This is a genomic window from Olleya sp. KKT75 (genome assembly GCF_055635485.1).
In genome coordinates this window covers 222,843-280,513 of the sequence record NZ_CM145759.1, presented here as the reverse complement: position 1 = coordinate 280,513, position 57,671 = coordinate 222,843, and the positions used below count along the sequence as shown (strand labels likewise).

Here is a 57,671-nt window from a genome sequence, read left to right as displayed (position 1 = left end):
GGTTTTGAGACGTATTTGTGGCTTCATTTAAAAATGATTCAGATAATATTGCAGTGTCATTCCAATGTCCGTTAGCGTATATTAATAATCCAAATCGCGCCATACTTCGACTAGTGCTCCAATATATGTTTAAATCCTCGTTAGTAATCCATGCACCAGTCATGCCAATGGGGTCTTTTAAGTTTTCATTAAAATAAGTGTTCCAAGTTTGATTGCTAGCTTGGGCTACAACATCCTGTAGTTTTAGATAAACATTGTGGTATGCCCATCGTGTGCCAGCGTCTGCTAAGTACTGTAAATTAGTTGTGGTAATAGCGTCGCCTAATGTGTCATCTAAACCAGAATCCATGGATAAAAGGTTTTTATTGGTTATTAGATTTTCTTGTTCTTGGGTAGTATTAGTCCATCCTAAACCTAGATAATCAGATACCCTTTGGTTAATATCAAGTAAACCTTGGTCTTGTGCGATGCCGGTAACGGTAGCTGTTAATGTTTTTCCTGCGCTTGCCCAATACCATGGACTGTTGGCTGTGTGACCATTAAAATACTGCTCGTAAGCTATTTTTCCTTTGTGTAAGATTATAAACGACTTCGTATTGGTTTCGTTTAAAAAGACAGTTAATTCGTCAAGACTTTCGCTATTCCAGTTTAGTTCATTCGAAGAAACGGTATCCCAGTTATTTGAATTTATTGGAGGGAAATAAATAGTATCTATAGAAGGGGTTTCAATAGACACGCTTTCATTTTCCGAAGAACAACCTATAATACTCAGGACAAATACAGTAATAAGTAAAGTACGTGGTTTCATGGTGTTAGTTTTCTATTTGACTAATATAAATCATAATGGTTTAATATCTGATATATTAAAATTAGATAGTATCTTTGCAGTCCAAAAATGAGGTATGAGAACAAAGTCACTTAAAAAGAACAAAATCAACGTAATAACTTTAGGTTGTAGTAAAAACGTTTACGATAGCGAAGTCCTAATGGGACAATTAAAAGCTAACGGTAAAGAGGTTGTGCATGAAGAAGAAGGTAATGTAGTAGTTATAAATACTTGCGGTTTTATTAATAATGCCAAAGAGGAAAGTGTAAATACTATTTTAGAGTATATGCAGAAAAAGGAAGATGGAGAGGTTGATAAAGTTTTTGTAACAGGTTGTTTAAGTGAAAGATATAAACCAGAATTACAGAAGGATATTCCTAATGTAGATCAGTATTTTGGTACTACAGAATTACCAGGATTACTTAAGGCTTTAGGTGCAGATTATAAACATGAGCTAATTGGTGAGCGTTTAACAACAACACCAAAAAACTATGCCTATTTAAAAATTGCTGAAGGTTGTGATAGACCTTGTAGTTTTTGTGCTATTCCTTTAATGAGAGGGAAACACAAATCTACACCAATTGAAAACTTGGTTATCGAAGCTGAAAAATTAGCAGCTAATGGTGTTAAAGAATTAATCTTAATTGCTCAAGATTTAACATACTACGGTTTAGATATTTATAAGAAAAGAAATCTTGCTGAATTACTTGAAAACTTAGTAAAAGTTGAAGGTATAGAATGGATAAGATTGCATTATGCTTTTCCAACGGGTTTCCCAATGGATGTATTGGACTTAATGAAGCGTGAGCCTAAGATTTGTAATTATTTAGATATTCCATTACAACATATTAGTGACGATTTACTAAAAAGTATGCGTCGTGGAACTACTAAAGAAAAGACGACTAAGCTAATACACCAGTTTAGAGCTATAGTTCCAGAAATGACTATTAGAACAACATTAATTGTTGGGTATCCAGGCGAAACTGAAGCACATTTCCAAGAGTTAAAACAATGGGTAAAAGACATGCGTTTTGAACGTTTAGGGTGTTTTACGTATTCTCATGAAGAAAATACACATGCTTACAATTTAGAGGATGACGTACCACAAGACGTTAAGCAAGATAGAGCTAACCAAATTATGGAAATTCAATCTCAGATTTCTTGGGAGTTAAATCAAGAAAAAATAGGAGATACCTTTAAAGTGGTTATAGACCGTAAAGAAGGTACATATTTTGTTGGTCGTACAGAGTTTGATAGTCCTGATGTAGATAATGAAGTGTTAATAGACGCTACTGAAACGTATTTAAAAACGGGAGAGTATTACAACATTAAAATCACAGAAGCTGAAGATTTTGATCTTTACGGTGAATTGGTGAAGTAATCGTTTTATTGGATATTATTAGTTATAAAGTAACTAGTAATGAGCAACTAAGAAGCGGGTTTAAGCTAGTAGTCATTTGGTTATTAATGGTAATACGCTATATTTACATAAACAAAAACCAATCAAATAATGAAAACACAAATTTTTAAAACGTTTCTAGTATCCTGCTTTTTTATGTTAACAGCTTGCGGTGGAGGCGGACCAGAAGGTGCAGCAATTAACTTTTTGGAAGCAATGTATTCAGGAGATTTTGAAACAGCTAAAAAATATGCAACTACAGATACAAAATCGATGTTAACCATGTTAGAGTCGTTTGGAGCTAAAGATCAGTTTGCAGATAAAATGAGCGAAGCAGATATTGATTTTGAAGTTGTAGAGACTAAAATTGATGGTGATAAGGCTGTGTGTACTGTAAAAATGACAAGTAGTCAAGAAGACAGTGACCAAGATATGCCAATGAATCTTGTAAAAGAGGATGGTAAATGGTTAGTTAGCATGGATAAAGAATCTATGAATAAAGAAGGTATGGGGCAACAGAACAAAGAAACAGGTAACCCTGATATGGATTCTGATGATGATGACATGTTTGAAGATAATGAAGCTGCTGAGTAAATGATAAAAACAGCTATTAAAATTATACTAGTTATTAGTGTTGTTTTATTGGCATATAAATTTTTAAAAGACGATTCAAACAGACCGTATGAATCGTCTTTTTTGTATAAATTAAATGCTAACGAAAAATCAAAACTCCAAAGTGGAGACATTATTTTGCGTCGTGGTTATGGCTTAGTCAGCACTATGATATTAAAAATGATGAATGAAGATTATGATGTGACACACCTTGGTATGGTTGTTAGACAAAATGATACTTTAAAGATTGCACATGCTTTATCTAGCAGTGTGTCTAATCAAGATGGTTTAAGATTGCAGGCAATAGATTCATTTGTGCATAACTCTCATAATCGCACAATATTAGTCACACGTTTAAAAAATATAGATTCAGTAAAACAAGAAAAAATTGTAAATCAAATAGGGTATTACTACAAAAAGCAATTACCCTTTGATCATAGTTTTAATTATAAAGATAGCACAGAGCATTATTGTTCCGAGTTAATTTGGCGTATTTACGAGCATAATCTAAAGATTTTAAAAGTGTCAGATACACTTACTGATGTACAAAAGTATAATACGCTTAAAACATTTTACGACCCTAATTATTTTGATATCATTATTAATCATCAAGAATAATTAAGTCTAGTTTACCCTCTTTTTAATTGTTTGTCAATTTTATTAATGGCATTTTCAATAGACTTTTCTGGTTCAATAATATTATACTCTCCCCAGAAATTGGGATCAGAAAATCCCGATGCTTGATTTTGTAAAATAGAATTTGGTCTAAGTTTTTTACTTTGTTTTAAAGACAGCTTTGTGTCATCCATATTCCAGTCTGTAATTGCCATTTCGCTTTGCAGGGTGTATTTACTATTAAACCAGCGGTTGTCCCAATTAATTTTAAAGGTCAATAATATGTTACTATATCCAAAGTACCATTTGCCATCTTTTGTTCTGTAATTTACACGATAGGAAGCTTCAGTAGGATAAACGGTAGCTGTCTTTGGTTTTTTTCTAACAAAAAGTTTAGATGCTGCTTCACGATTCTCCACATTTAAATTATAAACAGCACTAGTCAGTGCGTAAGTCGTGGCGTCTATATATAGTTTACCATTATACATTGGGCTAGTAATGTTCTTTTTCTGCTCAAAATGGATTACATATACCAATCTATTATCAATCTGTGTGTTTTGTCCAAATTTAAAGTTATAATTAACCATGGTATTGTCGTTAAATATATAGGCAGGGTATTTTATCACATCTGTATATAAACTACTAAAAGGGCCTCCTTGTAATTTTAAAGCGATAGTATCAAGTCTAGCATAATCTGTGCTTTTTCTGGCTTTTATTAATGTTATTTCATCATTTTTTTTAGAGTTATAAGCGACTTTATTTATAGATACTACAGCTTCGGATAATGATGCGTTTCTGTTTCGTTTTTTTATGGTTTCACGATAAAAACCAGTCATGTTTACATTCTCCGTAAAATAATTATCCCCTTTTAAATCAAAGGTTTTCTTTACTAAAGCTTCGGCATCTGTAGGTCTAACTAAATCAATTTGGGCAAGTACTGTTGGTGCTTGTGATAAGTAAAACTTGGTGTTATCTTTAAAATCAGATAAAGAAAATTCTAATTTTTGATAACCTAAATATGAAATTGTTACCGTATTTTGAGCTAGATTATCGGGTACTTTAATGCTAAATTCTCCTGCGTTATTAGTAATGGTGCTAATGTTAGAGTTGGCTATGGTTAAATCTGCCAATGCAAGGGGTTTATTAGTGTTTTTATCCAAGACTTCACCTTTATATTCTTGCAGGTTTTGTGCAAAACTAAGCACGCAACTCATTAGTATTAGAAAAGTAATAATTGGCTTAAGACTTATATTCGTTAAAGATTTCATATTATATAGCAATTAGGAGTTAACCCTAATAATTTAATCAAAAACTATCATTTTTCAGTAAGGTTTTATGTTAATTTTAAGACAAACTAAACCCTAAACTGCCTTATCTTTACGCAAGATTCATCTGTAATTATGCCAACACACTGTATTTCATTTAAAGACACTGGATATTTTTCTCAATTAATTTGCGATTATTTAGCGGAAGCGGAAGCGTTAAAACCGTTTTATAATAGATTTCCAAATATTCAGAATTTTAAAGCCCAAATTAAAGAAAAGCAAGAGACGTTTAGTAATGACAATAGAAGTGTATTAGTTAATGCGCTTCAAGAACAATATAAAACACTTGATACGTCTGAAGCTACAAACACTAATATTAAGTTATTAGCAGATAGTAAAACATTTACTATTACTACTGGGCATCAACTTAACTTGTTTACTGGTCCTTTATATTTTTTACATAAAATTATTTCGACCATAAATCTGACAAAGGAATTAAAGGTTGCTTATCCAGAGTACAATTTTGTGCCTATTTATTGGATGGCTTCGGAGGATCATGATTTTGAAGAAATCAATTATTTTAATTTCAGAGGAAAAAAAATACGTTGGAATAAAGAGGCGTCAGGAGCAGTTGGAGATTTAGATACAAAAGGTTTAAAAGAGGTATTTGAATTATTTACTAAGGAACTAGGTATTGGTACTAATGCTAAATATTTAAAAGCACTATTTGAAAACGCGTATTTAAAACACGATAATTTAGCTGAAGCCACACATTACTTAGCAAATGGGTTGTTTGGAGAGCAAGGTTTAGTTGTTATTGATGCTAATAAAAAAGCGTTAAAACAACTGTTTATCCCGCAAATCAAAACTGAGTTATTTAATAACACATCTTTTGAAGCTGTAACCAAAACCTCAAAACAGTTAAGTCAAGTTTCCGATAATTATAGCATACAAGTTAATCCAAGAGAGATTAACTTATTTTACATTACAAAGGACGTTAGAGAGCGTATTGTTTTTGAAAACAACACCTATACAGCCTTAAATACAACTGTTGTTTGGAGTAAAGACCAGATAGAAAAGGAGGTTAAAGATCACCCTGAACGTTTTAGTCCAAACGTTATTATGCGTCCATTATATCAGGAGGTGATATTGCCAAACCTGTGTTATATTGGTGGAGGAGGAGAGTTAGCGTATTGGTTTCAGTTACAAAGTAATTTTGAAGCTAACCACGTGACGTTCCCAATCTTATTACTGCGTAATTCTGTTTTAATAAAAACAAAACAACAAACGGAAAAGCTTGATAAATTAGGTATTTCTGATAAAGATTTATTCTTAAAACGTAATAGTTTTATTAACAAAAAGGTAAGAGAGATTTCAAATATAGATATCGATTTTTCTGAGCAAATCAAACATTTAAAAGCACAGTTTAAGGATTTGTATGCGTTAGCAGAACAAACAGACCAGTCTTTTGTTGGTGCAGTAGCATCTCAAGAAAAGAAACAAATCAATGGATTAGAGCATTTAGAAAAACGTTTACTTACAGCTCAAAAACGTAAGTTAAAGGATCAAGTGGCCCGCATGACCGCTTTACAATACCAATTGTTTCCAAATTATAGCTTGCAAGAACGAAACACCAATTTTTCAGAATTATATTTAGAATTTGGTTCGGAATTAATACCTCATTTAATTAAAAATTTGAAACCTTTGCAAGGTCAATTTTTAATTGTTGAATTATAAGTTATGCATAAAATAGATTTAGATTTAGTCGAAATGACGCTAGACGTCATGAAATATACCATCGATCGTATTTCAAAAACGGAAGACGTAATAGGTAAACCGCAAAAAGCTGAAACATTAAAAGCGTTAGTCGGAGAAACTGTAACGGATAAAGGTATTGGTGGAGAGACTGCTTTTAATCTATGGAAGCAACATTTAATGCATGCTAACGTAAAAATAGATCACCCACGTCATTTAGCATTTGTACCAGCAGCGCCCACAAGAGCGTCTATTTTATTTGACTTAGTAACATCCGCGTCAAGTATACATGGTGCGTATTGGATGGAAGGTGCAGGAGGAATTTTTTGTGAAAACGAAGCCATGAAATGGATCGTGTCTTTAACAGGATTACCACAAGGTGCATTTGGTGTTTTTACAAGTGGTGGTACCGCAGCAAACTTATCTGCAATTGTTACTGCACGTGAGTATTGGAGAAGTTTAAACAACGACAATAAAAACAGAAAAGGTTTAATAATCACATCTATCGGCGCCCACTCTTCTATAAAAGCTATGGCTAAAGTGGTTGATGTAGATGTTTTATTAGTAGATACGGAAGACCGTTTAAAAGGTGCTGCATTACAGCAAACTATGGACGGTTTAACAGTACACCAGAAAGAACGTTTATTTGCAGTAGTAGCAACAGGAGGAACTACTAATGCAGGTATTATTGACGATTTAGAGGGGATTGCAGCTATTTGCGAGAAGGAACACTTATGGTTGCATGTAGATGCAGCTTATGGTGGAGGTGCATTAGCAGCAGACTCGGTTAGACATTTGTTTAACGGTATTGAAAAAGCAGACAGTATTACAATAGATCCACACAAATGGATGTTCTCTCCGTATGATTGTGGAGCTGTAATATACAAGCAACCAGAATTAGCAAAAAAGGCACATTCGCAAGAAGGATCTTACTTAGATATTTTTAAAGACGAAGGTGCGCACGGTTTTAATCCAACAGATTATCAAATACAATTAACACGTCGTGTACGTGGTTTGCCTTTATGGTTTAGCTTAGCAACACACGGTACTGATAGATATAAACAAGCAGTAGAAAGAGGTCTAGAACTAGCAACCATTGCAGGGCAACTAATTAAAGATATGGATCATGTAGAGTTGGTTAGAGAGCCAAGTTTATCTTGTGTGTTATACAGACGTAAAGGTTGGGCTCCGGATGACTATAGAGACTGGACATTTGCTAACCATGATAAAGGGTTTGCATTAGTAACACCAACCAAGTGGAAAGCAGGTCAAAGTTTTGAGACGGTATCTCGTTTTTGTTTTATAAATCCTGATACTACAGAGCAAGATATTAAGGCTATTTTGGAGTCTATGAAATAAGAAAAGTAAATTGTTGAAAAAATAGTAGAAATTTAATAAATCATAAATAGTATTTATCAAAGCAATTACTATTTTTGTGCATGCAACACGACAAAGTACTTATATTAGATTTCGGATCGCAATACACACAACTAATTGCGCGCAGAGTTAGAGAGCTTAACATCTATTCCGAAATACACCCATTTAACAAACCACCAAAAAACGTAGACGATTACAAGGCAGTTATACTTTCTGGTAGTCCAATGTCTGTAAGATCAGAAGATGCTTTTCATCCTGACTTATCAGAGATTAGAGGCAAAAAGCCAATGCTAGCTGTCTGTTACGGTGCACAATATTTAGCACATTTTTCTGGAGGTGAAGTAGCCGAATCAAACACACGCGAATACGGACGTGCCAACTTGAGTTTTGTGGAAGAGGATGCCTTTTTCAAAAACATATCGGTAGGTAGCCAGGTGTGGATGAGTCATAGTGATACTATTAAAAACTTACCAACAAACGGTAAATTATTAGCCAGTACACATGATGTAAAAAACGCGGCTTATAAAATTGAAGGAGAATCTACTTACGCCATTCAATTTCATCCAGAAGTATACCACTCTAAAGATGGTAAACAATTATTAGAAAACTTTTTAGTAGCTATAGCAAATGTAAATCCAGATTGGACACCAAATGCATTTGTACAGGAAACCGTTGACGACCTAAAAGCAAAACTAGGAGATGATAAAGTCGTTCTAGGACTATCAGGTGGAGTAGACTCGTCAGTAGCAGCCATGTTATTACACAAAGCAATAGGCAAAAACCTATACTGCATATTTGTAAATAACGGATTATTACGTAAAAATGAGTTCACAGAAGTATTAGAACAATACAAAGGGATGGGCTTAAACGTAAAAGGTGTAGACGCTTCGGCACGCTTTTTGGATGCATTAGCAGGACTGAGCGATCCAGAAAAAAAGCGTAAAGCCATAGGTAACGCGTTTATCGAGGTTTTTGACCAAGAAGCAAATCTAATCGAAGATGTAAAATGGTTAGCACAAGGGACAATTTATCCAGATGTGATAGAAAGTGTAAGTGCAACAGGAGGACCAAGTGCAACTATAAAAAGTCATCATAATGTAGGTGGATTACCAGACTACATGAAATTAAAAATTGTAGAGCCACTTCGCGCTTTGTTTAAGGACGAAGTAAGACGTGTTGGTGCAAGTATGGGTATGGATAAAGACCTTTTAGGACGTCATCCATTTCCAGGACCAGGTTTAGCAATCAGGATTTTAGGAGACATCACAGCAGAGAAAGTACAAATTTTACAAGATGTAGATGCTGTCTTTATTAACGGATTACGCGACGCAGGATTATACGATAAAGTATGGCAAGCAGGTGCTATTTTACTACCTGTAAATAGTGTAGGTGTAATGGGAGACGAGCGTACTTACGAAAAATGTGTAGCACTAAGAGCTGTAGAAAGTACTGATGGTATGACTGCAGACTGGGTAAATTTACCATACGAGTTTTTACAAAAAACAAGTAACGATATAATAAACAAAGTAAAAGGCGTTAACAGGGTAGTTTACGACATAAGTAGTAAGCCACCAGCAACTATAGAGTGGGAATAAAACCTCCTTTTTTAAAAATTTTATAATAAGTTGGGCGTTACCACAAGGGTCGCGTCTTCCATTATATCTTTTTTTTGCCATATATGGCAGCAAAAAAAAGGATGCCATTACAACCGCTAACGCAGTTTGAAACGTATAAATAACATATGAGAAAATTAATATATATCTTAAGCGTAGTCGTAATGTTTGGCTGTGCTTCCGCGAAAGCGCAAAATTACAAAACGCACAAAGTACAAGTTGGAGAAACTATAGAGCAGATTGCGACTAAATACAGCGTGTCTAAATCTCAGATTTATGCTTTAAATCCGGATGCTAGAAAGGCGTTAAGAACTAACTCGGTTTTAATAATTCCAAACGGTACTGTTGTATCAAATACTACAACACTTACAGAGGTTAAAACATTAGATGGTTTTAAAAAGCATAAAGTAAAACGTAAAGAAACGTTATACAGTTTATCTAAAAAGTACAATGTAACGCAAGAGGATATAAAAAAACATAATCCAGATTTATACGCAAATAACTTACGTAAAGGAGATAAAATTCAAATTCCGCTTTACAAAATTACTAAAGAGGAAGTTGCAGTTAAGTCCGCAACAAAAGCACATACAGTTAAACCTAAAGAAGGTAAATGGCGTATTGCTTACCAATACGGTATGACTGTTCAGGCATTAGAGGATTTAAATCCAAATATGGCGGATGTATTACAACCTGGAGATATTATTCTTGTTCCAAATTTAGAGGTTCAAGACGTAAAAGTAATTGACGAAAAATACAGTTATTATACGGTATTAAAGTCAGAAGGGTTTTACAGATTAAAGCTAAAAACGGGGTTGACACAAGAGCAGTTAGAGCAATTAAATCCAGACTTATTAACTGTAGGGTTAAAAGAAGGGATGGTTTTAAAAGTACCTTTTGATGCTAATTTAGTTTCAGAAAATCAAGGAGGCGTAGCTGTAACTTCAGGATCAGAAGGCGTGACGTCTGATTTGACAACACGTAATTTAGATGGGTCAACTAAGCATATTGCAATTATGTTGCCTTTTAAATTGGATGCCATAGATTCTGGTGCAGTATCAGACGCTAAGCAATTAATTAAAAAGGATAGACTAATTAGTACATCGCTAGAATTTTATTCTGGAGTAAAAATAGCATTGGATAGTTTATCTAAATTAGGCATTAACTTAAAGGTTGATGTTTATGATACGGAAAATAGAGAAAGTAAAGTATTATCTATAGTACGCTCAAATAATTTTGATGGCGTACAAGCAGTGATTGGACCAGTAATGTCAAAAGTGTTTAATACAGCAGCAGCGTCATTAAAAAGTAGAAATATTCCTTTAGTATCTCCAATTACAAAAAAGGTAAACTTAATTGATAATGTATTTCAATCTAGACCTGCAGAAAATTTGTTACAGGAAAAATTATTAAGTCATTTTAAAGCCGATAGTACTGCTAATTTTATTATCATTTCTGATATGAAAAATAGAGCAACAGCAAATGCGCTTAAAAAGTCATTTCCAAATGCTAAGATGATTTCTTCTAGAAAAGTCACTAAAACAGGAGCTGATGCTTATTACATTATGGAAGACGATATAAATCTTGCAATAAAGGCAGGTAGAAACGTTGTGTTTTTAGAAACTGCTAATCCAGGATTTATATCTAATGTAACAAGTGTTTTAAATTCTAAAATAGATCCAAAAACTAAAAAAGAGATTGTTTTAACAACAACCGATAAAAATAACGCGTTTGAAAGTGATGAGGTCAGCAACATGCACTTGTCTAACTTAAGTTTTACTTACGGGTCAATAAACAAATCTTTTAGTGAGGATGCTAGTAATAGTTTTGCTAAACGTTACCAAGCATTGTATCATGAAACACCAAACGATTACGCGGTTAGAGGATTTGATATAACAATGGATGTGGTATTACGTTTAGTAACCTCAGACGATTTATATCTATCAGCAAATGAGTCGGCATTAACGACTTATGTAGAAAATAAATTTGCTTATAAGAAGAAGCTGTTTGGAGGGTATTATAACGACGCAGTTTATATAGTAAAATACCAAGACTTAAGGATTGTCGAGGTAAAACAATAAAAATCAATCCGGTAACGTTAAATTAATCTATGCTAAAGTATATGTTTCTTATGGTTAGTTTTTTTCTATTGCAAAGTGATGCAATGGAAGAGCTATCTTGGAGCGAACATTACAAGTTATCATGGAAAGATTTTAAGGGACAACCTAATAAGGATACAGATGCTGTTGCAGTAACAGCATCTGGTATTACTTTTAGTTATTCTATTAATAAATATAAACGTACTCAAAAAGTACAAGGTTTTAAAACATTAGTTAAGGCCTTTTTCTATCCAGAACATTCTTGGTGTAAGTCTGATCAAGTCGATATACATGTTTTAGGACATGAGCAATTGCACTTTGATATTACAGAGTTGCATGCAAGGCTATTTAGACAACGTATAGCAAATGTTAAACTACACGAAGATTTAGCACAAACACTTCAAGATATGCATGCAAAAATAGAAGCAGACTTAATGGCTATGCAAAATGCATACGATACGGAAAGCGAATATTCTATTGATGTCAAAGGACAAGAAAAATGGCAGGATAGTATTACTAAGCGTTTAAAATCTGTATCACAATTTAAATCTAAAGGGTAGTGCAACAAGTTGAACCTGACAAAGAGTTTCTAATTAAATTGGCACACACTAAAATGCCATTTGGAAAATACAAAGACCGATTTTTAATAGACTTACCAGAGTATTATGTGGTTTGGTATCATAGCAAAGGGTTTCCAAAAGGGAAGCTAGGAGAGATGCTAGACACTATTTATACCGTTAAACTTAATGGTTTGGAAGATCTAATTAGAAATATTAAAAAACAGTATCCAAAACCGAGGTAACGGTTTGGTAGAACTTTTATATATTCTGATAAAAGGTGTTAAAATAAACAATAAATTCAAAGGTTTTATCGACTTGGTTGTCATTTAAAAGCGGATTCCAAATTCTTCCAAAAATAAAACAGTAAACAGGATTAGTTTCAACTAAAAATCATAAATTTGCTAGCGTTTAACAACGCAACATGACATCAGAAACTAAGTACATATTTGTAACGGGAGGAGTAACTTCTTCTCTAGGAAAAGGAATTATAGCAGCATCTCTTGCTAAGCTACTTCAAGCACAAGGTTACAGAACCACAATCCAGAAATTAGACCCTTATATTAACGTAGATCCAGGGACGTTAAATCCATACGAACATGGCGAATGCTATGTGACTGACGATGGTGCAGAAACAGATTTAGATCTTGGGCATTACGAGCGTTTTTTAAACGTACCGACTAGTCAAGCTAATAACGTAACGACGGGACGTATCTACCAAAGTGTAATACAAAAGGAACGTAGAGGTGAGTTTTTAGGAAAAACAGTACAGGTTATTCCACATATTACAGACGAAATTAAACACAGAATCCAAATTTTAGGTAATTCTGGAGAATTTGATATCGTAATTACTGAAATTGGTGGTACTGTAGGAGATATTGAGTCTTTACCTTACATAGAAGCAGTAAGACAACTTAAATGGGATTTAGGGGATAATAACGCATTAGTGATTCACTTAACGTTAATTCCGTATTTAACAGCAGCAGGAGAACTTAAAACAAAACCAACACAACATAGTGTAAAAACTTTAATGGAAAGTGGTGTTCAGGCAGATATCTTAGTATGCCGTACAGAGCATGAGTTACCATCAGATTTAAAACGTAAACTAGCATTATTCTGTAATGTACGTGAAGACGCAATCATACAATCTATTGATGCATCAACAATTTATGATGTGCCAAATATGATGTTAGATGAAGGTCTAGATAAAGTAGTACTTAAAAAATTAGCTTTAAATAGCGATGTTCCAGATTTAACAATATGGAACCAATTTGTAAAGCGTCATAAAAACCCAAAATCTGAAATTACAATCGGATTAATTGGTAAATATGTTGAGTTGCAAGATTCTTATAAGTCAATTTTAGAATCGTTTATTCACGCAGGAGCGGAGAATGAAGTTAAAGTAAATGTAGAGTCTGTACATTCTGAGTATTTGAATGCAGATAATATTAAAATGAAACTATCACATTTAGATGGTGTTTTAGTAGCTCCAGGTTTTGGAGAGCGTGGTATTGAAGGTAAAATAACAGCAATCAAGTATGTCCGTGAAAATAACATTCCGTTTTTAGGAATTTGTTTAGGAATGCAAATGGCAGTTATTGAGTTTTGTAGAAACGTAATGGGATTAGCTGATGCTAACTCTACAGAGATGGATCCTGATACTACAAACCCTGTGATTGATATCATGGAAGATCAAAAAACAATTACAGATAAAGGTGGTACTATGCGATTAGGTGCATGGGATTGCCATATTGAAAAAGATAGTATAGCTTATAAAGTATACAAATCTCAAGATATTAAAGAGCGTCACAGACATAGATACGAGTTTAATAGCACGTTTAAAGATCAAGTGGAAGCTGCAGGTTTAAAAGCAACGGGTTACAACCCAGAAACTAAATTGGTAGAGATTGTAGAAAACCCATCTCATCCTTGGTTTGTTGGAGTACAATATCATCCAGAATATAAAAGTACAGTAGCCAATCCACATCCTTTATTTGTGGCATTTGTACAAGCAAGTTTAAAACATAGTAAGAAAAAATAAGTGTCAATTTGACACCTATTTAAAAGTGGTCGTATATTTGACTAATTAATTATTCCTTACAAATAAGAGGAACCAAACAATTATGGAAGAAAAAAAACTAGACGTTAAGTCGATAATAGGATTTGTTTTAATTTTTGCAATCTTATTATTCATGATGTGGCAAAACCAGCCAACTCCTGAACAATTAAAAGAACAAGAGGCAGAAAAGCAAGCGCAAATTGAAGCTAATAAAAAGGCTGAAGCAGCTACGCAATCAGATACTAAGGTTACTACAGCGGTAGATTATTCAATCCCAAAAGATTCTGCTCAAGTAGCAGCTTTACAATCTAAAATTGGAGATTTTGCATATTCTGCAGCAACATCTAGTTTTAAAGACAATCAATTAAACGTTAGTAATGATGTTTTAGATTTAAAATTTAATACTAAAGGTGGACATTTATCAGAGGTAAGACTTAAAAACTTTGTAGACTTTGATTCTATTCCAATCTATTTAGTAAAAGATGGTAATTCTGTTTTTAATATTCAGTTTCAAACTACAGATAATCGTACTTTAAATACTAAAGATTTATATTTTCAGCCAACAGTAACTAAAAGTGGAGACAACACTATTGTGTCTATGAAGTTAAAAACTGCTGAAAACAAGTTTTTAGAATATAATTACGTGATTAAGCCTAACCAATACATGGTTGATTTTACAATAAGATCTCAAGGTTTAGAAACAGCAATAAATACATCAAATCCAATTAATTTAGATTGGACTCAAAAAACATACAGACACGATCAAAGTATCAGTTTTGAAAACAGATACACGCGTTTAACATACCAAGCAGAAGGAGACGTTGATAAATTGTCTCAAATGAGTGAGGATGATGAGGTTGAACAAGATGTAGATTGGTTATCATACAGACAACACTTTTTTAGTTCTATACTAGTAACAGACAAGCCTTTTAAGGAAGTTGCTATTACATCTAAAAATTTAGTAGAAGACGAAGCTAGAGATTCTATTTTTACAAAGCAGTTTTCTACAAAAACAGCATTAGCTTTAAGTGGTTCTAATCTTAATAATAATCTTAAGTTGTACTACGGTCCAACAGATAGCGAGATTTTAAAACAATACGATAATAACTTAGAAGAAAGTGTTCAATTTGGTTGGGGTATTTTTGGATGGATTAACAAGTATTTATTTTTCCCATTATTTGGATTCTTAAGTTCGTTCTTACCATATGGTATTGCCATTATTGTAATGACTATCTTAATTAAATTAGCAATGAGTTTTGTACAGTACAAGCAATACTTATCGCAAATGAAATTAAAGGTGTTAAAACCAGAATTAGATGCTATTAGAGAAAAGCATAAGGATAATAAAATGAAAGCGCAACAAGAGACTATGGCGCTTCAAAATAAAGCAGGAGCTAGTCCTATGGCTGGTTGTTTACCAGCGTTAATACAAATGCCTGTGTTTTATGCCTTATTTATGTTTTTCCCGATTGCATTTGCTTTAAGACAGAAAAAGTTTTTATGGGCAGAGGATTTATCATCTTATGATGTTGTAGCGGAATTACCATTTAGTATTCCGTTATACGGAGATCACGTGAGTTTGTTCCCAATTTTAGCTGCTATTGCTATTTTCTTTTACATGAAGTTGACGACTGGACAAAACCAGATGTCTGCACCACAGCAAGAAGGTATGCCAGATATGGCTAAAATGATGAAGTACATGATATACTTTGCACCAATTATGATGCTTATTTTCTTTAACCAATATGCATCAGGTTTAAGTTTATACTACTTTATTTCTAACTTAATTAGTATCGGGATTTTATTAGTAATCAAGAATTTTATCTTAGATGAAGAAAAAATACATGCTAATATTCAGGTTCAGAAAGCAAAGCCTAAAAAGGAAAGCAAGTTTCAGCAAAAAATGAAGACGATGATGGAGCAAGCTGAAAAGCAGAAACAAATGCAACAAAAGAATAAGAAAAAATAAGAACCTAATAATTCCTTTCTTTCTAGGAAGGTGAGTTTTTGCACAGCTAAAATTCGGATAGGTTTTACAATATTAGCTGTCAGCTTTAACGTAAAAGTTAAGTTTGGCAGCTTTTTTGTTATAACAATATCAAGTTATTAACGTTAAGCCATAAGGCCTAGTTTCCGCGAAAGCGCTATAATTACATTTTAAATGAAAAGATTAAGTATTGTATTGGTTGTTTTATTTACTAACTGCATCTTGTTTGCTCAGGATTTAAATCAGTTTGATGCTAATGGACAGCGTCATGGTGAATGGAAAAAAACGTTTAAAAACACAAAAGTTACGCGATATCAAGGTCAGTTTGATCATGGTAAAGAAATTGGGACTTTTAATTTTTATAAAAATATTGATGGTAAGGCGGTGTTAACTGCAACTAAAGTATTTAATGCGGATAACGACGTGGCACAGGTTACTTTTTTATCTAGTAATAAACGAAAAATTAGCGAAGGTAAAATGCGTGGTCGTAACCATATTGGTAAATGGGTGATTTACCATAATAAATCTGATCAAGTTATGACGGAAGAGTTGTATAACGATAAAGGTAAATTAGAAGGGTTGCGCCAGGTATATTATTTAAGTGGACAGGTTGCAGAAAAGGCATTATACAGAGATGGACTTTTACACGGAGAAGCTAATTGGTTTGCAGAAAATGGTAAGCTTATTAAAGTGATTACGTATAAAAACGATAAATTTGATGGTGTTTATAAAGCCTATAATAAGCAAGGTGTTATTGCTACTGAAGGGTACTATAGAGATGATGTTAAGTGTTGCATTTGGAAACGTTATAAAAATGGAGCAGTAGTAGAAGAAAAAGATTTAGATAAAAAAGGATAACTTATTTAATGTTATTAATACAAAAAACGCCTTAATAAAATAAGGCGTTTTTTTTGTTTGATCTAAATAAATCCTGTTAATTAAGGGAAGAATGTGTTTATATCAAACTATATATTATGTTGTGTGATTACATTTGTGGTGGTAAAACTACTTTGTCAATAGCGTGTACAACACCGTTTACTGCTTGAATATCTACTAAAGATGTTATAATATTGCTTACACGGTTATTAGCATCTGTAAGTGTAAATGCTGTTGTATCTGCAGTGATGTCTCCTCCAATAGTAGTTACGGTTCCTGATGTTAGCATTGACGATTGTACGTTTGCGCCAACAATGTGATACGTTAATACAGCGTCAACAGTTGCTGTGTCTATATCTGTAAGAGCGGTTACGTTAAGTTCTGTTAGTAAGTCTCCAAATGCTGCGTTAGTTGGTGCAAAAACTGTAAATGGTCCTGCTGTTGCATCAGATACTGTTGTAATATATGGTACTGTTGGTGCACCTGTATCTGCATAGGCTAAGGCATCTACTAATGTTGATAATCCTGGGTTTGTAGTTGCAAAAGTTGCTATTGTTGGTAAATCTATTACTGCATCTACAACATGTACAATTCCGTTAGATGTTGATACATCTGCTAAAGCTACATTGGATGCGCCATTAAATGTTACTCCAGAAGTTCCGTCCCAGTATAAACTCAAGTTAGAGTCGTTTGGACCTGATGCTAAAGTGTTAGTGTATCCTGTTGCTCCTGCTAAATCTGAAGACATGATATTTGCGCCATCAATAACGTGGTTTAATAAAATTTGTGTTAAAACATCATCCGGTACATCTGCTAAAGAGTCAAATCCTTTGGCTGCTAAAAAAGCAGTAAAGGCATCGTTTGTTGGCGCTAATACGGTTCTGCTACCTGATGCAGATAAGGCATTGACTAAATCGGCTTGAATTACAGCTTCAACTAAAATACTTAAACTAGGTGTTGCTTGTGCAGTTTCTACAATGTTTAATTGTTGAGGTTCCATAACCGCAGCATCATCGTCGTCACTACATGACCAAAATGTTACAATTGCTAAAAAAGCTAGTGATAATGTTTTTAAATTTTTCATAATAATTATTTTTTTTGTTGTTTTGTTTAACAAATCTATAAAAAGATTAAACATTAATATTTTAAAGATTTGTTAAAGTTTTTAAAATATTGTTTTTCAGTCTATTATGGTGATTGTCCAATTAGTGCTAAGTGGTAGTAAATTTTACAGAAAGCCTTATCTTTGCAGTCTATTTTAAAAATTGTCATGAAAAAAAGAGTTATTGTTGGTTTGTCGGGAGGTGTAGATTCTAGTGTTGCTGCGTATTTATTACAGAAGCAAGGTTATGAGGTTATTGGTCTTTTTATGAAAAATTGGCATGATGACTCTGTTACTATTTCTGACGAGTGTCCTTGGTTGGACGATAGTAATGATGCGATGCTGGTTGCAGAAAAATTAGGAATTCCGTTTCAAACGGTAGACTTAAGCGAGCAATATAAAGAACGCATTGTAGACTATATGTTTGACGAGTATGAAAAAGGACGTACGCCAAACCCTGATGTATTATGTAATAGAGAAATCAAATTTGATGTCTTTATGAAAATTGCTTTAGATTTAGGTGCAGACTATGTTGCAACAGGACATTATTGTCGTAAAACAACATTAACTAAAGATGGACAAGATGTACATCAATTATTGGCAGGAAAAGATCCTAATAAGGATCAGTCTTATTTTTTATGTCAATTATCTCAAGAGCAATTGGCAAAAGCGTTGTTTCCGGTTGGAGAATTATTAAAACCTGAAGTTAGAGCAATAGCAAAAGAACAAGAACTAACGACTGCAGATAAAAAAGACTCGCAAGGGTTATGTTTTATTGGAAAAGTAAGATTGCCAGAATTTTTGCAACAACAACTTAAACCAAAAGAAGGTGTTATTGTTGAGATTCCGAAGGATAATGCTTTTTATAATGAAACAGTACCGACGTTTAATTCTAAATTAGAAGAACTACAATACCAATCTAGAAAACCAAGTTATGAGGTGTCTCAAGGAAAAATAATGGGTAAGCATCAAGGTGCACATTATTTTACTAAAGGGCAACGTAAAGGATTGGCAGTTGGTGGTACAGTAGAACCTTTATTTGTAATTGATACAGATGTAAAAGAAAATGTTATTTATACCGGACAAGGCACAGCACATCCTGGTTTGTATAAAAGCGCATTATTTGTGTCTAATGAAGAGTTGCATTGGGTTAGAGAAGATTTAGCATTAGATACAGACGAAACTATGCAGGTTTTAGCTAGAATTAGATATAGACAACCATTAGAAAATGCAACATTGCATAAAGTTGAGTCTGGGTTATATGTCGAATTTGAAAACCCACAATCTGCAATTACTGAAGGGCAATTTGTTGCTTGGTATTTGGATGAAGAATTAGTTGGTTCAGGTGTAATTTCTTAAATTGCAGTAACAAATTGTTGCTGACATGAAACACCTATACTTTTTATTATTTTTCGCTTTTTCATCTTGCTTATTTGCTCAGGAACATGCTTGGGTGTATTTAGCAGACAAGCCTGATAGCGCAGTAGCTTTAGCTAATCCTATTTCAATCTTAACTCAAAAAGCATTGGACCGTAAAGCGGCACATAATGTTAGCATAGATTTTAGAGATGTCCCCGTGGACGAGAGTTATATTTCTGCTGTAAAATCACAGTCAGGAATTACAGTTATGTCAAAATCTAAATGGTTTAACGCATTACATGTCTTAGGTACGCAAGCTGATATTAATGCCTTACTAACAGTTACCGTTAATGGTAATTTAGTAGTTAGCAGTATAGATTATGCAGATACTAGTTTAAATGCAAGACCAAGTGCAAATCAAAATAAACATGATTTTGAAGCTAGTTTAACAGACTTCACCTACGGAAATACCACAAATCAGGTTACTATGATTGGGGTTGACAATTTACATCAACATGTAAACAGTTATACCGGTACCGGTATGACGGTCGCTGTTATAGATGCAGGTTTTACTAATGTAAATACCATGAATGGGTTTCAACGGTTAAGAGATGCTAACGGAATTTTAGGAGGTTATGATTTTGTAGATCGCAATACAGATATTTATGCTTACACAGGAAACTCGCACGGGACTTGGGTATTAAGTGATATGGCTGGTTTTATTGAAGATCAGTTTGTTGGAACAGCGCCTGATGCAAGTTATTATTTGTTTAGAACAGAAAATGCAGCGACGGAAACACCTTTAGAAGAAAGTTTATGGATAGAGGCAGCAGAACGTGCAGATAGTTTAGGTGTGGATGTTATTAACTCATCTTTAGGGTATACCACGTTTGATAATCCTAATTACAGTTATACACCAGCCCAAATGGATGGGAATACAGCTTATATTACCAAAGGTGCTAATATCGCTTTTGAAAAAGGAATTTTGGTAGTTAATTCAGCAGGTAATTCAGGGTCTTCAAGTTGGGGTATTGTTGGTGCTCCTGCAGATGCTGCGGGTGTATTTAGTATCGGAGCGGTTAAAGCAGATGGTACGTATGCATCGTTTAGTTCTAGAGGTAGTAGTGCACAACCAACTCAAAAACCAGATGTTGTAGCACAAGGTCAAGCTAGTTATGTTATAAATACTAATGATAATATTACGACTTTAAACGGAACGTCTTTTAGTGCTCCAATTTTAGCGGGAGGTATTGTGTGTTTATGGCAAGCGTTACCAAATTTATCAAATGCCGAAATAATGCAAGTGGTACGTGAGTCGGCATCACAATATAATACACCAGATAATTTTCTGGGCTACGGTATTCCAGATTTAGATTTAGCAAGAACGTTATCTAATACCAATTTTCAAAACGATACGACTACAGTAAAATTATATCCAAACCCTGTTTCTAATCAATTAACAATACAGTTGCCATTACAGATTGAGGAAGCTAGTGTAAAGTTATACGATGTCTTAGGAAAAAAAGTTATTGATACTAAAGTCAATAATATTAATAAAACTATTAATACAAATCCATTATCTAAAGGTGTGTATTTAATTAAGGTTGAAGCTGAAGGGCTTTCAATAGCTAAAAAAATCATCAAAAATTAGGCATTCGGTTATTTTTTAAGAAGAAACTAAAATGCAATTGATTCAAAAATCCCATTGAATATGTCAAACAAAATCACCCAACTTTTTAATATTAAACATCCAATTATCCAAGCAGGAATGATTTGGAATAGTGGTTGGAAATTAGCTTCAGCAGCAAGTAATTCTGGAATATTAGGATTGATTGGTGCCGGAAGTATGTATCCAGATGTGTTAAGAGAACACATTCAAAAATGTAAAAAAGCAACAGATAAACCCTTTGGTGTTAATGTTCCAATGTTATATCCTAATATTGAGGAGATCATGAATATTATTGTGGAAGAAGAGGTTAAGATTGTATTTACTTCCGCAGGAAATCCAAAAACGTGGACCAAATGGTTACAAGATAAAGGGATAACAGTGGTGCATGTTGTTAGTAGTGTTAAGTTTGCTTTAAAAGCACAAGCAGCAGGTGTAGATGCCATTGTTGCAGAAGGTTTTGAAGCAGGAGGACATAACGGTCGTGACGAAACGACTACGCTAACTTTAATTCCAATGGTGCGAGAACAACTACAAATTCCGCTAATTGCAGCTGGAGGTATTGCTACAGGAAAAGCGATGTTAGCGTGTATGGTTTTAGGTGCTGATGGTGTGCAAGTCGGGAGTCGATTTGTGGCAAGTACAGAAAGTAGCGCGCATCAAGCATTTAAGCAAGTTGTGGTTGATGCTAAAGAAGGCGACACCCAATTGACGTTAAAAGAATTAGCGCCTGTTAGACTTGTTAAAAACAAGTTTTATCAACAATTAGAAGCGTTATATAAAACGAGTCCGACACCAGAACAACTTAAAGAATTATTAGGTCGTGCGCGTGCCAAAAAAGGGATGTTTGAAGGAGACTTAGACGATGGCGAACTAGAGATTGGTCAAATAGCAGGGTTAATTCACGATATAAAACCAGTAGCTGAAATTGTTAAAGACATGGTTGCGGAGTTTGATGTGGCTAAGTCTAATGTTGGACAACTGTAATTTTTAGTGGCCTAACATATTATAATGCTAATTAAAAAACTGCTTTTTAAATCTTATCAAATTAAGTGGATTCCAAAATGGATAGGTCTACTTGGTGTTTTTCAGTGCGTTAAATTGTTACTCTCTAAAACTAGTAAAGCGCCGTATTTAGTTTTAAAACTGAAGGGATATGATAATAAAGTTTACCTAAGACCAAAAACTTCCGACTTAAAAATATTCAAACAAATTTTTATTGAAGAAGAATATAATGTCACTTTTCCAGAACAGGTTAATTATATCGTAGATGCTGGTTCTAATTGCGGGTTTTCGATAGTGTATTTTAAAAATAAGTTTAAAAAGGCTAAACTTATAGCTATTGAGCCTGACACTTCTAATATTGAAATTATTAAAAAAAACACCTCTGGCTTTAAGGATGTGTTTATTGTAAAAGGCGGTGTTTGGAATATAAATACCGATTTAAAAATTCTGAATAAAGATGCTGGTAAATGGGCATTTAGAGTGGTAGAAGCAATAGATAATACTAAAGAATTTAAAGGGTATAGTTTGGATGCCATCATGTTGGAGCATGACATTAAAATAATTGATATATTAAAAATGGATATTGAAGGTTCAGAGAAAAATGTTTTTGAACAAAACTATCAATATTGGTTATCTAAGACTACATTTGGCTTTTTAGAATTACATGAAAATTATGCGCCTGGTGTTACAGACTTGGTCCATTCTAGATTAGACGAATTTAATTTTAAAGTATCTAAGTCAGGTGAAAATGTAGTGTTTTCAAAAAAATAGGAGGTATCTGTTTTTAAATGAAATTAACGTAAAAAGTAATGGTATTAAGTAATTACACTAAAGAGTTTAAATACAACTGGCAGCTTGCAGCTCCGGTTATGTTGGGCATGCTTGGTCATACATTTGTCAGTTTTGTAGATAATATCATGGTTGGTCAAATGGGAACAGCAGAGTTAGCTGCTGTGTCATTAGGTAATAGTTTTATGTTTATTGCCATGTCAATTGGTATCGGGTTTAGCACTGCTATTACACCTTTGGTGGCAGAAGCAGATAGTGCAAACGACTTTGGTAAAGGTAAATCGGCATTTAAACACGGGTTGTTTTTGTGTACCGTTTTAGGGATTTTGTTATTCTTATTAGTGTTTTTTGCTAAACCTTTAATGTATTTAATGAAGCAGCCTATAGAGGTTGTGGAGTTGGCTATTCCGTATTTGGACTTAGTCGCGTTTTCATTAATTCCATTAATTATATTTCAAGGGTTTAAACAGTTTAGTGATGGGTTGTCATTAACTAAATACCCAATGTATGCTACAATTTTAGCCAATTTAATAAACGTAGGATTAAACTACTTGCTAATCTTTGGTAAGTTTGGTTTCCCAGAAATGGGAATAATTGGTGCAGCTTACGGGACGCTGGTATCGCGTATTATAATGGTAATTTATTTATGGTGGTTGTTAAAAGGACGCGCTAAATCTAAAGACTACGTCGTCAATATTAAATTTTTTGTATTAGATAAATTAATGCTTAAAAAAATTATAGGATTAGGAACGCCTAGTGCTATGCAAATGTTTTTTGAAGTAGCCATTTTTACTGCTGCTATTTGGCTTAGTGGATTATTAGGTAAAAACCCTCAAGCAGCCAATCAAGTGGCTTTAAACTTAAGCTCTATGACCTTTATGGTTGCAATGGGACTTAGTGTTGCTTCTATGATTAGGGTTGGTAACCAAAAAGGATTACATCAATATTTAGAGTTGCGTCGTATTGCGGTGTCCTTATTTTTAATGGGCTTTATTTTTGCAGTTATTTTCGCATCTTTATTCTTGATTTTTAATCAATTTTTACCTCGTTTATATGTCGATTTTGATGATACTGTAAACTTTAAGGACAATATGGAAGTGGTCACAATAGCCTCACAATTATTAATTGCAGCAGCAGTGTTTCAAATTAGTGATAGTTTGCAGGTCGTTGTTCTGGGAGCTTTAAGAGGACTTCAGGATGTTAAAATTCCAACTATAATTACATTTATCTCATACTGGTTAATTGGATTCCCAATCAGTTGGTATTTTGGTAAGGAAGACGCTTATGGTAGCTTTGGTATTTGGTTAGGATTACTAGCTGGTTTAACTTCTGCAGCTATTTTATTGTTTATACGTTTTAATTATCTAACTAAAAGGTTAATTTTGAACTCGGCTAATAACTAACAGCCAAAAGCTAAAAGCTAAATACAACATGGAACTACCAAAATACATACTAGGCGATAATACAGATTTACCAAATGCAATTTTTGTGATTCATACTCAGTTTCCTAGATTTATTATCAATCTAGAAGATGACGAAGTGGAATGGTTTGAAGATTTTGACCAACACGACGAAAAAGAATTAGAAATGGAGACTGAAAATCTAATCATAGAAGCAACTGCTTTTTACGATAGGGAAGTAGCAAGATACGACGATTAATTATATGTTAGACCAATTAGTACAATACGATAAGGAGCTTTTTTTATTTTTAAACGGATTAGGATCTACCACTTGGGATAGTTTCTGGATGTTTTATACGGATAAAGTACATTGGATTCCGTTTTACGGAATCTTAGCCTATTTTATGTACAAAAGGTCTAATACAAAAATGTTTGTACTAACGGTTGTAGTTATTGCTTTAATGATTTTATTTACAGACCAAATTACAAACCTTTTCAAAAAAGTATTGGTAAGACGTCCTAGACCTTGTCATGAAGACGATCTTATTCAGGTCATGCGCTTAGTTAAGTCATCCTGTGGTGGTGCTTTTGGGTACTTTTCTGGTCATGCCAGTAATAGTATGGCAGTTGCTATTTTTTCTGGATTAGTATTACGCTATAAATACAAGTATTTAATATATTTCTTGATAGTTTGGGCAATAGTAATGGCTTACAGCAGAGTGTATATTGGAGTACATTATCCTTTAGATATATTAAGCGGAATGTTGTTTGGTGCCTTTTCTGGAGTCTTGTTTTACAAGTTAGATAAGTACTTTCAATCTAGATTTCAGTTAAAATAAATTACTTCTTTTTAAGATAATAATACTTAGCGATCAGTCGGTCTTTATACTGTTTGCTATTTGGCGCGCTTTCATTTAAATCGTAAGTTGTCTGTTGTGTAATAGTATAAATTTCACTTATCGCCTCTAAATCCTTTTGACTCATATAATCAGATAGGACAGCAAATTCTTTCTCTAAAGGAAAATTAAAAGTAGTCTTGTCTTTAGAGATCTGCGGGATCTTTTCGCCATATTGCCATATTGCTTCAGGCGCAATATTATTGATAATATAAAGTTTGGTATTAGTGTTTTTAGTTTCTTTTAAAAGCTCAGAAATTGGCTTAAAATTGGCACTAGTAAAGCTTTTTGTTAACGGTAAACCGAAAAGAAAGATAGCTGCAAAAAACGCAGTGGTTAATAAGAAAACTGATTTAATCTCTTTTTTTATTAGTTGTGATAGTATTGCTAAACCTAACACAAAAACAACTATAGCAAATAGGATAAATTGAAACAAGTTAGTATTTAATTGATCAGCAAATTTAAAATACACTAAAAAAGGAGCGACAATACCAACTAGAGCAATTAAACCAAAGTTAAAATACACAGGAATAGTTTCACGCTTATCTTCTAGAGTTTTAAACTTACGAATTAAATACTCGATATAAAACCCAATATTTAAAGCCAACGGAATTAAAACAGGCATTAAATAACGTGATTTTTTCTCAGGGATTACAGATAATAGTACAACTGCAAAAAGTGTCCAAAATAGCGTGAATTTGTAAGCTTTCAAGTTTATAACTCTTGTTTTTAAATAAGGGTATAATAAACTTATAAAAGCAGGAATAGTCCATAACCCACTTTGTGTAAAAAAGCTCCAATAGTAATAAAATGGTCTAACATTATAACTAGTCCAATTTCCTGTTTCTTTACTTGTAATAGCAGCAAATGTTGTCGGATCTTCAAGTCTGACATAAAAGTACCACCAACCACCAATAACAATGGCTAGTGCAAGTGTAGTTATAATAGGTAATATTTTTGTTTTGATGTTTTTATATTTAAAACTGAAACCATAGGCTAATAAAAACGGTAATAATAACGCGTAAAAGCTAACAGGACCTTTACTTAGTATAGAGCATCCAATAAATAGTGCTGCATATAAGACGTGTTTCCAATTGGTGTTTTCAGATTTAAAAAAGGTAAATAAGTAGTATATGGCTATCATCATAAAGCCATGTGTAAAAATATCCCATGGGGCTTCAATAGTGATACCAATAATATAAAATGATGTGATTAATATTAGGGTGTTTATTATACTATGCGTCTTGTTTTGTAATATAGATTCTGATAGTTTAAAACTAAAAACAGCCAATACCATAATCATTAGTATAGCCGGTAGACGCATTCCAAAGATACTCTTTACTCCAAAAAGTAGTCCTGAAAAAGCAGTCAGCCATGTTGGTAATGGTGGTTTTTCATAACGTGCTTCGCCATTCATGGTGGTTAATAGCCAGTTATTATCCTGTATCATTTCTCTTGCAGTAATAAAATTACGTGCTTCCATGATTGTTACTTGTATGGTTTCTAGGTTTGGTAATAACATAATTGCTATAATCAAACAAATAATAGTAAGTGGATAATCTTTAAATAGCTTAGGCATTTTGTTGTTTTAGAATTAACAAATTTCTGATGTAAATAACCGCTCCTAAGGAGTGTCCCACTAGCAGCACATAGTCTACTCTAAAAATAGCGTAGGTTAAAATTAATAGAGATCCTATTAGGCTTAACGCCCAAAACCCAAGAGGTAAAGACGATTCTTTGTTTTTTTCAGAATATAACCATTGGTATACAAAACGTAATGTAAATACTATTTGAGAAACTATCCCTAATACTAATAACCATAATGGGATGGCTTGGTTTTTAAATAATTTAACCGTATCAATAGCGTTGTTGTTAAAATAGAAAACGGTAATAAAAATGGGCATTAATAGTAAAATCCATCTGATGCCAGCCGGAAATGTTTTCCATTGGTTTTGCAACTGTAAATTTCTAATGTAGATGTAATAGGTAAGACCTTGACCTAACATAATTGCAAAGTCATCACGTAAATACCCATAAATAAAAAGTAAAAACGAAGCGATTAAACTTAGCGTCCAAAATAAGGTTGGCGTAATTACTCGTTTTTGTTTCTCGCTAGTAATCCATTGGATTATTAAACGAGACGAAAATAAGGTTTGCGCCAAAAAACCAATGCTAAGTATAATCCAGTTGCTCATTATTTTTTCTTAGCGACTTCGTAATTAATGTACTTTTTCTTCATCCATAAATACGCAAAACAGTCCATTAAAGGTCCTAAAAGCCTATTCCAAACCCCAAATTTTGCTTCTCCAGCAACTCTTGGAAAGTGCTGTACCGTTATTTGCTTAGTTGTTCCGTTTTGTAACATGATCATAGCTGGTAAAAAACGGTGCAACCCTTTAAACATTGGGATACGTTTAGCATAATCTGTTTTGATAACTTTTAAGGGACAACCTGTGTCATCCATTCCGTCTTTTGTAAAAGCACGTCTAATACCATTTGCAATTTTAGACGACATGTTTTTTACAAAACTATCTTTTCGGTTAGAGCGGACACCAGTAACTAAATCAAATTCACCAATATGTGCTAGTAGTAGATTAAAGTCTTCAGGAGCTGTTTGCAAGTCCGAATCAATATACCCAACTAACTCCGTTGTAGTATAGTCAAAACCAGCTTTTATTGCAGCACTTAAACCACGATTTTCTTTAAATAATATGTAGTCAAAAGCATCATGTCTACTACAAATAGCTTCGATTAATGCTTGGCTTTTATCTTTTGAGCCATCATTAACAAATAATATTTTAGTTGTTTTTGTTGCTATTTGCGTGTAAGCTAATAACTCCTTTTCAACTCTTAGTAAATTATCTTCCTCGTTATATACAGGAACAATGATGGTAAACTGGTAATTCATAAACCTATTTTAGTGCTACAAATGTATTGTTTTTTAGATAATTGAAATCGGTATCGAAAAAAAATATGTTTCTTTGTAGTATAGAAATGCACTTATGAAGATTTTAGTTACTGGAGCAGCAGGTTTTATAGGCTCTCACACATGCGAACGTTTACACGATTTAGGTCATGACGTTGTTGGTTTAGATAATTTTAATGATTATTACAGCTTAGCGCTGAAAACCTTAAACGAAAAGGCACTTTTAGAAAAAGGAATTAAGATTATTAAGACCGATTTAAGAGCTGATAATTTAGCTGAAGCTTTACCAAAAGATATTAATTATATTTTTCATTTTGCTGCACAGCCAGGTATTTCGGCAAGTTCAACTTTTGAAGATTATTTTACTAATAATATTATTGCAACTAAAAACTTAATTGATTACGCATTAGAGTGTAATAGTTTGGAACTGTTTGTTAATATCGGGACATCTTCAATTTATGGCTTGGAAGCAACTTTTCCAGAAACAAAAGCACCAGAACCAGCATCGCATTATGGGGTTACTAAATTAGCAGCAGAGCAACTTGTATTACAAAAAAGTAGAGAGAAACTATTTAAAAGCTGTTCTCTGCGTTTATATTCTGTGATTGGACCAAGAGAACGTCCAGAGAAAATGTACACCAAATTAATAGCGTGTGCATACAATGGAGAGGCTTTCCCGTTATACGAAGGAAGCGCGACACATTTACGTAGTTTTACTTATGTTGGAGATATCGTGGATGGTATTGTTAGTGTAGTTGGTAATGACACTAAAGTAGATGGCGAAATTATTAATCTTGGGACAGAAGTAGAACATACCACACAAGACGGTATTGAGGCGGTTGAGCAAGTTATTGGACAGGCTATAAAAATTGATCACGTCAAAGCTAGAGTAGGAGATCAATTACGTACTAAAGCTAATATCGATAAAGCTAGAAAATTGTTAAATTATAATCCGCAGACTACTTTATTAGAAGGTGTTAAAGCTCAAGTAGAATGGTACAAGGCTAATTTTGTATAATAATTTAATAAAAAACAAGAACGTTATAATGGTTTGTTTTTATAGAGCAACTTTATCATGTGTAAGAGTATTATATATTACATTTAGTACAAATGGATTGTTGTGATTCAAAAAGAGAAGAGCTATAAGATTTTTGTTATCCTACTTTAATACTGCTGTTTTTTATGATTTTCAAACTTAATATTTTATTAAATTTCAGATAAACAGAATGCTTAAAATACTCCAAATTATTGCTTTATTACAAGGTTTTTTTGTTATATCTGTTTTGTTTTTTAATCGCAAAGACTATAAGAAAATACCTTTTGTTTTACTTTTTGGTAGTTTACTTTCTGTGTTATTATACATACTAGGTGATGACGAAAATAATCTTTTTGTAGAACAAGCAGATTGGTTTTTATTTGATAGTTCTCTTTTTGTTACTTTTTTGTTTTTATTTTTTAGGTACTATAAAAATGGTAAGGAAAAATTCCAAAAGTTTGATTATTTATTTTTTATTCCTAATATTATCTATTTTGTTATTGAAGGAATTGAAGTATTATTTCCTACAGAGTCTTTTGTTGTAGAAATTTTTGAATTTCTTTCAGAATTAACATTTATTATTTACTTGTCGTTAATTGTATATTCTGTAATCACAACAAAAAAGAAGCATTGGATCATTTATTTTGCTATCCCAATTGTTATATTATTTGCGTTTTCTTCTTTAAATGAATTACTTAAGACATTCGGTTTTAATGAAATCTCTCTACTTACAGACTCGGATTTTATTACTTATCTTTTATTGGTTATTGCTTTTTTGTTTTATTTTATTGCTTTTAAGTTATTAACAAAAGATAGCCAATTATTGCCTAAACAGGATAGAAGCAAGTATAAAAATTCAAATTTAAATCCTAATTTAATTAATAAATACAAATCAGATATTATTAATGCAATGGAGATTGATAAATTGTATCTCAACAGTAAATTATCTATACATAATGTCTCTGAAAATTTAAATATTCCCCGTCAATATATTTCTGAAGTTTTGAATTTGCATTTGGACACAAGTTTTCAAGACTTTATAAATAGATATCGTATTGAGGAATTTTTGAAACGACTTGAAAACGACCAAAATGGCCATTTAACACTTTTAGGAATAGCAATGGATGTTGGTTTTAATTCTAAATCATCTTTTAACTCTACATTTAAGAAAATCAAAGGTTTAACACCTAGTGAGTATAGGAAAATTCACTTAAAAAAAACAGAATAGGTCTAACAAAATTAGTCTGCACCTCTTCTAAAAAATATCTTTTGTAAATACGACGTTCTTTGAGAAACCGAACTTAATTTTCTCAATGTACAAATCAAAAATTCCCCAATTAGTATTTATTTTTTTTATCCTTTTTGTTATATCCTGCAATAAATTACCTGCTCAGAATACGGTTATTGAAAGGTCAGGAGATATAATACTTATAGCACTTCCTGTAACAACATTAGCAAGTACTTTTTTAATAGATGATACAAAAGGAAGTTGGCAATTTGTGAAATCTTTAGTACTAACAGAAGCGCTTACTTATGGTTTGAAACTTAGTGTAAACAAACCAAGGCCGGATGCAAGTAATAACCATTCTTTTCCATCTGGTCATACATCTACTACTTTTCAGAGTGCATCATTCTTGCATATGCGTTATGGGTTTAAATATAGTATACCCGCATATGCTTTGGCTGGATTTACAGCTTTTAGTCGTATTGATGCAAAAAAACATGATAGTTGGGATATTCTTGTGGGCGCGATAATAGGTATTGGTAGTTCTTATTTATTTACTACTGAGTATCAAAAGCAACATATGGAATTATCTTTTAATAGTAAAGATGACAATTATTCATTAGGCTTCATTTATAAATTTTAATATGAAAGGAGCACTAATTTATAAAAAGCTTTGTAATCTTCTTTTAATTGTATTTCCATTTTTTTTATTTGGACAGGATGTTGATTCCGATGCTGAAATACAAAGAGAAACTACTATTGAAAAAATTGGAGATTATGCGCAACATGCACCTGCTGTTACAGCATTAATAACAATCTTGGCAAAAAAAGACAAACAAGGGTTTTGGCAATTTACCAAAAGCTATGGAACAACTCTGGCTGCAACATATCTATTAAAGTATAGTATAAATAAGTCAAGACCTGAGAGCGCAACGGACGGACATGCATTTCCGTCAGGGCATACTGCTGTTGCTTTTTCTGGAGCTTCATTTTTACAACGTCGATATGGTTGGTCCTATGGTGTCCCTGCATATTTCATAGCAAGTTATGTGGCGTATTCTAGACTGGAAGGGGTAAATGATAGACATGATGGTTGGGACGTTTTTGGAGGAATACTTGTAGGTGTAGGTAGTACTTATTTGTTTACTACACCTTATCAGAAAAAACATTATAACCTCTCTTTTAAAAGCGGAAAAGGCAATTACTTATTAGGATTCACTTATAAATTTTAAAATTATGGCATTACAAGAAGAGTTAAAAACACAAGGCGATTTTTTATTTAGAAATAGAAGTTATTTGCCCCTAATTATTTTAGGTTTGGGGTTTGCAGTTTTTATCCATACGGAATATTACGAAATTGAAACTCCAGATCATTGGTTTTCAGAATTGTTCGAGTTTGCATGTCTCGGAATTAGTTTGTTTGGTTTGTTTATTCGAGTAGTTACTGTTGGTTTTACTCCTAAAAATACGTCTGGCAGAAATACAAAATCGGGACAGTTAGCAGATGAGTTAAATACGACTGGTATTTACTCAGTTGTTAGACATCCATTATATCTTGGTAATTTCTTTATGTGGCTTGGTGTAGCTATGCTAACAGAGAATACTTGGTTTTCTATTGCTTTTGTTTTGTTTTATGCTTTTTATTATGAGAGAATAATGTATGCTGAAGAGAGTTTTCTGCGCGATAAATTTGGATCTGTCTATATGGATTGGTCTATAAATGTTCCCGCGTTTATTCCTTCATTTAAAAATTATACAAAACCTAAATATGAGTTTAGCATAAAGAAAGTTTTGAAAAAGGAGAAGAATGGTTTCTGTGCTGTGTTTGTGTTGTTTTGGGGTTTTGAATTAGTCGGTAATTTAATCGAATCAGAATCTTTTAAAATAGAGTATGACTTTTGGTTTTATGGAGCTATAATTTCTACAATTATTTATTTTGTTTTAAAGATTATGAAAAAGAGAAAAATATTTGAGGAAAGTAATCGATAGATTTTTTTAAGAGAAGAAGTAGATATTATTCCTGAAACTTTTAAAACTCACCTAACTAATTTTAATATGTTATTAGGTTAACTAGAATGTAAAAAAAGCACAGTTAAAAACTGTGTTTTTTTTTGATTTTATATGCTAGAAGGCAAAGTAAATGTGAATTGACTTCCTTTTTTTACATTACTTTCAACCCAAATTGTTCCATTAAGTTTTTCAACCAATTCTTTACAAAGAATTAGTCCTAATCCCGATCCTTGTTCGTTAGCAGTGCCTGGTAAAACAGTGGTATTGGAGAGTTCAAAAATAGTATTAATGCTTTCTTTACTGATTCCGACACCGTTATCAGAAACACAAATTTCAATTAACTCTTTATTAGTAGTAACTGTAATGTCTATTTTACCTCCCTTATTAGTGAATTTAATAGCATTTGAAATTAGATTTCTTAAAATGGTTTGTAGGATATTTTTATCAGTATATAACTCAATTTTGTCAGTGGGTTGATAGTTTAAAGAAATGTGCTTAACTTTTGAAAGAGATTTTTTAAGCACTATTACTTCCTGTATAACTTCTGATAGTAAAAGCTTCTCTGGCTTAAAACTAAGTTCTTTAGTTTGTGATTTTGCCCAACTTAAAAGGTTGTCAAGCAGAATTAAAGTGTTTTTAGCTAAAGTGTCTATTAATCCAATATATTCTTTAGATTCTTCATCTTCTGTAGTGCTTAAATTTTCAATAAGTAGTTCTGAAAAACCTGTTATACCATAAAAAGGGCTTCTTAAATCGTGCGCTATGATTGAAAATAATTTATCCTTAGTGTTATTGAGTATTTTTAATTGTTGTTGGCTTTCTTTTATTACCTCTTCGTTTTTTTTGCGTTCAGTAATGTCGGTGGATAGACCACAAAGACCAACAATTTTACTGTTGTTGTTTTTATCAAAAAGCGGAGTTTTTATTTCTAAAAATACTATTCTGTTACCGTCACTGTCTTTGGATTCTACTTCAAAATTAGTGTTTTCTCCAAGTTCTAAAATACGCCTATCAATCTGTGATAATTGTTCACAGGTGTCTTTTGGAAAATAGTTTAAATCACTACTTCCTTGTAACTCTTCTGCTGTACAATTAAATAATTTGAGTGTTTTTTTATTAGCGTACAAATACTTCCTTTCTGTATCTTTTATGTAAATACAAGTATCTAAATGGTCTAAAGTTGATTGTAAATAACTGATTCTAACTTCTGCTTTTTCATTTTCAAGTGTAGCTTGTTCTAGAGCATTTTTCGTTTTATTTAGGTCTATTTGTAAACGGTCATTCTGCTTCTTTAACTCCTTATAAGTAGGCTCCATAGTCATTTGTTAAATTATCTAACAATTAAGCTTTTGAAAATAATTAATAAAAGAATGCTTAATTTTTAGTAGCGAAAAACAAAGTTAACATATTTTTAACAAAGTCAAGTTGTGGTAAATAATACTGTTAGTAGTTAGCTTTTGTATTGATACATTCAAGTAGAATTTTTAGAACGTATTACTGCTTCAATAAATTTTGACGTGTTTTAGAGCGTGTAATACATGGCGTTAAAGTGTATTTGTAAACTGTTTTATTGATTAATAGTGTAAACAACTTCATTGTTGGAATTAAAGTAATTCATTAATAAATTTATACTGGAATAGTTGAATACAAACTCGGTCCAAAATTCTTGATTATAAATATTATTTTCATTTTTTTTAAGCACTTTAATAACATTATTTTCTGATAGATAAGCAGGTCCAATATAGGGCATAAAAACGGATGTGGCTATAAACACATCTTTAAAAGGATTTGGATTGGAATCGTAAGTATATTTATAAGTATAATGCGTGTTTGTGCTAATCTGTTCAACTTCTGTTACATTGGTGAATGTTTGGTTGTATGTAAATTTTTGAAGATTAAAACTAGGCTCAGAACCTTGTCCACGGTGGTCATTATATATTTCTTTTATTTTTCCATTAGGATAATATCCGAAATAATTTTCTTCAACGAAATATTCATTATCCATAAAAATACTTTTTAATAATCCTGCGTTGTTGTAATTAAACGTGTAAGTTTTAATAACCTCATATTCATTACAAAAGTTCTTACGTGTAGAAACGACTTTGTCAATTAAATTTAGAGAATTATATGAAAAGTCATATATGTTTTGTTCGCAACCTTGGTAATGTGGTAAATAAAATACCATTTTAGAAAGGGTGTTTGTGTTTTCTAGATATTCAAATTCCCATTTTCTATATGTATTTCCATAGCTAACTAATAAAATAGAATGTATTGAGTTTTTGAGTTCTGCTTTTGAAAGTTCATTTAAAATTATATTTGGTTCATCCAATTCAAAACCCAAATCTACGTGTGCTAATGGACTATTTTCTATTTCTGTATATTCGTAGCCATCATCATCATTATTACAACTGATAAATATAGTCAGAATCAGTATTATCAGAATATTTTTCATGGTGGTTAGGTTAATTGTGTATGATTAGGCGCTAATTGTATTGTCTAAATTAGTAAATTAAAACCGAATAGATGTTTTGTAAGTGTTATATTATCAGTTGATTAAAGTGATGGGCTGTAATATAGTTCTTTGGTGTTAGGGGAAGAGTACAAGCTTCTTATAGAATCTCCTTCAAAGTAAATAATTGGTCCATCACCCGCTGCTATTCCAGTTGCGTGTTCATATAGACCACGTTGAGAATAGGTCTCTTTTAATTGCAAATTATAGTAGCTTCCAAGTTTATTTTTTTTCCATTTGGATTTAATCAAATCACTTTTTTTGGATAGTATTTTATAATATTTATCTGCTTTAAAAGCATACGTCATATAGCTGTTGTCTATAGAGTCAATTTTTAACACTTTAAATTTTTGATTTAAACTATCTGGAATAATTAATTTAGATGTGGTTAGACTTTTAATATCTTTTACATTAGTACGTATCTCTAGCGAATCCTCTTTTTTGTTTTCAGTTGTGTTACCACAAGAATGTAATAAAAAAATGAAATTAATTATTAGAATAAATAGTTTTAAAGGACTTTTTTTTAAGTTGTCGATGGTTTTTATTAGATTAGTTTTAGTGTTAAACTTCTAATTTATACAGCAAAAAATTACCCCAATCCTAACAAGTAATCTGCAGCAGCAAAAGGAGTGGTTTGATTGGCCTCAATCAGCGCGAGTTGTTTGTTTAGTTCTATTTTAATGTCAGGATTATTAAAAAAGACAGCTTTAAGTTGTTCTTCAATAGTCTGTAGCAACCAAAATTTATTTTGCTCGGTACGTTTGGTATTAAAGTAGTTGTTCTGTTTAGTTAGCGTGATGTAATCAGAAATAACATCCCAAATTTCAGAGATACCATCATTAGTTAAAGCGCTGCATAAAGTAACTTTAGGTTGCCAATTAGAGTCTTTAATTGGGTACATGTGTAAAGCACGGTTAAACTCGACTTTAGCCAATTTAGCACGTTTAACGTTGTCTCCATCTGCTTTGTTAATGGCTATGGCGTCTGCCATTTCAATAATACCTCTTTTAATACCTTGCAGTTCGTCTCCAGCGCCTGCTAGTTTTAGTAGTAAAAAGAAGTCTACCATACTATGGACAGCAGTTTCACTTTGACCAACACCAACAGTTTCAATAATCACTGTGTCAAAACCTGCAGCTTCACATAGGATAATTGTTTCCCGCGTTTTTCTGGCTACACCGCCTAAAGATGTTCCGGAGGCTGATGGGCGTATATAGGCATTGTTATTTTTAACCAAATCTTCCATTCTGGTTTTGTCTCCAAGAATACTACCTTTAGTTATGCTACTACTTGGATCTACAGCCAAGACTGCCACTTTTTTGTTTAAAGTGGTTAGATGTGTTCCAAAAGCTTCAATAAAGGTGCTTTTTCCAACACCAGGCACACCGGTAATACCAATTCGTGTCGATTGATTGGCATGTGGTAAGCAGGCTTTAATTATAGCATTAGCTTGTGCGGTATGTTTTGGGTTTTTACTTTCTACTAAAGTAATGGCTTGACTTAAAGCGGTAATGTTTCCGTTTAAAATCGCGCTTACTAAATCTTTAGTGGTACGTTGTAATCTACGTTTGGCTTTTAGTTTTAAAACAGCATCTGGATTGGTCATTTCTGGAGAAGAAACGCCTTCAGTTTCTGATAGAGCTGTTTTTTTATTGGACATAGTTGCTTTTAATTTCCGCGTAAGCGTTACTAAAATTAATCTTTTAAAGGGACTTCAATTTTTACATTATCCCAAGCCATTGTCATTTTTAAATCGTCTGTAGAGTTGTCAAAAGCGACTGTAAATTGCTCTACGGTTTTATCTAGTTTTTGTGCGGGTACTTCAACTTCTACCACGTCAAAATTAGGATCCCAATTAGGTTCCATTTTTTCGTTAACTCCCCAATCATATTGTTTAGAGTTAAACATGACTTTCCAGTTATCCGCTTTTGGTACGGTCCAAAGGGTATATTTTCCTTTAGGTAATTTAACGCCTTTTATTGATAGATCATGATTAGTCTCAAATGTAGTTGCCTCATTGGCACCAGTACGCCACACTTTATCAAAAGGGACTAATGCACCAAAAACATCTCTGTCACGTTTTGAAGGCCTGTTGTATACAACTTTTACATTTAAGTCGTTAATTTTGATTCCGGCAGTATCTTTTGGACTTAAAGGTTTATTAAATAGTCCTGTGCTAGTCGAAAATTGATAACCTACGACACCAATTACGACAAGAATTAATAGATATATAAATTTTTTCATTTTAATTTAACTGGATAATAGTCATTAATAGTGAAACAAAATTAACTGAAAATTTAGTACTTACAGAAGGATAAGCCTTAAATTATTCTAAATATTTGTGCTAAATTGAAAAATAATATCACTTTTTTGCAACACTGCTTTTTTTGTGTCGTCTTTAAGCTGAACACTAACCAAAAACCAACAAGTGAAAGTCGTTACTTTAGATAACATCGAGTTGTGTAAACAAAACAACCGGAAAGCCCAAATGCAGGTGTATCAGCAATACTGCGATGCCATGTATTATGTTGCTTTACGATTTGTAAACCACACAGCCGAGGCAGAAGATGTCGTCCAAGATGCTTTTATTAAGGCATTTAGTAAACTACATCAATTTAAAGGCGATGTTACTTTTGGCGCTTGGTTAAAACGTATTGTTATTAATAAAAGTATTGATTACTTAAAGTCTAAAAAGCAACGATTGGTTGAATTGGACGAGGTGCATCTGAAGGTAATAGATACCGATACAAATGACAAATGGTTAGTAGATGATACAACAACTTTAGACCAAATAAAACAAGCCATTAACAGCCTCCCGGATAAATACAAATACGTAGTCATGCTATTTTTAGTAGAAGGGTATGATCATCAAGAGATTTCGCAAATTTTGAATATTACAGAAGTTGCCTCGCGTACCCAATTATCCCGAGGAAAAGTAAAATTGCAAGACCTTTTAAAACACACCCATTATGGCGAAAGATATTAAAGACTTATTTAATGCAGATAATACATTATCCAAACCCCAAATGTCTAAAGGACATGAGGCTAGATTTTTGGACAAGTTAGAGCACGCATTGCCAGAGAAAACCAAGTCTAAATGGACATTTTTAAATATTGCAGCAAGTGTATTGTTAGTAATTGGTTTAGGATTTGGAAGTTATACGCTTTTTAAAACCCAAACGACGCCAACACAAGTCGTGGAAACGGATAATCCAACACCAAAAACTAATACTACAAAACCATCTATAACATTAGGAGATATTTCTCCTGATTTAAAAAAGGTGGAAGATTATTACGTGGCCAATATTAATTTAGAATTATCTAAACTAAAATTGACACCGGATAATAAAGAGTTGTTTGATGGGTATGTGTTACGATTGGAAGAGTTGAATGCAGAATATAAAAGCTTGTCTACAGAGTTGACTACTAGTGGCCCAGATGAGCATACCGTTAATGCATTAATCCAAAATCTTAAACTGCGTTTAAACTTGATGTATCGTCTTAAGGAACAGTTAAGTCAGTTAAACAGTATAAAAGCTTCTCAAGGGTAAGCTTTAAAAATTATAATATAATGAAACACTATAAAATATTAAAAACTATAGCGCTTAGCGCAATCCTTTTGTTGGTAACCTTAAGTGTTACTGCGCAACAAAAGATGAGTAAAATTGATCAATCTGTAAGAGCAGATCGTGATGTAACGGTAGATCTAAATACAAGTCATACCAATATTATTGTGGAAACTTGGAATAAAGATTATATCGAGGTCGAAGCCTTTATTGAAAGTAAAAAACTATCCAAAGAAGATCTACAAAAAGCATTAGATAATTGGGAGGTTAGCTTAACTGGAGATTCGGATTATGTAAAAATTACCTCAAAAGGATCTAAGGGTATTTGGTCTGATGATATGAGTTTGACCATTTTGGATGAAGCGTCAATCCAAGCATTGGCTAACTTGCCAGAAAAATTAGAAATAAACTTAGGACCACTGTTACAAAAGTTAGAGCAATTAGATGTTTTAGGAGAATTGCCAGAAAAACTAAAATCATTACGCATTCCAAAGTCTCCGGACGGGAATTATAATGTCGATTTTGATTACGATAGGTATAAAAACGAAGGTGAATCTTATTTAGATACGTGGAGTAAAAAATACCGTAAAGACTATGGTGAAGCTTATGAGCAAGAAATGCGAACTTGGGCAAAAAGCATCAACCAGGAGGATATTGATAGATTTGAAAAAGAAATGGAAGCTTGGGGCGAAAATTTTGGTAAACAAATAGAAAGCTTATTTGATGATGATTTTGAGAAAAGTATGGAAGCGTGGGGTGAGAATTTTGGTAAGAAGTTTGAAGAAGAAATTGCTCCTAAATTAGAAGCTTGGGGAGCGCGTTTTGAACAGGAAGTTGCACCTAAGTTAGAGGCTTGGGGAAAACGATTTGAAGCTGAGTTTGAACGTAAAATGGAAGCACAGTTTGAGGACGATGGAAAAAAAGGAAATGACAAAAGCAACAAGCTGTTTAAGGACATAGATTATAATACAACCAAAACCATTATTATAAAAATGCCTAAAAAAGCCAAGTTAAAACTAAACGTCAGACATGGCGAGTTAAAATTAGCCAATGCATTGGAAAACGCAAAAGGGGACGTGTCTCATGGATCATTTATAGCTAATCACATTAATGGGGGTAATACCTCCATTAATGTGTCTTATGCTAAAGTGGCTATAAAAGACTGGATGTCTGGTCAGTTAAAATTAAACTATGTCGATGATGCTATAATAGCTAATGCAAATAACCTGATTTTAAATGCGGTATCTTCAGATATTGAAGTTAATAACCTGTCTGGTAACTCCGTGATTAACGGTAGTTTTGGAGATTTGTTAATTAATACAATCGCGTCAGATTTTAATAATTTAAACATTGTTTTAGAAAACTCAGAAGCTAAATTAAAGCTGCCAAATACAGATTACAACTTGTATTTTAATGGTAGTCGTTCTAAATTTAATAACGTGTCAGCCTCTAATAAAACCATTAAAAATTATCCAAACGATAATAGTAATACTAGTAAAACCATAATTATAAATGCTAAGTTTAGTAATGTAATTGCTAAATAAAATTTCTAAATTTGAATTCAATATTGTTTTAATATGAATTCAACTACACCTTCTTCTTTTTTAAGTCAATGGACTGGACCAGCTCTAAATGTTATAGATGCATCCATCCCAAAATCGGATTATATCGCTATAGATTTATCCAAAGCTAATCAGGATTTAAATACTTTTGATGTGGCATCATCTTCCGCCTGGGAGATTTATATGACTAATTATCTTAAAGCGCACAATAAGCAAGTTGCTTTTGGCGGCTATTTAGAGACTAGAAACCTATATAATCGTAGTGCTTATTTTTCGGCTCAAGCCGAAGCAGAACAGCGTAACATCCATATTGGGTTAGATTTATGGTGTCCAGCCAATACAGCAGTTTTATCTTGTTTTGATGGTACAATTCATAGTTTTAATAATAACACCAATTTTGGCGACTATGGGCCAACTATTATTGTAAAACATACCATTAATAACGAAACTTTTTATACACTTTACGGGCATTTAAACGAAGCATCAATAGCTAATTTAAAAGTGGGAGCTACTGTTGCTCAAGGCGAAACCATAGCACATCTTGGAGACGCTTCTGTAAACGGAGATTATGCCCCGCATTTACACTTTCAGATTATATTGGATATACAAGATAAGACTGGAGACTATCCGGGCGTTTGCTGTTTAAATACGCTTGCTTTTTATAAATCAAATACTGTAGATCCAGGACCAATTTTAGGAGTATAACAATTAATCTAAAATTTGTAAATCTCTTTTAATACGTTGTTCTGTTGGCATTAATAAAGCTAAATATACAATTAGAAGTAGTCCAAAAACAATAAGCTCTGGTTTAAGTATTAAGATTAAAAAGGCAGCACCTTCTATAATAGCATAACGCACAATAGATGCACTTTGGTAGGGTACTATTTTTTCTTTTAAGCTAAGCGCGTTGTCTATTTTGGAAACCAACATTTTAAACATCAAATTACTGATTATAAAAGCAGCGATAGGAATCGCTAAATATATCATGTTATCGTTATCTAATGTTGGTAATTTTAATTGACTAAAGTCAGATAAATTACCTAATACAAAGTAGGCAACTACTAAGCCAGCAACTAATGCTAAATGAATAATTCTAAATACTTTTAATTGTTCTTTCATGGGTTTGGGATAGGTTTTGTATTAAAAACTGGTGTGGTATAAAGGTTTTTAAGTAGAAGCTTGTCTTTTAAATTTGTAAAGTGATCTTATTAAAAACCACTTTCTTCAGCCATTTTTACAACACCTACAGTTAAAATCAAATTGGCAAAGCGACGTTGCTCTCCGGTTTGAATTATTAAAGTCGTTTCTGGGGCTTTAATTTTGTCATAAAAAGCCCAACGTTCCATCTCATCCCATGTAACATCTCCAAGCGCTTTTTTATAAGCGTCATGTATTTCTGCATTTGCTTCAGCAGGTTTTTCCATAACAATGGCGCCTTGAAAAGGACAGACTTCTATTAGACCTTTAAGTACGGTAAGCGCATCTAACAATCCAGGACGAAAGTTGAGGTGGACTGTTGTCGAGTTTGGACCTGTCATGGCGCCAACAGGTAAATTACCGTCAGCAATGACAACTTGTGCAAAATGACCTGAGCGCGCTAACGCTTCCATAATTGTAGGGTGAATAACTGGAGTTTTTAACATAATTGGTAGTTTGGTTTGATGTATAGTTAATAAGATCCTGTTTTATAGAATTTTATTAAAAGTCAAACGAAGTTAATTAAAAAAAGGATAATTTCAAGTTGTTAATTTGTCTTTGCGTCAGTTGTAATATGTGCAGTATAAATAAAAACACACAAACCTAAGTTGTTAATAGGTTTGTGTGTTTAAATAAAGTGCGCTAACAATGTTAATAGTTATGCTGCTGAAACAGCTTTTGATATAGTGTTTGTTTTGCTTTCAAATTGATTTGACGTGTTGTTTTCTCCGCCTGCTTTTAAAGCTTTGTCACCTGCAAAAAACGTTTTATGATCATCTCCAAGATCAGAACCTGCCATTCTTTGGTGTTTGACGCAAGACACGCCTTTGCGGATTTCTTGTCTTTGTACATCCTTTACATAAGCTAACATCCCATCTTCGCCAAAATAACCTTTCGTTAAATCATTCATATGCAACGCAGTGGTATGGTAGGTTGGTAGTGTAATTAGGTGGTGGAATATTCCAGCCTCTCTAGCGCCATCTTTTTGGAATGTTTTAATTTTTTGATCTGCACGAAAACATAATTCTGTGTTATCATATTCTGCAGCCATTAAATTATTACGGTCGTAAGCTGTTACATCTTCACCTTCTGCAAGCATCTCTTGATAAGCTTGATTACGGAAGTTTAATGTCCAGTTAAATGATGGTGAGTTGTTGTAAACCAATTTAGCATTAGGTATTACAGCTTTTACGCGATTAACCATATGTGCAATTTGTTTTACGTTTGGTGTTGGCGTTTCTATCCATAATAAATCAGCACCATTTTGCAAGCTTGTTATACAGTCTAAAACGACACGATCTATATTTGTACCGTCTTTGAATTTGTATAAACCATTGGCTAATCTTACAGGTCTTACTAGTTTCCCGTCTCTTTTTAGTAGTACATCGTCTTCTTTGGCATCAGTAATGGCGATTTCTTCAGCTTCGACAAATGCTAAATATTGTGATGCTAAATCTCCTGGTTCTTGACTAACTGGTAGTTTCTGGGTTAATCCAGCACCTTCAGAATCTGTTCTTGCAACAATAACACCCTCATCCACGCCTAATTCTAAAAAGGCATATCTAATGGCATTTAATTTTGCAGTAAAATCTTCGTGTGGTACAGTTACTTTACCATCTTGATGTCCACATTGTTTAGCATCAGATACTTGGTTTTCAATTTGTATAGCACATGCGCCTGCTTCAATCATTTTTTTTGTTAGTAAATAAGTAGCTTCTTCATTACCAAAACCGGCATCAATATCTGCTATAATTGGTACGATATGGGTTTCAAAATTATCAATTTGATCTTGCACATTTTCTCCATTTTCAAGTCTTTTAAATAAATCATTTAATTCTATGGCATCTGCTTGACGTAAAAAATCATAGATTTCTGCAATTAGACTTGGCACTGCTGTTTTTTCATGCATAGACTGATCTGGTAATGGTCCAAATTCCGAACGTAATGCTGCAACCATCCATCCAGACAAATATAAATAGCGCTTGCTTGTTGTTTTGTGGTGTTTTTTTACTGCAATCATTTTTTGTTGTGCCACAAACCCGTGCCAGCACCCTAAAGATTGCGTATAGTTTGAGTGATCTGCATCATATGCTGCCATATCTGCTCTCATAATACCAGCCGTATATTTTGCAATATCTAAACCTGTTTTAAAGCGGTTTTGAGTAGCCATTCTTGCTGCGCTTTCTGGTCGTATGGCATTCCAAGTACTGCCATACTTTGCTTTTAGATTTCTAACGGTTTCTAAAGCCGAACTATAATTTGATTGTGCTAAATTTTTCATAATTTTGTAATACGTTATTTTTTATTAATAATTAGATCCTGTTGATTGTTACAGCAATCGCAGGATTGTTTTTTTTATAGGTATTTGTAAGCAGGAAGCGTTAAAAATTCTTCAAATTTATCAGCGGTTACTAATTGGTCAAACAGAGAGATTGCTAGTTTGAATTTTGTGTTTTTTATTGTGTCTTCACCGTACTCGGTAACAATTTTTTCTACTTCATCATTAAATAATTCTTGATATAAGTCTACATTAAATGAACGTCCATCTTCAAGAGTGACTTCGTTTTTTAACCATTGCCAAACTTGAGTTCGTGAAATTTCAGCAGTAGCTGCATCTTCCATTAAATTGTAAAGCGCAACAGCGCCATAACCTCGTAGCCAAGCTTCAGTATATAAAATACCAACGTTTATATTTTTGCGTATGCCGGCTTCGGTAATCGTTCCTTTGGGTATTTCTACTAAATCTTGTTCGGTTATTGTAATGTCATTTCTGGTGACTTCTAATTGATTTGGATTTGGCATGTACTTATTAAATTCACGCATAGCAACAGCAACTAATGCAGGATGTGCTACCCACGTCCCATCGTGTCCATTTTTAACTTCACGTTCTTTATCTACTCTTACTTTTTCTAAGGCAACAATATTAGCATATTCATCATTTTTTATTGGGATTTGTGCAGCCATTCCACCAATAGCCAAAATGCCTCTTTTGTGACAACGTTGTATCACTAATTTAGAATACGCATCCATAAATGGGGACGTCATAGTGACTTGATCACGATTAGGTACCACAAAATTGGGATGGTTTCTAAATTTTTTGATAAAAGAGAAAATATAATCCCATCGTCCACAGTTTAACCCAACGATATGGTCTTTAAGTTCAAAGATTATTTCGTCTAACTGAAAACTAGCAGTAATCGTTTCTACTAAGACAGTTGCTTTAAACGTACCGTGTGGTACTTTTAAATACGCTTCAGCAAATGTAAAAACTGCATCCCACCAACGTGCTTCTAAATAGTGTTCTAATTTTGGTAGATAAAAGTAAGGCGCTGTATTATTATCTAATAGCGTCTTTGTGTTGTGAAACACGTATAATCCAAAATCCACTAAGCTTCCAGAGGCTTCTTCGTGATTAATAGTAATATGTCTTTCGTTTAAATGCAAGCCCCTTGGTCTTACCATTAAAACAGCTGTTTCAGGATTTAGTTTGTATGATTTATTTCGTTTTAAATCCTTTAAAGAAATGGTTTTGTTGTTAGCGTCTATTAAGTTTTGCTGTCCAGATATAGCATTATCCCATGTCGGCGCGTTACTGTCTTCTAAATCGGCCATAAATGTTTTGGCACCTGAGTTTAGAGCATTAATAATCATTTTTCTGTCCACAGGTCCTGTGATTTCGACACGACGGTCTTGTAAATCATGAGGGATAGTGCCAGCAGTCCAATCTGATGTTCTAATAGCTTTTGTTTCTTTTGGGAATTTTGGGAATTGACCACTATCAAAAATTTGTTGTTGCTCGATACGTTTTTTTAATAATTCTAAGCGTTCAGAATTAAAATTTTCATGAAGTGCATTTAGAAAAGTAAGTGCTTCATCAGTTAAAATTTCAGGATAGTAATTTGTAACGTCTTTAGAGAATGTAATCTTAGGAGATTTTAAAAGTGTGTTTTCCATGATGTTATGATTTTATATGACAATAGTATAACAAAGATTTTAATAAAATAAGCGAACGTTCGCTAAAAATGATTTTTCGCTGAAATTGAATATTCGCAAAAAAGAGTATATTTGCTATTATGCAAGAAGATTATATTAAATTGATATTTGGCTTAAAGCTAAAGCAGATAAGGACTGATAAAAAATTATCATTGTTTGGGCTGTCTAAACTTTCAGGATTATCTAAGTCGTATTTAAACGAAATAGAAAATGGAAAAAAATATCCAAAACCTGATAAAATTGCTATTCTTTCAGAAAAACTAGATGTACCATATGATCAAATGGTGTCTTTAAAGCTAGATAAAAACTTAGCGCCAATTGGTGATTTGTTACAATCTAAAATTTTAAAAGAAATACCTTTAGAACTTTTTGGTATTAAAGAAAGCAACTTGATAGACATTGTGGCAAATGCACCAGCAAAAGTCAACGCGTTTATTAGTACTATTATTAAAATTGCAAAGAATTATAATTTTAGTCGCGAAAGTTTTTTTTTAGCTTCTGTAAGATCTTTTCAAGAGGCTAATAATAATTACTTTGAAGATTTAGAGCAAAGTGTTTTAAAGTTTGCAAAAGCCTATCAGGTAGATTTAGATCAGACGGTTAGATCTCAAGATTTAAAAGAAATACTTGTAGAAGAATTTGGTTATACTATTCTAGATAATGAGTTAAGCAACTATGACGCTTTGGGTAAATTACGATCCTTGTTAGTGCCTAAAACAAAGACGTTGTTGCTGTCTAATGAAATTGACGAAGCACAACGTAACTTTATTTTTGCAAAAGAGTTGGCTTATAATTTTTTGGATATAAAAGAGCGCTTGTATACTTTTCCTTGGATCAAGTTTGATACGTTTGATCAAGTTTTAAATAATTTTTATGCCTCTTATTTTGCAGGTGCATTAATTATACCTAGCGCTAAAATTAAAGCCAAATTAAGTACTGTTTTTGAAAAAGACACCTTTGATGCTAATTTGTTTTTAGAGGCTATTAATAGTTTTAATGGCTCTCCTGAATCTTTTTATCAACGCTTAACTAATATATTACCTAAAGCATTTAATATTCAAAACCTTTTCTTTTTAAGATTTACGCATAAAGCGAATAGTAATAAATTTTATCTTACTAAAGAGTTGCATTTGTCACATCAACAATCGCCTCATGCCAACGAAACTAATGAGCATTATTGCAGACGTTGGGTGTCTTTACAAAAGTTAAAAGACATAAGTTTAGGTAATAATACTCACGAATTTGATGTTCAAATTTCTAATTATCAGGATGATGGCGTGAAGTATTTAGTCTTATCATCTGCTACAAAAGATCCGTTTAGAGATAACCACTACCGAAGTATAAGTGTAGGTTTGTTAATTAATAAACAGTTACAACGTAAGCTTAATTTTTTAGAGGATGGTAACATTGCAACCCAGAATGTTGGTGTTACTTGCGAGCGTTGTCCAATCACAGATTGCAAGGTTAGAGAGGTGCCAGCTATATTTTTAGAAAAAAAGGCTAAAAATGAAAATATGGCTGCCATTGTAGCAACGTTAAATAGTAAATTTTCTTAGTAAAATTTAGACCAACGCACCAAAGACATGTCTTGCTGCTAACGATTTTCCAAAGAAAAAAGCAGCGATTGCTAGTAGTCCATCGCTTACTGAAAACCATAACGCTTTAGGTAGCATTATAATAGTGGCAGCAGTAGCAATAACCATAAGTCCACCAACGATATAAGCCGGTATCATGCTTGTTTTAGAAATTATTCCAGCAACTAACATCCCTAATAATATACCTGAAAAATGAGCAATTACAACAAATACTTTGGCGCCATTAGGCACTAAATGTAAGTTTGCTTTTAGGGACTCCATATTATTTGGGTCTATAGTATCGGGTAATGGATAAAAGGTGTGTCCTAATAATGTTTCGATTAAGTATACTGTTGCAGATGCAACTACAAATCCTACAATGGTGGCTAAAATATTTTTAAGCATGGTGGTAAGTATTGTTACTCAAACAGGAGTTGGTTAGTTATTCAATTTACAAAATTATATTTAATCTCCTAATAGAAATAAGTAGGAGAGGGCATTCAAAAAAAAATCCCGATACTAAATTAGTATCGGGATTTTGTATTTAAAGTAGTACTAATGTTAGTAATTAACTTAATCGTTAACTATTACCCATTCCCCTTTAGTAATTAAAGGTTCTGCTTGTTTGTACTTAACTGTTTTGTTTTCTCCAGTAATAATGTGTTTGATTGTTACTTTGTCATTACGACCAATTTTTGGCTGGTCTCTAACAATTGTTTCTACCACTTGCTGCTGAGGTTGCGTATTAGAGGCAGCTCTGTTTTGTGCAGAACGTTCGTCTAAGTTTTGGATTTCTTCTTTTTGTGTTTGTAAGTTTTCCTTTTTACGTACTTCTTTAGCTTCGCTTATGGCATTGGTTGTTTCAGTTGGTAATTCTCCTTTAAATAAGAAAGAAATTACTTCTTTGTTAACCTGGTCAATCATTTCCTTAAATAATTCGAAAGCTTCAAATTTGTAAATTAATAAAGGATCTTTTTGCTCGTGTACAGCTAACTGCACAGATTGTTTAAGCTCGTCCATTTTACGTAAATGTGTTTTCCAAGCATCATCAATAATAGCTAAAGAGATATTTTTTTCAAAATCTGTAACTAATTGTTTTCCTTTTGTTTCGTAAGCTTTTTCTAAGTCTGTTACAACTTGTATGTTTTTTACACCATCTGTAAAAGGAACAACGATACGCTTATATCTGTCACGTTGGTTTTCGTAAACATTTTCAATAATAGGAAATGCAATGTCAGCATTTCTTCCCATTTTCTCTTTGTAGTGTTTAAAACCAGCTTTGTAAATGTTTTGTGCAATATCTAAAGGAGACATTTTATTAAATTCTGCTTCTGTAATTGGAGAAGACATTGAGAAATATCTAATCAATTCAAATTCAAAATTCTTAAAGTCACTAGCAGCTTTATTAGACTCTGCAATACCTTCAGAGGTATCATAAATCATATTTGCTAAATCTACACGCAGACGCTCTCCAAATAAGGCGTTATAACGACGCTTGTATACAACTTCACGTTGCGAGTTCATCACATCATCATATTCTAATAAACGCTTACGTACTCCAAATTGATTTTCTTCAACTTTTTTCTGTGCACGCTCAATAGATTTAGAAATCATAGAATGCTGAATCACTTCGCCTTCTTCTAATCCCATACGGTCCATCATCTTAGCAATACGCTCTGATCCAAATAAACGCATCAAGTTATCTTCAAGAGACACGTAAAATTGTGAGCTTCCTGGATCTCCTTGACGACCAGCACGACCACGTAACTGACGGTCTACACGACGTGAATCGTGACGTTCTGTACCAATAATTGCTAAACCACCTGCTGCTTTAACTGCTTCAGATAATTTAATATCCGTACCACGACCAGCCATGTTTGTAGCAATAGTTACCTGACCTGGTTTACCAGCTTGATCAACTATTTCTGCTTCTTTTTTATGTTGCTTGGCGTTTAATACGTTGTGTGGTACTTTACGTTGTGCTAAAATCTTACCTAGTAATTCAGAGATATCTACAGACGTTGTACCAATTAATACTGGACGTCCTTGTTGTGATAGTTTTGTAACCTCGTCTACAACTGCATTATATTTTTCACGTTTAGTTTTGTAAACTAAATCCTGTCTGTCATCTCTAGCAATTGGTCTGTTAGTCGGAATTTCGACAACATCTAATTTATAGATTTCCCAGAATTCTCCAGCTTCCGTTACCGCTGTACCTGTCATACCTGACAGTTTTTTGTACATTCTGAAGTAATTTTGAAGCGTTACCGTTGCAAAAGTTTGCGTTGCATCTTCAATCTTTACATTTTCTTTGGCTTCAATAGCTTGGTGTAATCCATCGCTATAACGACGCCCATCCATAATACGACCTGTTTGCTCGTCAACAATCATTACTTTATTTTCCATGACCACATATTGTGTGTCTTTTTCAAATAAAGCATAGGCTTTAAGCAATTGGTTAAGTGTATGAATACGTTCTGATTTGATTCCAAAATCACGGAATAAATCTTCTTTAGCTTCAGCTTCGTCTTCAGTAGATAAACCTTTAGCTTCAATTTTTGCAATTTCAATACCAATTTCTGGCATCACAAAAAAGTCAGGGTTGTCTTTTCCAGAAATGTAATCGACACCTTTATCCGTTAATTCAATTTGATTGTTTTTCTCTTCAATTACATAGTACAAATCAGCATCAACCTTAGGCATCTCGCGATTGTTGTCTTGAATGTAATAGTTTTCTGTTTTTTGAAGAAGTTGTTTTACACCGTCTTCACTTAAAAACTTAATTAATGCTTTGTTTTTAGGAATACCTCTGTAAACTTGTAATAATTTAAATCCACCTTCTTTAGTATCTCCTTCTCCAATTAATTTTTTAGCTTCAACTAAAACCTGAGTTAGATATTTACGTTGTGTATTTACAATATCATCTACTTTAGGTTTAAGCTCTGTAAACTCATGCTCATCACCTTTTGGTATTGGACCAGAAATAATTAAAGGTGTACGTGCATCATCAATTAATACAGAATCCACCTCATCTACAATAGCGTAGTGGTGTGGGCGTTGTACTAAATCTCCAGTAGCATGTGCCATGTTATCACGTAGGTAGTCAAAACCAAACTCGTTATTGGTACCATAAGTAATGTCTGAGTTATAGGCTTTACGACGGGCGTCACTATTTGGTTGATGGTAATCAATACAGTCAATACTTAAACCATGAAAGTTAAATATTGGAGCCATCCAAGCACTATCACGTTTTGCTAAGTAGTCGTTTACCGTTACTAAATGCACACCTTTACCAGCTAAAGCATTTAAATAAACAGGAAGTGTTGCCACTAACGTTTTACCTTCTCCCGTATGCATCTCTGCAATTTTACCTTGGTGCATAGCAACCCCACCAATAAGTTGTACATCATAGTGTACCATGTCCCAAGTAATGGCTTTACCAGCAGCATCCCAAGAGTTAGCCCAATGTGCTTTGTCACCTTCTAAGGTTACAAAATCTTTTTCTCCAGAAATAGTTCTGTCAAACTCATTAGCAGTTACTGTTATGTTTGTGTTGTCCTTAAAACGTCTAGCTGTTTCTTTAACTACTGCAAACGCTTCAGGTAATATTTTGTTTAAAGTCTCTTCTGTAGCGGTGTAAGATTCATCTTTAATTTTATCAATAGCTTGATAGATGTCTTCTCGCTTGTCAATATCCTCAGTTGCATTAGCTTCTGCTTGAAGTGTTTCAATTTTAGAATTAAACGGTTGGCGTGCTTCCGCAATAATAGCTTTAAACTCGTCTGTTTTAGCTCTTAATTGATCGTGAGATAAGGCTATCATAGCCTTTTCAAAGGTTTTAATTTTATTTACTATAGGTGTAATGGCTTTGACGTCTTGTTTAGACTTGTCGCCGACAAATACTTTTAGTACGGAATTTAAAAAACTCATAGTTATATTCTGTTTTATGTCTTAAATCAGTGCGTGGTTAGCGCTGAGCATGACATTTTTAGTTTATTTATTGTTAACGACTGTCACAGCGAGCGCAGTCGACTTGGTTTTATTTTAAGTCTGAGTTAAATAGACTGTCAATAAAAGTGGTTAAATATACGTTTTTAGCCGCGTTTGGCTAAATTTTAAAGCACAAAAAAAGTCTCTAATTGAGACTTTTTTGATACTATTTGTGTGTTATTAATACTCGTCCTCATTCCAGAGGTAATCTTCGTCAGTTGGATAATCTGGCCAAATTTCTTCTATAGAGTCGTACGAATCACCTTCGTCTTCTATTGATTGTAAATTTTCTACAACTTCTAAAGGTGCGCCTGTTCTTATAGCGTAATCAATAAGCTCATCTTTAGTTGCTGGCCAAGGTGCATCACTTAAATAAGATGCTAGTTCTAATGTCCAATACATTTCTTAATAGGATTTAATTTTTGCAAAAGTAAATTTTTTGTTTAAATAGTCAAGAAAAAAGTGAATTATTTTTTCATTAAATAAAAGAACGTCTTTAAAACCAAACTAATTGATACTAAAGTATTTTGCAGTGTTACTAATCACAGTTCTTTATAAAATTGATTACGTTTTTTTTGGAATCCACTTTACTTCGTCTGCTTGTAAGTCATGAGACAACTTTCGTGCCAAGACAAAAAGATAGTCAGAAAGACGGTTTAAGTATTTTAAAGTATTAGCCTCAAAAGGTTCTAAATCGTTAAGCGCTGATGCTAAGCGTTCTGCACGTCTGCATACCGTTCTGGTTATGTGACAGAATGACACAGTTTGATGACCGCCAGGTAACACAAAGTGTGTCATAGGTGGTAATTCAAGGTTCATAGCGTCCATTTCACGTTCTAGTAAAGCAATGTCATCATCAGATATTTTATTGATGTTTAAACGCTCTTTTCCATTTTTAAGAATCGCTTTTTCAGGGTCTGTTGCCAATACCGCACCAACCGTAAATAATTTATCTTGAATAATTATTAAGATGTCTTTATAGATTTGATTGATGTCTTGATCTCTCATCAAACCGATGTACGAGTTTAGTTCGTCTACCGTTCCGTAGCTATCAATTCTAATATGGTGTTTTGGTACACGTGTGCCTCCAAATAAAGCTGTCGTACCTTTATCTCCTGTTTTAGTGTATATTTTCATGTGACGCAAGTTAAAAGTTAAAAAGATTAAAACTTAAAAATTTAACTACAATTTAATGTTAGTCAATACTATTATTCGGTTATTATTTTGTCTTCTATTATTGTTTCTTCGGAATCTAAGGTGGGTTTAATAATGTCCTTAACGTTTACTAGTTTGTTTTTTAATTCGTTGTTTATATAAATGTTTTCAACAAGCAACGTATCATCAAACTCTAATTCACCGTCTTTATTAAACTTCCCTTTCATGTTGTTTACCGTTAGATAATTTTCATTATTACTTGAAGAAAACAACGTAAATACACTATGGTCTTGGTCTGCTTTTGTTACTAAAGCAAGGGTGTCAAAAGCTGTAGGATCGCCACTTTCAATAGCTTTAATTAATTCGCCTCTATTTTCTACAACATTAAAAGGTGGTAGGTTTTTAGATTCAAACCATTTGTTAGATAACTCGCAAAATGGTACTCTGGACCCGTTAGTTAAAAGTAGTGTTACCCCAATAATTAATAGTGCTTCTATAATCCAAATAATAGTTAAAATGGTTCCGCTAACGGTTGTTGATTTTATGCCCCAAGTACCGTATTCGTTTATATTAGCTATTAATTCAAATAAAGTTGCTGGGTTGGTGGCTAAAATGTATAATTGATTGACATCAACATTACTTGCAGTGATACCTATTCTAGAAGTTCCATAACTTTCTCCCATGTTAATAACTAGGTCCGCCCAAACGACCCAAGAAGAATAGAGCGCGATAATACTTGCTAAAAGCGCAAAAATAACAGCCAATGCTTTGTTTCTTACTTTTCCTAGTTTAATAACAAACTTTGATATTAGCCAAGCAATAGCAAAACCGACAGCTCCTGCAATTAAAAAATTAAGATAGATTATTGGAATGTACCAAATAGCGTAAGAATAGGCTAAACCTAAAAGTGGCATTGCTATTACTGAGATTAGAATAAAATAAAGAATTGCTTTTGGGTCAAATTTCCCTGAAGGAGAATAGTACTTATCCATGTAGTGGTTGGTTTAGATTAATATAGGATAAATATAGCTATATTTTTTAAACGTTGTTTTGTGGTAAAAACAATGCTTTACAATCTAATTGTAAAATGCTCCTTAGCTTGTTCTTGCCTGAAAAATACAAAGCCAAATTTGTAGGTGTCAATGGTTACAGTAACTTGAGGGTGGTTTTTTATAATTTCCCAAGCATCGGTCATTCCTTTTGACCAATAAATATCATCAAAAATCAACACAGAATCGTTGTGCATTTTAGGCAATAGCATTTCAAAATACTGCAATGTTGCTTGCTTGGTATGGTTACCATCGCAATAGACAAAGTCTAATGTTTTAGTTTTTAAATCCCTGATAACCTCTGCAAAATCGCCTGTTTTTAAAGTAATATGTTTTAAGTCGAACGTTTTAAATTGGGTTTTGGCTACAGCCGAAACATTAAGACAGCCTTCCACAGTAGTAATCTTTGCTTTTGGATTGCCAAGTGCCAGTGCTTGCGTTGCAATACCTAGAGAAGTACCAAGTTCTAGAATGGTATGACACTTAAAGTAATGCGCGATACGATACAGTAATTTGGCGTCTTTATAACTAGACCCAGCGACTTTAGTCATTTTAGAAATGACTCTTTTGTTGTTTTTAAAGACTTGGCTACCTGATCCTAAATCGGTAACGTCAATAGTAGAGGTGTTTTGTAGTAATTGTGTTCTGTAATTTTTTATGGTTTTGTAAGCGGAGTGCTTTTTTTTGTCGTAAAAACACTTAGTTACTAAATCATAAACAAAAGGGGAGTGCACACCATGTTGATTGGTGGAGCGTTTTAAAAAATTAAAGTAGGATTGTATTTGGTAAGTCTTACTCATTCTGATGTTAGTTCAAACTCCTCTTTCTTATAATTTCCTTATTTGGGAAATTAAAATTCATTCTCCTCTTTAACTAAAGAGGAGAGTTGTTTTGTATCGTATATGGATAATTTATCCTTCCATTTTCTCGGTTAATTCTAACCAACGCATTTCTTTTTCTTCGATGCTATCAATAATACCTTGAATTTTATTTGAGAATTCTGTAATTTGATCTTGACTTAAATCTGGATCTAGAAATTTTTGTTCCATTTCCTTTTTGTCAAATTCTAACGATTTTATTTTACTTTCTAGGTTTTTGTATTCCTTTTGTTCGTTGTAAGATAAAGTGACTTTGTTATTCTCTTTTTTCCAGTTTTTCTTTTCTTTTTTATCGTCTGAATTTCCTGCTATTTCTGGCGCTTTACTGTCTTCGTAAGTACGGTAATCCGAATAGTTTCCTGGAAAATCTTCGACTTTACCTTCTCCTTTAAATACTAATAAATGGTCTACAATCTTGTCCATAAAATAACGGTCATGCGATACCACTATCAAACATCCCGGGAAATCTAATAGAAAAGATTCTAGTACGTTTAAGGTTACAATATCCAGATCGTTTGTAGGTTCATCAAGAATTAAAAAGTTAGGGTTTTGTATTAAAATTGTACATAAGTACAGACGTTTACGTTCTCCACCACTCAGTTTTTCAACAAAATCATATTGCTTTTTTCTGTCAAATAAAAAGCGTTCTAATAATTGTTGTGCACTAATTTGACGTCCTTTTTTTAATGGGATATAATCCCCAAAATCTCTAACAACATCAATAACCTTTTGATCAGGTTTAGGTGTAATACCAGCTTGTGTGTAGTACCCAAACTTAACGGTTTCTCCAGTTAGTATTTTACCACTATCTGGCTGTGTTGTATTGGTTAGCATGTTTAGAAAAGTAGACTTTCCTGTTCCGTTTTTACCAATGATTCCGACACGTTCTCCACGCTGAAAATTATAATCAAACTTGTCTAAAATAATTTTGTCTTTAAACGATTTAGATAGTTTAACTAACTCGACAATTTTGCTTCCTAAACGTTCCATGTTAAGCTCAAGCTCAATTACATGGTCATTTCTTCGTTGGGAGGCTTTATGTTTTATTTCGGTAAAATCGTCTATTCTAGATTTAGATTTAGTGGTACGTGCTTTAGGTTGACGACGCATCCAAACCAATTCTTTCTTAAATAATTGTTTTGCTTTTCCGGTCTCTACTTGTTCTCTAGCAATACGCTCTTCCTTTTTTTCAAGATAATAAGTGTAGTTTCCTTTGTAGTTATATAATTGACCGTGGTCTAATTCTATAATTTCGTTACACACACGTTCTAAGAAAAAACGGTCGTGGGTAACCATAAATAAAGTAATGTTTTCTTTAGCAAAAAAGGCTTCTAGCCATTCGATCATTTCTAAATCTAAATGGTTGGTAGGCTCATCTAAAATTAATAGATCCGGCTTATTAATTAACGCATTGGCTAAACTTAGACGTTTTTTTTGTCCACCAGATAGCACGCTAATTTTTTGCGTTAAATCATCTAATTTTAATTTAGACAATATTTGCTTGTATTGTGTTTCAAAATCCCATGCATTATGTCTATCCATTTGCTCAAACGCTTTTTGGTAGGCATCTTCATCTTCAGGATTTAATAACGCTTTTTCGTAGTTTTTTATAATATCTAACACAGGGTTGTCTGCGTTAAAAATAGATTCCTCAATAGTTAACGTATCGTCTAACTTAGGATCTTGAGGTAAAAAAGCCACCTTGATATCTTTTCGGTAAATAATCTTACCAGTATCTGGTACATCAAAACCAGCTAGCATATTAAGTATCGATGTTTTTCCGGTTCCATTTTTTGCGACAAATGCAATCTTTTGGTCTTTATGGACGCTAAAAGATAGGCCTTCAAATAATGTTAATTCGCCATAAGATTTAGCGATATTTTCTACAGTTAGATAATTCAATGGGTGTTTTTTTTACAAAGATGGTTATTATAAGTGAAATGTAGAAAGTGAAAAGTAAAAAGTTGTTATTTAGAGGTCTAAAAGTGAAAGCCATTACCTTAAAACAGCTATTTTGATTGACATCTTGGTTTAAATACCAAATGCACGGTAAAAGTTTTGTTTTTCACGACGAAAGGTTATATTTGTGACTAAACAAACGCCTCAATATGAAGCAAATTATAGTGTGTATTGTCGTAGTACTTGGTCTTTTAAGTACCTCTTGTATTACTCAAAAAGATGTTGTTTATCTTCAGGATAAAGGCACCGTTATAAACGACTCTCTTCAAATTCAAGCTTTAGCAACACCGTATCGTGTGCAGGTTAATGATTTATTAAGCGTAAACGTTAAAGCCGAAAAAAAGGAAATTAACGAGCTTGTGCAAATTTTTAATCCAACCACTAGTGCTGTTGGTGACACAGATCAGTCTTTATACTATAATGGGTTTACTGTAGATTTACATGGTAATATAGAGTTTCCTATTTTAGGAGAAATCAATGTGTTAGGATTTACTACGGACGAAGTAGAGGTAAAAGTAAAAGACGTTATTCTTCAAAAATATTTAAAAGAGACCGCTAAGATTTTTGTCACTGTAAAATTATCAGGATTAAAGTACACCACATTAGGAGAAATTGGTAGTAAAGGTATTAAAGTACTGTATCAAGACCGTGTTAATATTTTAGAGGCTATTGCTAACGCAGGAGATATATTGGATACAGGAGACCGTAAAGATGTATTAATTGTTAGACAATATCCTAATGGTCAAAAAATACATCATATTGATTTGACAGATATTTCAGCAATGCAATCTGAGTTTTATTATATCCAGCCTAACGATTTAATTATGGTTAAACCATTAAAACGTAAATCTATAGGTGCTGGGCAAACTGCGACACAAACACTAACCACTATTGCTAGTATTTTTTCAGTACTGGTTAGTACTTACTTTTTAGCACGTAATCTATAATTATGGAAGAACAATTGGAAGGTAACGGTGTTCAGGTTTTTGATTTTAAAGCATTTGTTTTTAGAACCATAAGTTATTGGAAATGGTTTGTTTTGGCTCTAATTGTAGGGTTTTATGTTGTGTATCAACAAAATATAAGACGCGAGTTTCCGTATACATTAGATGCTTCTTTGACGGTTCAAGATGATAAAAACCCATTATTCACCTCTAATACTAGTTTAGTATTTAATTATGGTGGTATTTCAGGAAAAGTGCAAGAGGTATTACTTAATTTAAAATCCAGAAAACACCACGAAAAAGTAGTTGATAGTCTAGACCTGTATTTATCTTATCTTAAACAAGGGCGCTTTTATAAAACGGACATTTACGGAAGTAACCCATTTAAATTTGTTGGATTGGACAGTGCCTACCAAGTCATTGGGCAACCTATTAAAATTGTGTTTATAGATCAGACGTCTTTTGAGTTGTCTTATGATTTTGGAGAAGCACAAAGCGTAACTGCACAAAATTTTCAAGACAAAACATTTAAGACTATACCATTAGGTAATCCAACCTTTTCTAAAACCTATGCATTTGACCAATATATAGATTTACCTTTCTTTAAAGGGAGTGTGGTTAAAAAAGAAAATGCGTCAGTTAGTAAAGGGCAAGAATTTTTTATACAGTATACTAATTTTAATGCGACTGTATCTTCGTTTGTAAATAATTATGCAGTTACAAATCAGCAAAATTCTCCGTTATTAGTTACACGATTAACCAATAAAAACAAAGCTAAAATTGTAGACTATATAAATACCTCTGTGTTTATATTGGAGCGTGATCAGTTACAACGTAAAAATCA

The 57,671-nt window shown here is 33.1% G+C and carries 53 protein-coding genes (2 of these 53 cut by a window edge); 31 read left to right on the top strand and 22 right to left on the bottom strand.

Going from position 1 to position 57,671, the window contains the following annotated elements; all coding sequences use genetic code 11:
- A protein-coding gene (locus ACZ2G2_RS01290; RefSeq protein ID WP_470393575.1) for a serine hydrolase domain-containing protein crosses the window boundary here: on the bottom strand, positions 1–808 show its 5' portion. The gene continues 269 nt to the left of window position 1, outside the view; 808 of the gene's 1,077 nt are visible here — the first part of the coding sequence; its start codon is at positions 806–808; its stop codon lies beyond the left edge, outside the window.
- A 94-nt stretch (positions 809–902) separates the two neighbouring features.
- On the opposite strand from ACZ2G2_RS01290, the gene rimO reads away from it, so the two are divergent.
- From rimO to ACZ2G2_RS01275, 3 genes are all read left to right on the top strand, one after another.
- Complete coding sequence (gene rimO / locus ACZ2G2_RS01285) at positions 903–2,207, top strand: 30S ribosomal protein S12 methylthiotransferase RimO (protein ID WP_090839180.1); 1,305 nt, start codon at positions 903–905, stop codon at positions 2,205–2,207.
- 129 nt (positions 2,208–2,336) lie between these two features.
- Positions 2,337–2,819 (top strand): DUF4878 domain-containing protein, encoded by a 483-nt coding sequence (locus ACZ2G2_RS01280; protein WP_281847552.1) that lies wholly within the window; start codon positions 2,337–2,339, stop codon positions 2,817–2,819.
- Positions 2,820–3,455 carry a YiiX/YebB-like N1pC/P60 family cysteine hydrolase gene (locus ACZ2G2_RS01275; RefSeq protein ID WP_101203022.1) on the top strand — a complete coding sequence of 212 codons (636 nt, stop codon included), beginning with the start codon at positions 2,820–2,822 and terminating at the stop codon, positions 3,453–3,455.
- 11 nt (positions 3,456–3,466) lie between these two features.
- Here ACZ2G2_RS01275 and ACZ2G2_RS01270 read toward each other — a convergent pair whose 3' ends face one another.
- Entirely contained in the window at positions 3,467–4,720 is a 1,254-nt protein-coding gene (locus tag ACZ2G2_RS01270) for a carboxypeptidase-like regulatory domain-containing protein (protein ID WP_470393573.1), read from the bottom strand.
- Between the two features lie 132 nt (positions 4,721–4,852).
- Between ACZ2G2_RS01270 and bshC the strand changes: the two genes are divergently transcribed.
- The 9 genes from bshC to ACZ2G2_RS01225 all read left to right on the top strand — a co-directional run bounded on the left by bshC (position 4,853) and on the right by ACZ2G2_RS01225 (position 17,019).
- Positions 4,853–6,454, top strand: a complete 1,602-nt coding sequence (gene bshC / locus ACZ2G2_RS01265) for a bacillithiol biosynthesis cysteine-adding enzyme BshC (protein WP_470393571.1) — start codon at positions 4,853–4,855, stop codon at positions 6,452–6,454.
- Positions 6,455–6,457: 3 nt separating this feature from the next.
- On the top strand, positions 6,458–7,831 hold the full coding sequence (locus ACZ2G2_RS01260; RefSeq protein WP_282069543.1) for a pyridoxal phosphate-dependent decarboxylase family protein: 1,374 nt from the start codon (positions 6,458–6,460) through the stop codon (positions 7,829–7,831).
- Between the two features lie 80 nt (positions 7,832–7,911).
- Positions 7,912–9,444 carry a glutamine-hydrolyzing GMP synthase gene (guaA, locus tag ACZ2G2_RS01255; RefSeq protein WP_090839192.1) on the top strand — a complete coding sequence of 511 codons (1,533 nt, stop codon included), beginning with the start codon at positions 7,912–7,914 and terminating at the stop codon, positions 9,442–9,444.
- A gap of 146 nt (positions 9,445–9,590) precedes the next feature.
- Positions 9,591–11,540 (top strand): PBP1 and LysM peptidoglycan-binding domain-containing protein, encoded by a 1,950-nt coding sequence (locus ACZ2G2_RS01250; protein WP_470393568.1) that lies wholly within the window; start codon positions 9,591–9,593, stop codon positions 11,538–11,540.
- A 50-nt stretch (positions 11,541–11,590) separates the two neighbouring features.
- A complete protein-coding gene (locus ACZ2G2_RS01245) occupies positions 11,591–12,118 on the top strand; it encodes a DUF922 domain-containing protein (RefSeq protein ID WP_245741115.1) in 528 nt (175 codons plus the stop codon).
- Positions 12,118–12,360 (top strand): DUF3820 family protein, encoded by a 243-nt coding sequence (locus ACZ2G2_RS01240; RefSeq protein ID WP_470393566.1) that lies wholly within the window; start codon positions 12,118–12,120, stop codon positions 12,358–12,360. Before ACZ2G2_RS01245 ends, ACZ2G2_RS01240 begins: the two co-directional genes overlap by 1 nt.
- Positions 12,361–12,539: 179 nt before the next feature.
- Positions 12,540–14,156: a CTP synthase gene (locus tag ACZ2G2_RS01235; protein ID WP_101203015.1), complete on the top strand. Its 1,617-nt coding sequence runs from the start codon at positions 12,540–12,542 to the stop codon at positions 14,154–14,156.
- 82 nt (positions 14,157–14,238) lie between these two features.
- Positions 14,239–16,143, top strand: coding sequence for a membrane protein insertase YidC (yidC, locus tag ACZ2G2_RS01230; protein ID WP_470393563.1), 1,905 nt, complete (start codon positions 14,239–14,241; stop codon positions 16,141–16,143).
- A 192-nt stretch (positions 16,144–16,335) separates the two neighbouring features.
- Positions 16,336–17,019: a toxin-antitoxin system YwqK family antitoxin gene (locus ACZ2G2_RS01225; protein ID WP_470393561.1), complete on the top strand. Its 684-nt coding sequence runs from the start codon at positions 16,336–16,338 to the stop codon at positions 17,017–17,019.
- A gap of 127 nt (positions 17,020–17,146) precedes the next feature.
- Here ACZ2G2_RS01225 and ACZ2G2_RS01220 read toward each other — a convergent pair whose 3' ends face one another.
- Entirely contained in the window at positions 17,147–18,121 is a 975-nt protein-coding gene (locus ACZ2G2_RS01220; RefSeq protein ID WP_470393559.1) for a fasciclin domain-containing protein, read from the bottom strand.
- Positions 18,122–18,292: 171 nt separating this feature from the next.
- Here ACZ2G2_RS01220 and mnmA point away from each other — a divergent pair, with 171 nt between their 5' ends.
- Genes mnmA through ACZ2G2_RS01185 form a run of 7 tightly spaced genes read left to right on the top strand, consistent with a single transcriptional unit; the run spans position 18,293 to position 25,197 of the window.
- Positions 18,293–19,498: a tRNA 2-thiouridine(34) synthase MnmA gene (gene mnmA / locus ACZ2G2_RS01215; protein ID WP_262496856.1), complete on the top strand. Its 1,206-nt coding sequence runs from the start codon at positions 18,293–18,295 to the stop codon at positions 19,496–19,498.
- A 25-nt stretch (positions 19,499–19,523) separates the two neighbouring features.
- A complete protein-coding gene (locus ACZ2G2_RS01210; RefSeq protein WP_470393557.1) occupies positions 19,524–21,149 on the top strand; it encodes a S8 family serine peptidase in 1,626 nt (541 codons plus the stop codon).
- A gap of 60 nt (positions 21,150–21,209) precedes the next feature.
- Positions 21,210–22,151: an NAD(P)H-dependent flavin oxidoreductase gene (locus ACZ2G2_RS01205; protein WP_470393556.1), complete on the top strand. Its 942-nt coding sequence runs from the start codon at positions 21,210–21,212 to the stop codon at positions 22,149–22,151.
- Positions 22,152–22,175: 24 nt separating this feature from the next.
- Positions 22,176–22,940, top strand: coding sequence for an FkbM family methyltransferase (locus tag ACZ2G2_RS01200; protein ID WP_470393554.1), 765 nt, complete (start codon positions 22,176–22,178; stop codon positions 22,938–22,940).
- Positions 22,941–22,978: 38 nt separating this feature from the next.
- Positions 22,979–24,361, top strand: coding sequence for an MATE family efflux transporter (locus ACZ2G2_RS01195; RefSeq protein ID WP_470393551.1), 1,383 nt, complete (start codon positions 22,979–22,981; stop codon positions 24,359–24,361).
- 28 nt (positions 24,362–24,389) lie between these two features.
- A complete protein-coding gene (locus tag ACZ2G2_RS01190) occupies positions 24,390–24,617 on the top strand; it encodes a hypothetical protein (RefSeq protein ID WP_272023380.1) in 228 nt (75 codons plus the stop codon).
- A gap of 4 nt (positions 24,618–24,621) precedes the next feature.
- On the top strand, positions 24,622–25,197 hold the full coding sequence (locus tag ACZ2G2_RS01185) for a phosphatase PAP2 family protein (protein ID WP_101203006.1): 576 nt from the start codon (positions 24,622–24,624) through the stop codon (positions 25,195–25,197).
- Position 25,198: 1 nt separating this feature from the next.
- Here ACZ2G2_RS01185 and ACZ2G2_RS01180 read toward each other — a convergent pair whose 3' ends face one another.
- From ACZ2G2_RS01180 to ACZ2G2_RS01170, 3 genes are read right to left on the bottom strand one after another with little or no spacing between them, the layout of a single operon-like run.
- Positions 25,199–26,833, bottom strand: coding sequence for an ArnT family glycosyltransferase (locus tag ACZ2G2_RS01180; RefSeq protein WP_470393549.1), 1,635 nt, complete (start codon positions 26,831–26,833; stop codon positions 25,199–25,201).
- Positions 26,826–27,449, bottom strand: coding sequence for a lipid-A-disaccharide synthase N-terminal domain-containing protein (locus ACZ2G2_RS01175; RefSeq protein ID WP_470393547.1), 624 nt, complete (start codon positions 27,447–27,449; stop codon positions 26,826–26,828). The genes ACZ2G2_RS01180 and ACZ2G2_RS01175 overlap by 8 nt, the downstream gene beginning before the upstream one ends.
- Entirely contained in the window at positions 27,449–28,162 is a 714-nt protein-coding gene (locus ACZ2G2_RS01170; protein WP_090839224.1) for a glycosyltransferase family 2 protein, read from the bottom strand. Before ACZ2G2_RS01170 ends, ACZ2G2_RS01175 begins: the two co-directional genes overlap by 1 nt.
- 94 nt (positions 28,163–28,256) lie before the next feature.
- Between ACZ2G2_RS01170 and ACZ2G2_RS01165 the strand changes: the two genes are divergently transcribed.
- From ACZ2G2_RS01165 to ACZ2G2_RS01145, 5 genes are all read left to right on the top strand, one after another.
- The gene (locus tag ACZ2G2_RS01165; protein WP_101203003.1) at positions 28,257–29,198 is read left to right on the top strand and encodes an NAD-dependent epimerase/dehydratase family protein; all 942 of its coding nucleotides are present in this window, start codon (positions 28,257–28,259) and stop codon (positions 29,196–29,198) included.
- A gap of 208 nt (positions 29,199–29,406) precedes the next feature.
- On the top strand, positions 29,407–30,444 hold the full coding sequence (locus ACZ2G2_RS01160; RefSeq protein ID WP_470393544.1) for a helix-turn-helix domain-containing protein: 1,038 nt from the start codon (positions 29,407–29,409) through the stop codon (positions 30,442–30,444).
- A gap of 85 nt (positions 30,445–30,529) precedes the next feature.
- Complete coding sequence (locus tag ACZ2G2_RS01155) at positions 30,530–31,084, top strand: phosphatase PAP2 family protein (protein ID WP_470393543.1); 555 nt, start codon at positions 30,530–30,532, stop codon at positions 31,082–31,084.
- 1 nt (position 31,085) lies between these two features.
- The gene (locus tag ACZ2G2_RS01150; protein WP_470393541.1) at positions 31,086–31,673 is read left to right on the top strand and encodes a phosphatase PAP2 family protein; all 588 of its coding nucleotides are present in this window, start codon (positions 31,086–31,088) and stop codon (positions 31,671–31,673) included.
- A 4-nt stretch (positions 31,674–31,677) separates the two neighbouring features.
- Positions 31,678–32,430, top strand: coding sequence for a methyltransferase family protein (locus tag ACZ2G2_RS01145; RefSeq protein ID WP_470393539.1), 753 nt, complete (start codon positions 31,678–31,680; stop codon positions 32,428–32,430).
- Positions 32,431–32,558: 128 nt separating this feature from the next.
- On the opposite strand, the gene ACZ2G2_RS01140 is transcribed toward ACZ2G2_RS01145, so the two are convergent.
- The 5 genes from ACZ2G2_RS01140 to ACZ2G2_RS01120 all read right to left on the bottom strand — a co-directional run bounded on the left by ACZ2G2_RS01140 (position 32,559) and on the right by ACZ2G2_RS01120 (position 37,204).
- Positions 32,559–33,767, bottom strand: coding sequence for a PAS domain-containing sensor histidine kinase (locus tag ACZ2G2_RS01140; RefSeq protein ID WP_470393537.1), 1,209 nt, complete (start codon positions 33,765–33,767; stop codon positions 32,559–32,561).
- A gap of 251 nt (positions 33,768–34,018) precedes the next feature.
- The gene (locus ACZ2G2_RS01135; protein WP_470393536.1) at positions 34,019–34,903 is read right to left on the bottom strand and encodes a hypothetical protein; all 885 of its coding nucleotides are present in this window, start codon (positions 34,901–34,903) and stop codon (positions 34,019–34,021) included.
- A gap of 101 nt (positions 34,904–35,004) precedes the next feature.
- Positions 35,005–35,301 carry a hypothetical protein gene (locus ACZ2G2_RS01130; protein WP_470393534.1) on the bottom strand — a complete coding sequence of 99 codons (297 nt, stop codon included), beginning with the start codon at positions 35,299–35,301 and terminating at the stop codon, positions 35,005–35,007.
- A gap of 248 nt (positions 35,302–35,549) precedes the next feature.
- The gene (gene meaB / locus ACZ2G2_RS01125; RefSeq protein WP_470393532.1) at positions 35,550–36,620 is read right to left on the bottom strand and encodes a methylmalonyl Co-A mutase-associated GTPase MeaB; all 1,071 of its coding nucleotides are present in this window, start codon (positions 36,618–36,620) and stop codon (positions 35,550–35,552) included.
- A 35-nt stretch (positions 36,621–36,655) separates the two neighbouring features.
- A complete protein-coding gene (locus ACZ2G2_RS01120; RefSeq protein WP_101202994.1) occupies positions 36,656–37,204 on the bottom strand; it encodes a DUF2911 domain-containing protein in 549 nt (182 codons plus the stop codon).
- A gap of 184 nt (positions 37,205–37,388) precedes the next feature.
- Between ACZ2G2_RS01120 and ACZ2G2_RS01115 the strand changes: the two genes are divergently transcribed.
- From ACZ2G2_RS01115 to ACZ2G2_RS01100, 4 genes are read left to right on the top strand one after another with little or no spacing between them, the layout of a single operon-like run.
- Positions 37,389–37,946 (top strand): RNA polymerase sigma factor, encoded by a 558-nt coding sequence (locus ACZ2G2_RS01115; RefSeq protein ID WP_470393530.1) that lies wholly within the window; start codon positions 37,389–37,391, stop codon positions 37,944–37,946.
- Positions 37,930–38,511 (top strand): hypothetical protein, encoded by a 582-nt coding sequence (locus ACZ2G2_RS01110; RefSeq protein ID WP_470393528.1) that lies wholly within the window; start codon positions 37,930–37,932, stop codon positions 38,509–38,511. Before ACZ2G2_RS01115 ends, ACZ2G2_RS01110 begins: the two co-directional genes overlap by 17 nt.
- Before the next feature lie 20 nt (positions 38,512–38,531).
- On the top strand, positions 38,532–40,070 hold the full coding sequence (locus tag ACZ2G2_RS01105) for a hypothetical protein (RefSeq protein WP_470393527.1): 1,539 nt from the start codon (positions 38,532–38,534) through the stop codon (positions 40,068–40,070).
- Between the two features lie 33 nt (positions 40,071–40,103).
- Positions 40,104–40,793, top strand: a complete 690-nt coding sequence (locus ACZ2G2_RS01100) for a peptidoglycan DD-metalloendopeptidase family protein (RefSeq protein WP_470393526.1) — start codon at positions 40,104–40,106, stop codon at positions 40,791–40,793.
- Positions 40,794–40,796: 3 nt separating this feature from the next.
- Here the strand turns inward: ACZ2G2_RS01100 and ACZ2G2_RS01095 are convergent, their stop codons facing one another.
- From ACZ2G2_RS01095 to aceB, 4 genes are all read right to left on the bottom strand, one after another.
- Positions 40,797–41,207 carry an MFS transporter gene (locus ACZ2G2_RS01095; RefSeq protein ID WP_090839247.1) on the bottom strand — a complete coding sequence of 137 codons (411 nt, stop codon included), beginning with the start codon at positions 41,205–41,207 and terminating at the stop codon, positions 40,797–40,799.
- An 89-nt stretch (positions 41,208–41,296) separates the two neighbouring features.
- On the bottom strand, positions 41,297–41,731 hold the full coding sequence (locus tag ACZ2G2_RS01090) for an RbsD/FucU domain-containing protein (RefSeq protein WP_470393524.1): 435 nt from the start codon (positions 41,729–41,731) through the stop codon (positions 41,297–41,299).
- Between the two features lie 212 nt (positions 41,732–41,943).
- A complete protein-coding gene (locus tag ACZ2G2_RS01085) occupies positions 41,944–43,566 on the bottom strand; it encodes an isocitrate lyase (RefSeq protein ID WP_470393522.1) in 1,623 nt (540 codons plus the stop codon).
- Positions 43,567–43,640: 74 nt separating this feature from the next.
- Entirely contained in the window at positions 43,641–45,239 is a 1,599-nt protein-coding gene (gene aceB / locus ACZ2G2_RS01080; RefSeq protein ID WP_470393520.1) for a malate synthase A, read from the bottom strand.
- Between the two features lie 119 nt (positions 45,240–45,358).
- Between aceB and ACZ2G2_RS01075 the strand changes: the two genes are divergently transcribed.
- Positions 45,359–46,834, top strand: a complete 1,476-nt coding sequence (locus ACZ2G2_RS01075) for a helix-turn-helix domain-containing protein (RefSeq protein ID WP_470393518.1) — start codon at positions 45,359–45,361, stop codon at positions 46,832–46,834.
- Positions 46,835–46,840: 6 nt separating this feature from the next.
- Here the strand turns inward: ACZ2G2_RS01075 and ACZ2G2_RS01070 are convergent, their stop codons facing one another.
- The 7 genes from ACZ2G2_RS01070 to ACZ2G2_RS01040 form a co-directional block, all read right to left on the bottom strand.
- Positions 46,841–47,257, bottom strand: coding sequence for a hypothetical protein (locus tag ACZ2G2_RS01070; RefSeq protein ID WP_272023363.1), 417 nt, complete (start codon positions 47,255–47,257; stop codon positions 46,841–46,843).
- 168 nt (positions 47,258–47,425) lie between these two features.
- On the bottom strand, positions 47,426–50,782 hold the full coding sequence (gene secA / locus ACZ2G2_RS01065) for a preprotein translocase subunit SecA (protein ID WP_090839261.1): 3,357 nt from the start codon (positions 50,780–50,782) through the stop codon (positions 47,426–47,428).
- A 240-nt stretch (positions 50,783–51,022) separates the two neighbouring features.
- Positions 51,023–51,244 carry a DUF2795 domain-containing protein gene (locus ACZ2G2_RS01060; RefSeq protein WP_006989959.1) on the bottom strand — a complete coding sequence of 74 codons (222 nt, stop codon included), beginning with the start codon at positions 51,242–51,244 and terminating at the stop codon, positions 51,023–51,025.
- Positions 51,245–51,406: 162 nt separating this feature from the next.
- Entirely contained in the window at positions 51,407–51,979 is a 573-nt protein-coding gene (locus ACZ2G2_RS01055) for a cob(I)yrinic acid a,c-diamide adenosyltransferase (protein WP_470393516.1), read from the bottom strand.
- A 71-nt stretch (positions 51,980–52,050) separates the two neighbouring features.
- Entirely contained in the window at positions 52,051–52,989 is a 939-nt protein-coding gene (locus ACZ2G2_RS01050) for a hypothetical protein (RefSeq protein ID WP_470393515.1), read from the bottom strand.
- Between the two features lie 77 nt (positions 52,990–53,066).
- On the bottom strand, positions 53,067–53,846 hold the full coding sequence (locus tag ACZ2G2_RS01045) for an O-methyltransferase (RefSeq protein ID WP_470393513.1): 780 nt from the start codon (positions 53,844–53,846) through the stop codon (positions 53,067–53,069).
- Between the two features lie 111 nt (positions 53,847–53,957).
- Positions 53,958–55,826, bottom strand: a complete 1,869-nt coding sequence (locus ACZ2G2_RS01040) for an ABC-F family ATP-binding cassette domain-containing protein (protein ID WP_101202980.1) — start codon at positions 55,824–55,826, stop codon at positions 53,958–53,960.
- A 206-nt stretch (positions 55,827–56,032) separates the two neighbouring features.
- Here ACZ2G2_RS01040 and ACZ2G2_RS01035 point away from each other — a divergent pair, with 206 nt between their 5' ends.
- A complete protein-coding gene (locus tag ACZ2G2_RS01035; protein ID WP_470393512.1) occupies positions 56,033–56,830 on the top strand; it encodes a polysaccharide biosynthesis/export family protein in 798 nt (265 codons plus the stop codon).
- Positions 56,831–56,832: 2 nt separating this feature from the next.
- On the top strand, positions 56,833–57,671 hold the 5' end (the start) of the coding sequence (locus ACZ2G2_RS01030; RefSeq protein ID WP_470393511.1) for an exopolysaccharide transport family protein. Its footprint extends 1,612 nt past the window's final position; 839 of the gene's 2,451 nt are visible here — the first part of the coding sequence; the start codon lies at positions 56,833–56,835; its stop codon lies off the right edge, out of view.

Coding starts and splice junctions, on each gene's coding strand:
- ACZ2G2_RS01225 (WP_470393561.1), top strand. CDS start 16,336: ATGAAAAGATTAAGTATTGTATTGGTTGTTTTATTTACTAACTGCATC.
- ACZ2G2_RS01135 (WP_470393536.1), bottom strand. CDS start 34,903: ATGAAAAATATTCTGATAATACTGATTCTGACTATATTTATCAGTTGT.
- ACZ2G2_RS01110 (WP_470393528.1), top strand. CDS start 37,930: ATGGCGAAAGATATTAAAGACTTATTTAATGCAGATAATACATTATCC.
- rimO (WP_090839180.1), top strand. CDS start 903: ATGAGAACAAAGTCACTTAAAAAGAACAAAATCAACGTAATAACTTTA.
- ACZ2G2_RS01190 (WP_272023380.1), top strand. CDS start 24,390: ATGGAACTACCAAAATACATACTAGGCGATAATACAGATTTACCAAAT.
- ACZ2G2_RS01035 (WP_470393512.1), top strand. CDS start 56,033: ATGAAGCAAATTATAGTGTGTATTGTCGTAGTACTTGGTCTTTTAAGT.
- meaB (WP_470393532.1), bottom strand. CDS start 36,620: ATGTCCAATAAAAAAACAGCTCTATCAGAAACTGAAGGCGTTTCTTCT.
- aceB (WP_470393520.1), bottom strand. CDS start 45,239: ATGGAAAACACACTTTTAAAATCTCCTAAGATTACATTCTCTAAAGAC.
- yidC (WP_470393563.1), top strand. CDS start 14,239: ATGGAAGAAAAAAAACTAGACGTTAAGTCGATAATAGGATTTGTTTTA.
- ACZ2G2_RS01150 (WP_470393541.1), top strand. CDS start 31,086: ATGAAAGGAGCACTAATTTATAAAAAGCTTTGTAATCTTCTTTTAATT.
- ACZ2G2_RS01170 (WP_090839224.1), bottom strand. CDS start 28,162: ATGAATTACCAGTTTACCATCATTGTTCCTGTATATAACGAGGAAGAT.
- ACZ2G2_RS01275 (WP_101203022.1), top strand. CDS start 2,820: ATGATAAAAACAGCTATTAAAATTATACTAGTTATTAGTGTTGTTTTA.
- guaA (WP_090839192.1), top strand. CDS start 7,912: ATGCAACACGACAAAGTACTTATATTAGATTTCGGATCGCAATACACA.
- ACZ2G2_RS01250 (WP_470393568.1), top strand. CDS start 9,591: ATGAGAAAATTAATATATATCTTAAGCGTAGTCGTAATGTTTGGCTGT.
- ACZ2G2_RS01195 (WP_470393551.1), top strand. CDS start 22,979: ATGGTATTAAGTAATTACACTAAAGAGTTTAAATACAACTGGCAGCTT.
- ACZ2G2_RS01070 (WP_272023363.1), bottom strand. CDS start 47,257: ATGCTTAAAAATATTTTAGCCACCATTGTAGGATTTGTAGTTGCATCT.
- ACZ2G2_RS01050 (WP_470393515.1), bottom strand. CDS start 52,989: ATGGATAAGTACTATTCTCCTTCAGGGAAATTTGACCCAAAAGCAATT.
- ACZ2G2_RS01280 (WP_281847552.1), top strand. CDS start 2,337: ATGAAAACACAAATTTTTAAAACGTTTCTAGTATCCTGCTTTTTTATG.
- ACZ2G2_RS01160 (WP_470393544.1), top strand. CDS start 29,407: ATGCTTAAAATACTCCAAATTATTGCTTTATTACAAGGTTTTTTTGTT.
- ACZ2G2_RS01180 (WP_470393549.1), bottom strand. CDS start 26,833: ATGCCTAAGCTATTTAAAGATTATCCACTTACTATTATTTGTTTGATT.
- ACZ2G2_RS01270 (WP_470393573.1), bottom strand. CDS start 4,720: ATGAAATCTTTAACGAATATAAGTCTTAAGCCAATTATTACTTTTCTA.
- ACZ2G2_RS01090 (WP_470393524.1), bottom strand. CDS start 41,731: ATGTTAAAAACTCCAGTTATTCACCCTACAATTATGGAAGCGTTAGCG.
- ACZ2G2_RS01260 (WP_282069543.1), top strand. CDS start 6,458: ATGCATAAAATAGATTTAGATTTAGTCGAAATGACGCTAGACGTCATG.
- ACZ2G2_RS01145 (WP_470393539.1), top strand. CDS start 31,678: ATGGCATTACAAGAAGAGTTAAAAACACAAGGCGATTTTTTATTTAGA.
- ACZ2G2_RS01075 (WP_470393518.1), top strand. CDS start 45,359: ATGCAAGAAGATTATATTAAATTGATATTTGGCTTAAAGCTAAAGCAG.
- ACZ2G2_RS01120 (WP_101202994.1), bottom strand. CDS start 37,204: ATGAAAAAATTTATATATCTATTAATTCTTGTCGTAATTGGTGTCGTA.
- ACZ2G2_RS01175 (WP_470393547.1), bottom strand. CDS start 27,449: ATGAGCAACTGGATTATACTTAGCATTGGTTTTTTGGCGCAAACCTTA.
- ACZ2G2_RS01165 (WP_101203003.1), top strand. CDS start 28,257: ATGAAGATTTTAGTTACTGGAGCAGCAGGTTTTATAGGCTCTCACACA.
- bshC (WP_470393571.1), top strand. CDS start 4,853: ATGCCAACACACTGTATTTCATTTAAAGACACTGGATATTTTTCTCAA.
- ACZ2G2_RS01155 (WP_470393543.1), top strand. CDS start 30,530: ATGTACAAATCAAAAATTCCCCAATTAGTATTTATTTTTTTTATCCTT.
- ACZ2G2_RS01220 (WP_470393559.1), bottom strand. CDS start 18,121: ATGAAAAATTTAAAAACATTATCACTAGCTTTTTTAGCAATTGTAACA.
- ACZ2G2_RS01105 (WP_470393527.1), top strand. CDS start 38,532: ATGAAACACTATAAAATATTAAAAACTATAGCGCTTAGCGCAATCCTT.
- ACZ2G2_RS01100 (WP_470393526.1), top strand. CDS start 40,104: ATGAATTCAACTACACCTTCTTCTTTTTTAAGTCAATGGACTGGACCA.
- ACZ2G2_RS01210 (WP_470393557.1), top strand. CDS start 19,524: ATGAAACACCTATACTTTTTATTATTTTTCGCTTTTTCATCTTGCTTA.
- secA (WP_090839261.1), bottom strand. CDS start 50,782: ATGAGTTTTTTAAATTCCGTACTAAAAGTATTTGTCGGCGACAAGTCT.
- ACZ2G2_RS01235 (WP_101203015.1), top strand. CDS start 12,540: ATGACATCAGAAACTAAGTACATATTTGTAACGGGAGGAGTAACTTCT.
- ACZ2G2_RS01205 (WP_470393556.1), top strand. CDS start 21,210: ATGTCAAACAAAATCACCCAACTTTTTAATATTAAACATCCAATTATC.
- ACZ2G2_RS01200 (WP_470393554.1), top strand. CDS start 22,176: ATGCTAATTAAAAAACTGCTTTTTAAATCTTATCAAATTAAGTGGATT.
- ACZ2G2_RS01095 (WP_090839247.1), bottom strand. CDS start 41,207: ATGAAAGAACAATTAAAAGTATTTAGAATTATTCATTTAGCATTAGTT.
- ACZ2G2_RS01055 (WP_470393516.1), bottom strand. CDS start 51,979: ATGAAAATATACACTAAAACAGGAGATAAAGGTACGACAGCTTTATTT.
- ACZ2G2_RS01185 (WP_101203006.1), top strand. CDS start 24,622: ATGTTAGACCAATTAGTACAATACGATAAGGAGCTTTTTTTATTTTTA.
- ACZ2G2_RS01085 (WP_470393522.1), bottom strand. CDS start 43,566: ATGAAAAATTTAGCACAATCAAATTATAGTTCGGCTTTAGAAACCGTT.
- ACZ2G2_RS01245 (WP_245741115.1), top strand. CDS start 11,591: ATGGTTAGTTTTTTTCTATTGCAAAGTGATGCAATGGAAGAGCTATCT.
- ACZ2G2_RS01045 (WP_470393513.1), bottom strand. CDS start 53,846: ATGAGTAAGACTTACCAAATACAATCCTACTTTAATTTTTTAAAACGC.
- ACZ2G2_RS01140 (WP_470393537.1), bottom strand. CDS start 33,767: ATGGAGCCTACTTATAAGGAGTTAAAGAAGCAGAATGACCGTTTACAA.
- ACZ2G2_RS01060 (WP_006989959.1), bottom strand. CDS start 51,244: ATGTATTGGACATTAGAACTAGCATCTTATTTAAGTGATGCACCTTGG.